The sequence below is a fragment of the Colwellia sp. MB3u-4 genome (assembly GCF_014077065.1).
Lineage (GTDB): Bacteria > Pseudomonadota > Gammaproteobacteria > Enterobacterales > Alteromonadaceae > Cognaticolwellia.
Genome location: NZ_JACGVE010000081.1, coordinates 57672 through 115342 on the forward strand (window position 1 = coordinate 57672; position 57671 = coordinate 115342).

Consider the following 57671-nt stretch of genomic DNA (forward strand, 5'->3'; position numbering starts at 1 on the left):
CCAGAGCCAGCGGTAGATCCAGAAGTGGTAGATTCATTTGAAGTTGGCCTGAAAAGTGAGTGGAATAATAATTTAAGGGTTAATGCGACAGCCTTCTACCTTGATCATAAAGACAGACAATTCGTTACTGTTTTACCTTCAGAAGACAATAGCGCTTTAAGCCAACGTTTAGGTAATATTGGTAAATCAACCGCATCAGGTTTAGAGCTAGAAATTGAATATGCTGCGGCAGATAACTTAAATGTTTTTGCCAGTTTAGGTTTGATTGATTCATCTTTTAAAGAAGTAACATCATTTGATACTGACGGTAGCCAAATAGATATTAGCGATAGTTTTACTATTACAAACACCCCTGAAACGACTGCTAACCTTGGTTTTGCTTATAATATCGAAACATCAGTTGGTGCTTTTGTTGTTAATGGTAACTACTATTACCGTAGTGAGTATGACTTAAACGTTACCGAAAACCTATTAACTCAAGACGGCTATGGTCTACTTAATTTCGGTGTTAATTGGTATAGCAATGACGGAGATTGGACTGCAGCACTGCATTGGAAAAATATTACCGACGAAGAGTACTTAGTCGGTAACTACGCCTTCTTAGGCGAACAAAATAATGATGGCAGTTATCAACCTGGTTTAGGTGGTGATACGACACTGATTGGTTATTACGGGGATCCTGAAACCCTTGCATTGACCATAGGTTATAGTTTCTAAAAATCATGCTATTTTCAATAGTATAGAAAGTGCTGGTTTTTACTGGCGCTTTTTTTAATAATAAAAAATTAAGCCGTCTGTTAAATTAGTTCCCGCTGAGGGAATAAAGCTAATAGACTTGATAATACGCCCATTATTTTCAGTGTATTGGGCTACCTCCTAGTGTGGTAAGCATATAAAAGGCTGCTGTAATGAAGCAAGCAAAAGTAATTATCGCCGACGATCACCCCTTGTTTCGCACCGCATTAAAACAAGCTATAGTTGAATGCATTGAGGATCACGAAAGCTTAGAAGTAGACAACTTTGACGATCTACTCAAAGCGGTTACCCTTAACAACAGCTTAGAAATCGTTTTTCTAGATTTACATATGCCAGGTAATGATGGCTTTACCGGCTTAACCCAACTGCAAAACCATTTTCCCGATATTGTGGTGATCATGGTCTCTTCAGACGACAATTCTGAAACTATGCAAAAAGCGATTAACTTTGGCGCAGCAGCATTTATTCCTAAATCGGCTGATTTAACCACCATAGCACAAGCCATTGACAGCGTTTTAGCTGGGGGGATTTGGTTACCAAAAAATATCGAATTTAATGCCGACCAAAAAATAGATTTAGCGCACCAGAAACTGGCAAAACAATTAAGTCAACTCACCCCTCAGCAATACATAGTATTAACCCAAATAGCCGATGGTCAGTTAAATAAGCAAATTGCCTATGATCTCGACATCAAGGAAACTACGGTTAAAAAGCATGTTTCCGCGATATTATTAAAATTAGAAGTAAACAACCGCACATTAGCTGGCCTAGCATATCAGCAACTCATGCTAAGCCCTTCACAGCATTTGAATGTGTCTTAATCTCTCTAAAACAGCTATAAAGCTTATAAACCTCTCCCGTTTAACAACAAAGTTTTTCTCAAAACTTTCATGCTCTTTGGGTGATAGTTACTGGTTTAAATCTCTGGGGGTGCTAGTGTTAATCTAGATTAAATAGACAGCACAAGGAAATAATAACACCTGCCGCTTGGCTGTAAATTGAACGAGTTTACAGCCATATTCTAGCTGGTAAGCCAAAGTAGAAGTTTAGCCATTTTTATTAGTTACTTAGCGCAAGATAAGCGCTGCAATAAATTCATTGTTAAAAGGATAATAACATGAAAGTAAAATACACAGCGGTAGCCTTACTTATCACCATCTTAAGTGCTTGTGCTACACAAAAACTCATGACTGAGCAGGAAATGTTAGTACAACACCCAACATTGGCTCAGGCTAAAACCAGCATTGAGGCCGCCGAGCGTGAAAACTTAGCACTCTACTCCCCAGTACAGTTGAAAAATGCCGAAAATATTTATCAAAAGGCACTTGAACAAGCTCAAAATAGTAGCCCAAAAGTAAAGGATAGTGCCAGCGAAGTTATAGCGCGTATTGAAACGGCGAAGAAACAAGCCGTAAAAGCAAAATATGTTTTTGAGGAGGTTTTCAATGCCCGAGACCGAGCGATAAATGTCAATGCTAGCTCAGCTGCACCCGCTGCTTTTAAAAAAGCAGAATCGGAACTGGCAAAAGTATTAGCCTTACTTGAAGTTGGAGAGGATGAAAAAGCCACACGCGATGTCAATGCCTTGCGCAATCAATATTTAGATATAGAGCTAAATTCGTTAAAGCGTAATATGCTCAGTGTTGCTGAACAAGCGCTAACTAATGCCAAGAAAAATGATCTAGCTGATATAGCACCTAGCACTATGGCCATGGCAGAAGATGAATACCGCCTTGCTTTAGCGACAATAGAAGCCGATCGAACTGATACTCAAAAAGCCAACGTACATGCTAACCAGGCAATATGGTTGGTACAAAAGGCTAAGGGTATAGTCGATATTGAAACTGCCTTTAAAAATGCCAACTTTGATGCAGAACAAAAAATTCTTTGGTATCAAGATCAACTTAGCCAAGTCGTTAAATCTATTGATACTGATGTTGGCTTCAACCGGCCAAACAAAGAAGTGGTGAATAATCTAAGTGCAGCAGTAGCAAACGTTGTTGAAGAACGTAAAACCTTGTTAACGGGGATGGAATCTGCTGAAACAAAACAAACTCAGTTAGCAAAAGATAAAGCAGAAGCTAAGATGGAATTCGAGCGGGAACAGGCGCAAAAAAGAGCGGATGATGAACGTTTCTCCAGAGTACAGTCAATGTATAACCCTGAAGAGGCCAATGTATATCGTCAGTTAAACAATGTGCTTATTCGCGCCCAAGGCTTTGCCTTTAAGTCAGGTAGTAGTGAAATAGAGTCGAGTAATTTTGTTTTACTGAATAAGATTATTGAAGCCATTAAGAACTTCCCTGGTGCTAACATCATGGTTTCAGGACATACCGATAACCTTGGTAGCGAGGAGTTGAATATGGCGCTGTCGCAAGCACGGGCCCAAACGGTTGCTAATTTTATTACCCAAGTGGGCCTTATTCCCAAAGATAAAGTAGATTCTAGTGGCTTTGGTAAAAACAAACCTGTGGCGTCAAATGAAACCGTAGAAGGTCGCGCTGAAAACAGACGAGTAGAGATATTAATCATTAATGATTAATATTAATTAGACCCGCGATAAAAGCCTGCTTAATACAATTAAGCAGGCTTTTCTTATTTGAACACTGATTATTTAAACGCTAGTTATTCGAACTCTAGTTATTTGAAAATCATAATTATCTAAAAATAATAATTACCTAAAATAAATAGTTCATTGAAAGTTTTTTTGTGACTAAGTTCATCTTTTCAACGCAAGCAGAAATATGCTCTTAAAACAAAGTACAGCAAGATGATTAATCTTGAGGCCAACTAACTTTGCCCTTTTCTTTTTAGTAAAAATATACGCTAAGCAATAGCAGGCTTTTTACTCATCAATCTTATCTCTGTAATTAAGATTATCTCGGCGATAACATCTACATAGTGACTATGTTAACTAGCAAAAAGGCTCTAAAAACATCATGCAGAAAGCTTGCTTAGTCGTAACACAGAATAAGCACAGAATAAGCACATAATAAGCACATAATAAAAAAAGCAACTCAGCTTATACCAGTAATTGCCGCATCATGCGCTTTAATGCTAATGACTTAACGGGTTTGCGTAAAAACAAAAACTCAGCATCACTGGTATGTTGTCGAACACTTTCTGATGGGTCAGCAGAACAAATTATCACTGGTAGTTGCCATTGTTGTGCTCGCAACATAGCTCGCACTAAATCAACGCCATTATTGCCATGTTCAAGGTGATAGTCAGCAATAATAATATTAGGGATAATCTCGCCATTGGCTAATGTTTGCTGGCATGACGGTTGATCATAGGCAGTTAACACACAACAACCCCAATCACTAAGCTGTGAGGCCATTGCAGTTAGCATCAGTTGGTCATTATCGATCAATAATACCACCATGTTATTAAAGGATTTTTCGAGTGAACTTTCGGCTATAGCCTCCAAACTTTTATTTAACTTACCTTTATGGTGTATTTTTGCCTTAACGATGGCGGCCTCACTAGCACTGACGCGCGGTATTTCAATACTAAAACACGTACCTTTACCGAGTTGCGATTTAACCGAAATTGACAAACCGAGCAATTTTGCTATGCGCTCTGATATCGCCAAGCCTAAACCTAATCCTGGTATTTCACGGTTTTGCGCTAAACGTTCAAATTCACGAAAGATGGCTTTTTGCTGTGCTAACGCGATCCCTGGGCCGTTATCCCAAACCTCAAGCCTTATCATTGTTTTGCTGCGTCGTATCCCTAATAAAATGCGATTTTGAACCCCCGCTTTTATTCCCTGTTTATCATTGCAATAATGTACGGCGTTCGATAAAAAATTTTGTACTATTCGCCTTAGCATGCGTTTGTCAGAATGCACAACACATTGGCTAACTTGATATGAAAAACGTATGCCGGCTTGCGCGGATAAGGCCGCAAATTCATTCTTGAGTGGCTGTAATAAGTCATCAAGGGCGAATTGACTTTTTACTATTTTTTCAGAGCTACTATCTAAGCGAGAAATTTCAACTAAGTCTGACAACAAGGCTTCGACCACGTTCAATGAGTCCTCAATATGCTGAGCAAGTGCGGTGAGTTCCTCACCTTGTACTTTGTTTTTTAACATCGAGGTAAATAAAGATAAGGCATTAAAAGGCTGCATAAGGTCGTGACTTGCTGCCGCTAAAAATCGACTTTTACTGCTGTTGGCCGCTTCCGCTTCGGCTTTGGCGTTTTGTAATTCTTGGGTTCGGCTTGCCACACGTTTTTCAAGATTTTCGTTGGCTTTTTGTAAGGACTTCTCAGCTTCTATATGGGCAGTAATATCTGAAAATGTACTGACAAATCCGCCAGCAGGCATCGACTGTCCACGAATTTCTAATACCATGCCATTAGGCATTTTTCGTTGAAAATGATGGCTATCACCTTTTTTCATATGCGCGATACGTTTGGTGATCATCTGCTCATTATTAACACCACCGGCAATAATGCCTCGCGCAATATTAAAATTTAACAAGGTTTCAATCGGTAGGCCGGCTTGAACAAAACCTTCAGGATAATCAAGCAATTGAATATAACGCTGATTCCACGCCACTAATCTCATGTCCGCATCAACCACACTGATGCCTTGTTCAATATTTTCAACACCCGACTGCAATAACTCGCGGTTAAAACGAAACAGTTGATTTGCTTCATCCACAATACTCACCACATCTTCAAAGGGCATTTGTTCTGATCTTGATACCGCTTTCATGACCATACGTGTTGAGGCTGAGCCCAGTACACCAGAAAGTTGCACACGGGTATATTCAACCAGATTTACGGGCTCAGCGTTAGAAGATAGTTGATTGGCTTGATTAGTCTTGGCGATCAACTTAAAGGCATCAGCGGCGTTTTTATCGATAAAACGCATTAATAAACTGTAAAGGTCTTCTGTACTTAACTTACTCTCAATTTGCTGTTGAGCTTTACTAATGAAAATATCTGCTTGTAATTTTTCACCTAGACTGCGTTGGGTCAATAATGAAACACCGACAAAACAAACGATATTGCTCATTAAGCTATAGAATACGCCATGACTGGTTAAGTCTAAAAATTTGACGCCAAACAGCGCAGTCGGTTTTAACCAAGCAAGGCCAAAAACGCCCTCTTGTACCCACACTAAATTAGGAGCTATGATGGGTAAAAGTAGGGTGAAAAACCACATCAAACTGCCAATAATCAAACCGGTTAATGCGCCTTTAGCATTCGCTTTGCGCCAGTACAAAGCGCCGATAATCGCCGGCGCAAACTGTGATAACAACACAAAGGAGAGTAAGCCAATACTGGCTAAATGACTTTGCTGATTAATACTACGTTCAAAGGCAAAGGCAAGTAACAATATGGTGATAATGGTCAGTCGGCGCTGCTTTAACAACAAGCTAGAAAATTGCGCTGCACCTTCCTTACTGAAATAGTTAAATTTTAAGGTTATTGGCGTTATAACTTCGGTTGAAATCATGGTACTAAGCACAATAGCAGAAACAATCACCATACTGGTTGCTGCCGCTAAACCACCAATATAAACCACAATACCTAACCAAGCTTGCTGAAAAAACATCGGTAAGGTAAGCACATAAGTGTCGGCATCAACACCGCCGCCAGGAAAAGTAATTAAGCCCGCGATTGCTATGGGTAAAACAAAAATGTTAATTAAAATAAAATACAGTGGGAACAACCAACGGGCCGTTTTTAGCTCTTGTGGATGATGGTTTTCTATCATCATCATATGAAATTGCTGTGGTAAAACAAAAATGGTTATTGCGCCCAATATCGCCTGAGTCACCGCAAGATAAACCGAATTACCGTCAGTAAATAAGCCCTGACTTTGTTTCTGAGCAGCTAAGTCGGAAAAACCATCAAAAACAAAAAACGTCGCGAAAATACCCACGGCAGTTAATGCTAATAATTTCACCACTGAGCTAAAGGCAATGGCTAAAACTAAACCTTGATTTTGCTTACTAGCAGCAATTTGCCGAGTACCAAATAAGATACTGAATACAATTAATACGAGGGTAACGACAAAAGCGGTACTAATACCTGATTGAAAAGTGCCGGTGAGTAAATCAAAGCTGGTGCTAATAGCGCGTAATTGCAAGGCAATATAAGGTATGGTGCCAACTAAAGCGATTAGTGCAACACTAATCGCAATTTTAGGCGAACGGTCATAACGAAAGGCAATAAAGTCGGCAATTGAGGTCAGGTTTTGTCGCTTAATAATGTTTAACATTTTCAGCAACATTGGCCAAGCTAATACCAGACAAAGCATGGAGCCAATATAAATCGGTGCAAGCCAAGCGCCAGTGGTTGCGGCTTGACCCACTGTGCCGTAAAAAGCCCATGAGGTGCAGCTAACCGCTAAAGATAAGCTATATACCCACGGCTTACAGCGCCATTGTTCAGGTGATTGATTTTGGCCTTTATGAGCAACTAAAAACAATAGGCACAAGTAGCCAATAGAAAGAGCGGTGATCAACCACGTATCAATAGATAACCAAGCTAGCAAATTCATTCCTTTGTTTTAACAATTGTATACTCGCATAACCACTTATCTCATCTAGCATATCATGCTCGTTTGTTGATGTTAGTGCACTAAGGTAGTACTTATTTCCCTAACATCCTAGGGTAATCTAACCCTTCATTATTAATCAATTTGAAAGTTATTATAGATGAAAATCACTAACAAATATTTAGTAGAAGCTATTGTTTTCTTTAGTTATGTATTATTTGCCATGGCTTGGGTCGGTGGCACCGCTAGCATGCAAAGCATTATGCTTACACTTGACGTGCATAGCTTAGCGTCAGCAAGTTTTATTAGTGGTGCAGTCACGTTAGCTAAAATTGTTGGTACTTTCATTGCGGCTTGGATAGCGATTAAACTTGGTATTAAATATGCTTTTTTTGTGGCCAGTTTATTAATCACCATCGGCTTATTAACCCCTTATGCACCAAATTATGAATGGCTGTTACTCAGTCGATTTTTAATGGGGCTAGGTGGCGCTTTTATGGTGGTGTATTTTAATCCTATCGTATTACAGTTTTTCAAAGCAGAAGAACGCTCAACCATTAATGGCATTAACGCCGTGGCTTTTAATATGGGTACGGCCATAATTTTGTGGCAAATGCAGAGTATTAATCAGCTTACCGGTAGTTGGCAAAATAGTTTAACGCTATTTTCTGTGCTTAGCTTGGCGGTTGCCCTACTTTGGCTGTTGGTTAAATTTGAGCAACCATCAAGAGCAAGCAGAGATCAAAATGCCTTACCAGAAAATTACACTTACCGCCAAGGCTTAACAGACCGTTTTAATTGGTTATACGGTTTAGCTTATTCAGGCATTTTAGCGTTTTATATTTGTTTGTTTACCTTTTATCCCAAGGCCGGTATTGTGCAAAGTAAATGGGTGATTGGCTTTGGTATTGTCGGTACTATCTTTGGCATTATTTATAGTAAAAAAGTGCCCTTACGCTTGCCGGTTATACGTTGGTCGGGCTTAGTAGTTATTATTAGCACCGCCGTATTTTCCTTTAGTGATTTATATTGGCTGCAAACCTTTGCTGCTATGGTGTTAGGTTTTTTTATATTTTCACCCGTCACCGCACTCGTTTCAATTCCACATGAGCTGCCAAAAATGACTTCCGCTCGTATCACCATTATCTTTAGTATGTTTTACTCAATTAGTTACATAATATCGACGATAATTCTCTGGGTATTCGGGCGCTTGGTCGATATTAATCAAGGTGATTACACCGGATCGTTTATTTTAATCACAGTACTGAGTTCAACCTTATTTATAGGTAGTTACTTTTTACCTGAAACCGGCCATAAAACTAAAATACAACAACAAGGAAGTTAATATGCGAGGAAATGTATCGAAAAATTTAATGCCGTTACTTGAGCAAGTTAATATCGCTATTGAGCAAGCTAAAGCAAGTGGCGCAGCATTTGAGCCAGCAGTTATTAGGCAAAATTTGGAGAATTTATCCGCCTATATGATACCAGGTCCTGAACTGGCGCTGATAGAAGACAAAGTCATGACGATAAATGAGCATAGTATTGCCGCGCGCATCTATCATCCAAACCCAAAAAAAGCACTACCGGTTTTACTGCACTTTCATGGCGGCGGCCATATGTGCGGTAGCATTAATTTATATGACCCCATTAGTCGTGAACTGGCTATTGCCACCAATGCCATTGTTATTTGCATTGATTATCGCTTAGCACCAGAGCACCCTTACCCTTGTGGTTTAAACGACTGTCAATATTTGTTAGAAAATCACCCCGCGCTACTAAAAGATCACCGCCATAGCGACCAACTCTATATTGCTGGCGATAGTGCCGGTGGCGCAATTTGCACCAGTTTAGTGATGAACAACATTGACCAGCCTAATATCAAGATTGATAAACAGATATTGATCTATCCCAGTGTAGATTACACCATGAGTTGCCCGTCAATTACCGAAAATGGCCATGGTTTTCTGCTAGAGGCAGATAAAATGTATTGGTACTTTGCGCAATATTTCAATCTTAAAAATCAAAATATTGGCGAAGAAATAACTAAGCAAACAAAGACACTGATAACCAAGGCATCGCCTTTACTTGGCGTGTTTGATCGCCGAATGCCCAAAACATTAGTCATAACCGCAGGTTGTGATCCCTTGCGAGATGAAGGCATTTTATATGCTGATAAAGCTAAAAAAGCTGGCGTAAGTGTTGAACATTATCAATTTGATGAACTGATCCACGCCTATATGTTGCTGTCAAAACTGATACCAGAGCAATACCAGCAAACTTACTTGCTGATTAAACAGTTTATTAATAAGTAAGTCACACTCTCTGTCTTGTTAATAAGTTAATAAGTTAATAAGTTAATAAGTAATTAAACCTAACTATGCCTTGAATCAAGCAATAACTTTCATGGCATAATTCTCTTATCGGTCAGTCCGATGTGGTGAAGTTAGCTGAGCGAATAAAACATTTAATATAAGCAGATTGACTAAAAACCAACGACAAAAAAGCGAAAGTAGCGCTTCGTGCTAGATTGTTGTCAGTCGGTATTTACTCCATTCACAAGCATTTAATCTCAACAAAAAAACGCTTTATAACTCAAGATCAAATACCACACTAATTGACGCTGAAAAAACCATACTCTCTTGTAAGTAACGTCCAGGTTTTTCCGAGCTATCAGCCATACGAACACTGGTTTTATAACCTTCATTATTAGCGCCATACCGCTGCTGAATTTGAGTTGAGTTCGCATTGATACTGTAAATTGCCCCTAAATTTACGCCAAAGGCCTTTGCCAGTGATTGGCCTCTGTTTTTCGCATCTTCAACCGCAAGCGCATTAACTTCTTGCTGTAGTTGCTTTTCGTTGGAAGATTTTAATTCGATATTGCGAATAGCATTAATTTTCACCTTTAAAGCAAAGTCCATAAAGGCATTCAACTTCGCTATATTTTCTAATGTTACTGTTAAGGTTCGCCGGGCAACATAACCTTCAATTTTATCGCGCTCATCACGGTTATAGGCGTAACGCACTTCGGTTGAAATATTTGACGCCGAGACATTTTTTTCATCAACGTCAAAGTCAGGTAATCCGTTCAGTAAATTGTTTACCCGTTCATCGACTTCTTTTTTGGCCGCTAAACTGCTTTTTTGTTCACTTTCAACATGTAGATATACCACAGCAATATCTGGCATCGCCTGCATTTGTGCACTGCCCGTCACGCTAATATGCCTGTTACTGGGTAAACTGGTATTTGAAAAAGCTAAGGTAGAAAAGATAAACAGCACAACACAAATAAATAATTTCATAACATATCCTATTAAAAAGCCCTTTATACTTGCACAGTAAACACAAGTTCGGTGACTAAGTTTCTAAATTTACGTTTCTAAACTTAAGTTTCTAAATTATTGGTAGTTTCTTGTAACCACACACTATTTTATGACGATATAAATGAACTTTAGCTGAACAAAATAATTTTTGGTTTCATCATGACAAATAAATAATCAATAATTAAAGTCATATTTCACTCGATTTGTTGGGTGAAATCATCTACCGTGCACGTTTTAGCGCCAAAGTAAGTCGTTATTGTAGTAATCTACCGGGCAAAACATGATCGAATCTCTTTTAGAAAATAAATCTTTAGTCACCGCTGTATTAGCTATCGCGATTATTACGGTAAAGTTAGTTATTACACGCTTAATTAAACATCGCGCAAAAAAGAAAAAATTAGATAAACGCTTAAGCGTTAATTTACTGAATAATCTTTTCAATTTTGCACTCATTTGTGTCGTGTTTAATATCTGGTCTGTTGAGATTCAAAAGTTTGCTTTTTCAATTGCTGCATTTGTTGTCGCAATAGTGCTTGTTACACGCGAGTTTATTCAATGCCTTATTGGCTTTATTTATGTAGTATCAAATCGTCCCTTTCGTATTGGTGATTGGATACAAGTAGGTAATTATTGCGGTGAAGTAAACTCTATTGACTGGATCAATTTAACGCTATTAGAAGTTAACATCAGTAATTATCAATTTACCGGTAAAACACTTTACATGCCCAATAATCAATTGGTGACATCGGCAATTAAAAACTTAAATTTCCTTAAACGTTACGCCGTTCATCACTTTACTATTACCCGAGATGGTAGCGTTAACCCATTTGAATTTATTGATGCGCTAAAAATCAAAGCTGACACCTATTGTGCCGACTTTAATGATGTTGCCGTAAGATATAACCAAGTGATTGAAAGTCGATTAGATATAAAAATTGCCGGACCTGATCCTCATATTGAAGTCGCCACGTCAGAGCTTGGTGATACCCAGATTATTTTCACTATTTTTTGCCCAACCGAGCGCGCCATGGAAATTGAAAACAAACTCACCGCTGATTTCATGAACTTTTGGTTTAGTGCAAAAAGTCATAACTAATGACTATGTTTTTAAAAATAAGCGCTAAGCTCGAGATACAGTTTCAGCGCTAAACGAGAAAGTCAGATCAAGATGTGCTGCGCTATAAAAATCAATAGCTTAGCTAGTTCAGCCCTTATAGCGAATTAATATTACTTCTTATTTGCGCGTTAACTGGTTAGACTGACTTGTTTTTCAAATGGGTTGTCTGCATGTTTTTCCGCTTTATCGCGCTTTTTTTTACCTTGTTTTTAACATTAACCTCCTATGCTACTGACCTAAATAGCTTAAATAAAAAGTTATCGGCTAATATCGCCAGCGAATTAAAAAAATTTAGTATTCCAGGCGCAGCGTATGCCATTGTTAAAAACAATCAAGTTTTTGCCATGCAAAGTTTTGGCTATACTGATAAAGCGAAAAGCCAAAAAGTAGATCATAATACGGTGTTTCGCCTAGCCTCAGTATCTAAGCCTTTTGCCGCCACTATTACCGCGATGTTGGCACAAGAGCAGCAGCTAAAATTATCAGACCCAGTTACTAAGTATGTGCCTAACTTTGCTTTAGCCACCGAAGGCGCTGCAGACAATATTCAATTAAAACACCTGCTCAGCCATTCAAGTGGCTTGATGCCAAATTCCTACGATAATTTACTACATGAAAATTGGAGTATGGAAAAAATAATTAGCCGCTTTGATCGTATTACACCGATTTGCCAGCCGGCAAAATGTTACGGCTATCAAAATATTGCCTACGGATTTTTACAACCGGCCATTGAAGCGGTTAGTGCTAAAAGCTACGCCACTTTGCTACAAGAAAGAATTTTTTCGCCCTTAAAAATGGCCAATGCCTCAGTGGGTATTGAGGTGTTTTTACAACAGCAAAACACCGCCAAGCCTCACATTCTCAGAAAACGGATAAAAACAAGCAAAAAAAATAGAGCAGGCAGAAATATCACACGCTATATTTGGCGTACAGTAGATGTTGAGCCTGACTATTATAAAGTGGCTCCCGCTGCAGGTATTAACGCCAGTATTGCTGACTTATCAAAATGGTTAATTGCCAATTTAGGTCATAACCCTGAAACACTTTCTCCTGCACTACTGGCTGAACTTACTACACCACGTATTAAAACAAAAAAAGATTTGCGCCGCCGATATTGGCGTAAGCATTTAACTGATGCCCACTACGGATACGGCTGGCGTATTTATCAATTTGACGGTCATCCTATTATTTATCATTCTGGCTGGGTTGCTGGCTTTCGGGCCGATATTGGTTACTCGCCGGAGTTAGACATCGGCTTTGCGATTTTAATCAATGCAGAGTCAAATGTGATTAACAAAATATCGAGCAAATTTTGGTCACAAGCCCATCAATTACTTGTCAACAATGATAAAAATAAATCTTAACGTCTTACTCAGGAAGTAGCAGAATTGCGCTTTGTTGTTTGCAACTAGCTCGCTTTTAAATAATGACTTAATCTAATGCCATTTAAGTAAGTAACAAGCACTGAATTAAACTTTATCTCCAGTAAACTTCAATAGCCGCACAGTAACCAAAACAGCGTCAATATACAGCTTTAATAGACTGCTTTAATAACAGAGACACTTTGCTGAAAAATCAAACATACCCGTTGCACTTTAAGGGGTTTATCAATCAAAAACCACACAACAAAACTTATACTAAGCACTTAAAGCCCCTGACATTTTAATTATTCTTCTGACTTTACCGCTCTGGCTACCGTTTAGCTTTTAGTTATTACGCCAAGTTATTAAAAGTCTAATTAATAGCGAAACAAAGACTAAACACGCAACAAAATTAGGGGCTGCAAAGGATATTTTTACACTATATCAGTTTGCATTGCCGCGTTTGTTCGACTATTTTTACTTAATTAATGTAGCGAAGTAAGTCATATTTTTTTTGAAATCTGATTCATAACAAGCCTTGAAAGGTACTGTTAAAAGATCCCTAAAAGGTATTGTTAAAAGGTCTTGTTGAGCGTATTAATGCTAAATTAACCTCAGTATTGAATCAGACAAGAAAGACTGGTTGTTAGCCTACCGTATTTGTACCTAGTACATTATCGGGTAGTTGTTCATTGTTTATCACCGCCACGATAATTACTTTTACACAATAAGTGTCTAAGAGGAAGGATCATGGAAACAATGAGTGTTAATGGAAAATTAATTCCTACCAACGATAATGAAAATATCACTGACCAATATCTAGGTCATTTTCTAAAAATCAGCTACAGCCAAGAAATTTCTGGCCACCCAGTATTTAGTAAGGACAGGGTAGATGTCGAGCTAGACGGTATTTTTAGATTTTATTTACCGCTCAAAAACCTAGTGATTAATGAAGCCGTTAAAATAGCCATTTTTGCACCTGATGGCGAAATGCTAGGCCAACAAAATTATAGTTACACCAGCTTAAAACCAAGCAATGTCCCTATTAATGTTGTTGATGAAAGTCCGGTCTTCAACATCAAAATCAATCCTAAAGTTATTGCTTTTAATATTGAGTCACCGGTAGAGAAAGCCATAAAAAAAATTACCGGTAAAGTCATTGATAGCACAGCAGAGCAGGCAACAGGCGGTTTACAAGTTGTGATTATGGTCAGTGATGACCCTGTTGCTTTGCTTGATAGTAGTAGTTTTCATGCGGTGTTTTCTGCTACCACTGATAACCAAGGCTACTTTTATGGTCAAGTGCCAAATAAAAGCATTCAGCAAGCTTTTGGTGTTATTGCCGGTAATCTAACTCAGCCTATTGTCATTGGATTAGACGACAATAGGCTACCCAAAAATATTTTATTAGTCTCTGATTTATCAGCTTTAGAGCAAGACAATGACTGCGCCTGTAATGAAGCTGTACCCCTTTTACCCGACAGTGATGACCTAGTCAATTCAGGCGCTTTTTCTCAAGACATAGGCGGCAAGTGTGTTGACTTTACCGTGCCTAATAGAACATTAGAAGAGACTAGTTTTTATCATACCGTTAGAACAACAGAGCCTGAAATTAGAGGTTTTATTATCACAGTCAAAGACAGCAAAAAATTTAAATTTGAATTATTTGAAATATCAAAAAATATTTTTACTACCATCAATAAATTAAATGATTCGTTTTCTTCATTATCAATGCAGCCGTTAGTGATAGAAGAAGTTGCGATGAAAGATGACACCGTAAATATGACAAGAGTTATGGCATCGCGGCTAGGTGAAAAAACAGCCCCTGCCCTGCCAAATTATATGCTAAAAATGAACTTTGCTGATACGCAACAATTAAAAATTCACACTCATGACTTACAGAGCATTAATAAAAACTTAGTATTTTCAGATCTTTTAAGCATTCTTAAACAACAAGAGCAACGCAGAAAAAAACTATCGAGTTTACAACATAAACTTGCCGCTGCTTATTGTGGAAAAAATGGCGTGGAAAGTGCCAAAACCTTTTGTGAAACCCTGACAGCAAAAGACACTTTAAATCGCGAAGAAGTTCGAGCATTATTAGGCCATATTGAAAAGAACCTCGGTTTGTTAGCGCTTTCACCTGCCAATAAAAAACACTTTACTAAAGCTATTTTAGAGCTTGAAAAGCTTGTTAATAACACACAAGTAACGGCACAAATGTTAAACAACGCTATTAAAGTGGTCGAGCAAACAATCCTGTTAATCGATGATGTGCCAAATTCAGTTAACCAAGAAAGAATGTTAGGTGACCTAAGGCGCTTAATGATAGAGCTTGCCAATGCCAGTGAGACAACTCAACTAGGGTTTGAGCCTTGCCCTACTGCAACTAAACCAACCACTATGGGTATTATGTGCTTAACCATAGAGTTTGAAAAAATAAAAACTACATTAAAAAACAGTGTGTTACTTTCCTTACCTGAAATAACCATGATTCGCGAATATTACCTTATATTTCAAGATAGCATCACCGCCTTTATTGACTTATTGGACGAGTATTATAACTTCTACCGTAATGGCAGCACTTTTGTGAACGAGCTAGTCGATGATTACTTTTACCGCCATTATGATGAAATAAGAAGTCGATTATTGGGTTTAATGAAACAAATTAGTTCGGGCATTAGCCAAATTGAAAACATTGAACAGGCTTATATTGTCAACCATCCCGGTCGAGTTAATTTAACGGTAGAAAGTAGTATTAATTGGGATGAAAACATTACTATTCATGAAAATACCACTATCGCCAATGGCCATATTTTACATATAAAACAAATTTGGAAAGCGGCGGGGTTTTCTTTAGGCGATTGCTTATATAGCATGCCACTAGCGCCATGTCAGGAGAAACAAATTGCCATAGTCGATTGGGATCGAAAGGAAACCTCCGCCCGCACCGAAGCTCAAATTGTGAGTGAAGAAATAACCGCAGATATTATTCGCGATCGAGATATTACCGAAATTATGCATTCATCGCTAAATGAGTCACTTGTCGCAAACTCAAGTAATAGTACCAGCTCAACCAGCGCAGGTATTGGCGGTGGCATTGGTGGTTTTATTGCGCCCGTAGTGTTTGGTGTCGCCGGTGGTATCTCGCATTCTGGCGCTTCTTCAAAGTCAAACGCATCACAAAATTCAGCACGAAATGTTTCTGGTAGTGCCTTAAACCGATTAAAAGATTCCACCTCACAATCAGCTTCTAGCGTACGAAGCCAACGCAGTACAGTGGTACAAACAATAGGTCAAAATGAATCGGTTAATGTACAAACTGAAGTGATTAAAAATAACAATCACTGTCATGCAGTCACCATCGAATATTTTGAGGTTTTAAAGCATTATGCCATTGAACAAAAATTAGTTGATGTTCAAGAATGTCTTTATGTCCCTCTACCCATGAGCCTTTTCGATAATCAAAAAGTATTACGCTGGAGAAACACCTTAAAAAGAGCGGTTTACGGTAAAACCTTACATAGAGGCTTTAGCGCTATAGAACGTATTGAAGATGAATATATTAATGCTGATTTACCTGATGGGCGCTACGTTGATGAAGTAATTCAAAACTTCTCCGGTTACTTTACTTTGTCATTTGAATTAGCCCGTCCCTTTATCAGAATAATAGAAGAAGCGACGAAAACTGAAGAGTATGATCTGTTGATATTATTCCCTTGGTTTCCTGGTCGCATGGTACTAAATTTAGAGCGAGAAGTTCCCTTAACTGAAACTGAAAAAGACACCATTTTTGAGCAGGAATACGCACCAAAAATTATAAAAAAATTCATTGATACACTGCAATTTGACGCCATTGCTGATGATGGCAGTGAGCTGCAACTCGATTTAGATATGACAATTTTATCGAATTATCGCAAAGGTGCCCCCTTAAAAGTCAATATTGCCAGTAAGTCTATTCCGACAATAACGCGGGCACAAATCAATCACTTAAGGTTACGGGCCAATACTAATGTAAATTCATCATCTAAGATTATTCTTCGCTCGCTTTATTTACATTATAAAACAAAATATTTAAGTGAATATATTGTTCGCAATCATAAGGTTAATAACGACATCATTAACTCAATGCAGATACAGAACTTGTTTGACATTATTACCGTAACTGATGCAGCCTTAATGTATGTTCCTGCCAATACTAATGAATTACGTAATCCTAAAAAAGAAGACAAAGCGGCTGCTTCAGCATTAATTAGCTTTCTCAATGAACATTTAGAGATGGCGCATAAAGTAATTTGGTCAAGTATGGATGCAAGCCGTTTATTTGGCTTGCTAGATGGTTTTATTGCTCCCTACAGTGGCGGTAAAAGTGTCGCGAGTGTGGTTGAGAATAAAATTATGGGTATTGTCGGTAATAATTTAGTGTTAAAAGTTGTACCCGGCGAGCGTTTAGACCCGACATTTAGAGGCGTTGACGACTTACTGGCCTATTATCAACCCACCACGGCACCCGATCCCTTTAGAGTCAGTGTGCCAACAAAAGGCGTGTATGCTGAGTCGGTAATGGGTCAGTGTAATAGCTGTGAAAAAATTGATGAATCACGCCATTGGCGCTTTAATGATGAGCCTTGCGGCACAACACCCACGGCAATTAATCCTATTGATACCGGTAGTCGACGCAGTGACCCAGGTAACTTACAAGCGAAAGACTTCCCTGCCAGTATCATTAACATGCAAAATGCACCCTCAGCGCCAGATCCTACCAGCTTGGGCAGTGCTTTTGAATTATTGTCAAAAGGCGATGTATTTAAAGATATTACCGGGCTATCTGGCACACAACAAAATGCGCTAGCAGCGTTGCAAACCACCTCAAAAAGTGTCACTGATTTAGCCAGTATTTCAAAAGACTTTGCCGGTTTATCTGTGATGGCGAATCAGAAAAAAGATGGTGCTAAATTAATTGAACAAATTAAGAAGCTTAACAAGGATGGTTATTTAACCGATGACGAAGCTCACGAACAAATTACCAAGGTGCTTGACTCATTTACCGACGCCGCTAAAAGTGTCACTAAAAAAGCAGACGACCCGATAACCACCAAAGAGATTGAAGATGTTGCAAAAACCTCTGACAGCAATAAAGTTGATGTCGCGGTTGATAAAAAATCAGGTACCATCACAACAAAATCGAATAGGAGTAAACCTAGGGTTAGTGCAGTCGAAGCACAGAAAGTGGTGATAGGTTTTAATCTTTCTGATGATAGTGCCCTACCAATGAATGGTTTATTAAGAGCTGACATCCTATTATTACTACCTGATGCAGAACCAGTATTAATAGGTGATTTAATTGTCGATGCTGGTTTAACCAGCGTGACAGCAGAAATGCCAGTTAAGTCAGGCGTTAAAGGTCAGTTACATGTGAAGTTTTTCTCAGCATTTAATCCTTATCAAGCCGCTAATTCGTCGGCAGATATTGACTTAAACAACCCATTTAAAGGCAGTGTTAGCTTTACTATTACTAACGATGGCCAAGCGCTAGTATTTAATATCGTTCCTAAATCGATAGAATACACCATTATTTCATCGAGCAAGCAAGCGGCAATTCAAGCGGTGAGTAATAGTGAAAAAGTCACTAAAGGTGGCAAAATATATGCCGAAGCAGAAGGCAGTATTCCTTTTATTTCTACCGTAAAAGCCGGTGTTGAAGTCAGTGGTAGTTTAGAAAATGATACCACCATCGTTGATACTAATATGGTTGAAGGTGAATTAGGCATTTCCTTTAAAATGCGACTACCTACAGGGGGTTTAATCATTACCAAAGGTTAAGGCAGTAAACGCAAAGAAAGACAAACTGCCCGTGTAATGCTGGCAGTTTAATCAATTACAGCAAGGCCTGTTTTGCTGATAATAAAGGCTCAAGTAGATTGAGTTACGATCAGGTGATTTTATTAAACCTAAAATAATGGCTTTAGTGCCGGGTAAAATCCAGTCAACGCAATGCTAATCCAACAAAAAAACCAACAAAAAATCAGCAAAAAATCAGCAAAAAAAATTTGATTTTAAGGAACAAAGTCTACTTAACTACATAGATTAATAACCATTAACTTTACTGACCGCTTTGGGTATTTGGCCAGTCGCCCGAAAACTCATAATGTTTTTAGCGACAATCTTACAAGCACTGTTCAGGTTTGTTGGCGCCGATATATGAGGCAAAATAGTGATGTCAGGGTGATGCCAAAGTTCGCTATTAGCGTTTAATGGCTCATGTTCAAAAACATCAAGCACGGCATGGCTAAGGTGATGACTGTTTAGTGCATTTAACAGTTCATCAGTATTAATGATGCCGCCACGGGCAAAATTAATTACCGCACTACCTTGAGGTAATTGCGCTAATAATTCTTCATTCACCATACCGCGTGTTGCAGGCGTTAATGGTAGTAAACACACTAAAATATCACTTTGTGCTACCATTTCAGCCAAGCCCTTATTTCCAGTGTAACTGCTAATATTTGCTATTTTTTTAGCCGTGCGGCTCCAGCCCATGACCTTAAAACCATTTTGTTGTAATTGCTTTGCGCTAGCTTGGCCTAATGCGCCTAAGCCAAGAATACCAATACGCCGTTCACTTGCTGGCACAAGTTGATGTTGCTGCCAGTGCTTATTTTTCTGCTGCTTAGCATATCGTGGCATATCTCGATGAAGATATAAATTCCAGGCTAACACTGCTTCAGACATAGCTCTACTTAGGGTTGGGTCAATTAAACGCACCACGTCAATCGGCGAGTTAGCCAATGACATCATCAAATGTTCAACACCGGCCCAAACACTATGTAGCCATGTTAAATTTTCAAATTCAGCCAATAACTCAGTATTTGGGTTGGCAACAATCGCCAGCTGACAGTGTTTTTTTTCTGCCGGATTGACCTCAGAAAAAGCAACAATATTTTCATCAGGCAAGGCCTGATTAAGTGCTGTTATCCAAGTAATTTCTTCATCTTTAGGTAATTGACTAATAAATGGGATCATATGGCTTTGCGTTTATGTTGAAGAGATTTTATTATATTACCCAAGATTTACCTAAACCAGACAATGTTTTAATTTTTTGATAAATAAAAAGTTATACTTTTGCTCTGGCATCCAACGCCCAACTAAGGTATAACGGCGCTATGAAAGTACCTAAACGCATACAGCCACTTGTTAATGATGGCTTAATAGATGAAGTAATAAGCCAATTAATGAGTGGAAAAGAAGCCACCGTTTATATGGTTCGTTGCGGCGACGAAGTTCGCTGCGCTAAAGTTTACAAAGAAGCCATTAAGCGTAGCTTTAAAAAAGCAGCGCAATATCAAGAGGGGAGAAAAAGTAGAAATAGCCGTCGTGCCCGAGCGATGGAAAAAGGTTCAAAGTATGGTCGCGACCAACAAGAGTCTGCTTGGCAAAATGCTGAAGTTGATGCACTTTACCAGTTAGCAGAAGCTGGCGTTCGTGTACCACAACCTTTTGGCTGTTTCGACGGTGTTTTATTAATGGAACTTGTCACCAATGATACTGGTGATGTAGCACCGCGCTTAAATGACGTGGTAATGTCAGCGGAACAAGCACAAGAAGATCACACGCTGGTTATGCATTATGTCCAGTTAATGCTTTGTGCCGGGATTATTCATGGCGATTTATCAGAATTTAATGTTTTAGTTGATGATTATGGCCCAGTCATTATTGATCTACCACAAGCGGTAGATGCATCAGCCAATAACAATGCCAAAGCTATGTTAATGCGTGATGTTACCAATATGACTAACTATTATGGTCAATTTAGCCCGGCGTTAAAACAAAGCAAGTATGGCCAGGAAATGTGGGCACTGTTTGAAAGTGGTGAGCTAACACCAGAATTAACACTGACCGGCTTATTCAAAGAAGACACAGCCAGTGCAGACGTTGATACAGTATTAGAAGAAATTAAAGCTGCCTTTGAAGAAGAAGAAGCCAGAATAGAACGTATTAGTGACGCTAATGCGGTTGATAGTGACTATTAATATTGCTGATAAATGGTCACTGTTTTTTTGATTTAGTTTGATTAAACCCAACTTGTTTGTTCGGCTTAATCAAACTAAATAAAACTAAATAAAGCTAAATCAAATTGAATAAAGTAAAGCTGAGTCTGATTAAGTTATGTGAAATCGCCTTACTAGAGAAATACTGCTAATAAAAAAACATGATACCCGCAATAATCAAACTCGCTAAAAATATCGTTTCACAGCCCATTAACATCACCGGTCGCCAGCCAAGAGAAAGCACTTGTTTTAGTGAAGTTTTAACACCGATTGCCGCAATAGCAATCACTAATAAATGACTCGACAGACTGCGAATAAAATCAATGAGCCAAACGGGCAAGACACCGACATTTTTTAAAAATGCCAGTACAAAAAACATAATCAAAAAGCCTGGAATAAAGGCACTAACACCCCCCGACATTTTGCTGTTTTTTTCTTTAAAAGCAAAAAAAACCATCATGACTATTGGCATTAACAACGCTACTCTGAGCAGCTTAATATAAGTTGCTACGTCGCCTGCTTCAGGCGATATGGTATAACCCGCACCAACCACTTGAGCCACATCATGAATGGCGCCACCAATAAAAACTCCAGCCAATTCATCTGAGAAACCTAAATAACTGGCAACAACAGGATAAAGTATCATTGATAAAGTACTAAAGGTGGTAATACCTATCACGGTAAAAGCAAAGTACTTTTCTTGAGATTTATCGTTTGGCAGCACGGTTGAAATCGCAGCTGCCGCTGAGACACCACAAACCGCCACCGCGCCACCAGACAATACCCCGAAAATTTTCGACAAGCCTAAAGCTCGCGCAAACAACACCCCAAAAACCATGGTCAACGCCATGCTCACCATCACAATTAAGGGCGGAGTAATACCGAGCGAGACAATATCAGCAAAAGCAATACGCACACCCAATAACCCCACACACAAACGTAATAGCTCTCGTGAGCAAAAGTTAACACCCGCTTGAATATTTACCTTGCTGTAAAATGAATGCAGACTCAAGCCCATTAATAAAGCAAAGAGTATAATGGGTGCTTGATAACGCGTGGCAACGATTGTGGCAATAATGCCAACCAATCCACATAAGGCAATACCTAATAATTTAGCTTGTAAATTTATCAGCATTTTTAGTTTAACCGTAAGATTTTGTTGCTAAAAAAGAGGTTGTAAATTGTACCACTAGTGGTAACACTTATATTGATTTTTCTCATACTAAGCATTAAAAAGCCTGCAAGTGCAGGCTTAAAATATAACAGATTATAGGGTTTGAAAATCAAACATAATAGCGACTAACTAAACCCGTTATTGTTATTACCTTTGGCCGCAAAGCGCAGTAATATTAAAGCAACAGTATCAAAGTAATACTAATCGGCATTATTTACCGCCAAGCCCGAAGACGATATCAGCAGTATAGAACCAGCTAGCTATCACAATAAGGTATCACAATACTTTCTAGGTTTGGCTTACCGTTCGTCATAATATAACTTAATGATCATTTAAAACCCCTAAAAGCCTTAGGTTATTTATAGCACAGATCTCAGTTTGTTAAGTGTTACTATTCACCCCAAATATCTTTCGGTTTAAGTTTTAGCACTTTACGTTCACCGGGTTTGCGTTCAACTTTAGTTTTATTCGGGTTAACATAAATCTTACTGGCCTTAGCATTAGCTGAATTATAATTTTTATCCGCTAAAACCTCTTCTAACTTATCTTTAACCTCTTCAACTACCGGCTTTTTTACCTGTTCTTTCGCGCGACGTTGCACATGAAATTTCTTGTCAACGCCCTGTAAAAAGTTGCGTAATACCTGATCTTTACATTCACGATAATTTTTATGATCTGGCTTACGCGAAAAAGCACTTAGCTCTGGCTTATTTAAACGAAAGTTTGCTGATTCCAACATCTCGATAATATCTTCTGCTTTTAAATTAAAAGCAATTTTCAATTTAGTGAGAATAATATTATTGTTTAAACGCTTTTCAACCTTGGCTGGTTCGCCTTCTTTTTTACCACGGCGTTCATTAATAAAGCCATTTAAAAATGCAGCAAACGTCGTATCAGGGCAATTGACATAAGCAGGGTCTTCTTCTTGCTTTAGCCAGTTACTTATTTGATCTCGGGTCACGGTTAAATCACCGGCAGCAAAAATAGCAATAACCTTTTGATCGTTAAAATTAAAGGTATATCTCAGGCGACGTAAAACATCGTTGTTAGTCACAAACTTCTCCAAAAATCCAACGAGTGTCGCTGGTTAGTTTTACTTTCAGGCTAAACAGGCTGACATTAGCCTATGAGCGACTAGCAAAACTCTAGTGATTCAATTACGCAATATTATACACGCTTTAAATAAGCAGATCTTTACCTGCATGCCCTATTTATTAATTGAATAATGTAAAAGCATTAAGGCGTTAAATTTAGCGGTTAAAGATCAGGTAAAACTCATGTTAAGATAATGGTAATTTTGATGTAAACTGCATTTACTGGTGCAAATACTAAAGCTTAAAAACACCAAGGTCACGGTTCAGTAAAATGCTTCACTAGGTTTCTTTTCAACGCAATTAAATTACGAGCAGTCATGAGCAAAAATGTTAATCTCTTCAATCCGGTATTAGCTAAAGGCCGGGGTAAAAGTGCCGATAAAAAAGTTTGGCAAAACCTACCCGGTAGTAGTGCCACTGTCGCTATTTTTCACGGCGCGTTATCAACGCAACAGCCCATATTACTACTTACTCATGATACGCCATCGGCATTGCGCTTAGAGCAAGAACTAACCAGCTTAAATCAACAAGCTCAATTACCTATTTGTTTATTCCCTGATTGGGAAACCTTGCCGTACGATACTTTTTCGCCACACCAAGATATTATTTCCCAGCGTTTAGCCACCTTGTATCAATTATCGCGTATGGATAAAGGCATTGTTATTGTGCCCATTTCTACTTTAATGCAACGTTTAGCACCAAAACAATACATTGAAGCCAATAGTTTAATCATCCAAAAAGGCGATAAAAAAGATTTACATCAATTAAGACAAAGCTTAGAAGCCAGCGGATATCGCTGTGTTGAACAAGTAATGGAACACGGTGAGTTTTCTGCTCGTGGTGCCATTCTTGATATATTCCCTATGGGCAGTAAAACACCGTTCCGTTTAGACTTTTTTGATGATGAAATTGACGAAATTCGCTTATTTGATCCAGAAAACCAACGCTCTAGTGACAAAATAGAGGGCATAAATTTATTGCCCGCGCATGAGTTTCCAACCGATACTGACGGCACTAACTTATTTCGCAGCCAATACCGCGAACAATTTACCAGCACCATTGACAAAGCATCTATTTACCACCAAGTCAGTAATGGCATTATGCCCGCAGGCATAGAATATTATTTGCCTTTGTTTTTTCAGCAAACCAATACCTTATGTGATTACCTTGCTGATAATACCTTAGTAATTATCAGTGGCGATATTGATAAAGCCTTAGCCCATTACTGGACCGATATTGACTATCGCTATGAAGACAGACGCTATGATCCCACTCGGCCACTATTGCCACCAAAGCATTTATTTCTCAATAGTGAAGAGCTCTACAGCGCCTTAAAACCTTTTGATCGCATCAATTTAAAACCCGAAGTCATCGAAGACGAATTAAAAGCATCACAAGTGCAGTTTGACGTACACACCCTGCCAGATCTGACCATAGATCATAAATTAAAGCAGCCATTTGAATTACTCAATAACTTTGTTAACAGCAAAGAAACACCAAGCAAACTCTTATTTGTTGCAGAGAGCCAAGGTCGACGTGAAAGTGTATTAGAGCTACTAGAGCGTAATCAAACAAAGCCAAGTATCTTTAAGAGTATTGAAGACTTTGTTAACAGTGACGCGCTCATTGGTATTACGGTTAACGCTTTAAGTGCCGGCTTTATTTTTCAAGCCAAAGGCAGTGCGAAAAAAAATGCCATTGCCTTAATAACAGAAGCTGAATTACTCGGCGATCGCGTCCGTCAAACTCGCCGTCGTAATAAACAACAAGAAATTCAAAACGACGCAATATTTAAAAATTTAGCCGAGTTAAGTATTGGCCAACCTGTGGTGCATATTGATCACGGTATTGGTCGCTATATGGGCTTACAAACCATTGAAAATAGTGGTATTACCACAGAGTTTTTAATGCTCAGTTACGCAAAAGAAGCCAAATTATATGTGCCGGTTGCCTCACTACATTTAATTAGCCGCTACTCAGGCGCCGATGCTGACCACGCACCGTTACATAAACTGGGTAACGATAGCTGGAGTAAAGCCAAGCAAAAAGCGGCAGAAAAAGTACGTGACGTAGCCGTTGAACTGTTAGATATTTATGCCAAACGCGCCAGCAACCATGGTTATAGCTTTAAACGAAATAAAGATGATTATCGCGCTTTTGCAGACAGTTTTAGTTTTGAAGAAACCTTTGATCAAGCACAAGCCATCAATGCGGTCATTAGCGACATGTTATCGCCAAAAGCGATGGACAGATTAGTCTGTGGTGATGTCGGTTTTGGCAAAACCGAAGTGGCCATGCGCGCGGCCTTTATTGCGGTGAACGATGGCAAACAAGTGGCGATATTAGTGCCAACTACTCTGCTTGCTCAACAACACCATGAAAGTTTTCGTGACCGTTTCGCCAATTGGCCTGTTAACATTGAAGTTTTATCACGCTTTAAAACCGCTAAAGAACAAAACGCTATTGTCAAAGAAGTTGAATCTGGCCAAATAGATATTTTAATTGGTACCCATAAGCTTTTACAAAACAGCATAAAATATAAAGATCTAGGGCTTTTAGTGGTTGATGAAGAGCATAGGTTTGGTGTTAAACAAAAAGAAAAAATAAAACAGCTGCGGGCAAACGTAGATATTTTAACACTGACCGCAACCCCAATCCCACGCACCTTAAATATGGCCATGGGCGGCATGCGCGACTTATCAATAATAGCCACACCACCAGCAAAACGATTAGCGGTAAAAACCTTTGTAAGAGAGCGCGATGACGCCTTAATTCGCGAGTCAATCCTGCGAGAAGTATTGCGTGGTGGTCAAGTCTACTTCTTACATAACAATGTCGACACCATAGATAAAACCGCTGCAGACATTCAAGTATTATTACCCGAAGCGAAAATTATTACCGCTCATGGACAAATGCGTGAGCGCGAACTTGAACGTGTGATGAACGACTTTTATCACCAACGTTATAATGTGCTGGTTTGTACCACCATTATTGAAACTGGCATCGATGTGCCCACCGCTAATACCATTATTATGGATCGAGCTGACCACTTAGGTTTAGCACAACTACACCAATTACGTGGCCGTGTTGGGCGATCACATCATCAAGCTTATGCCTATTTATTAACCCCGCATGAAAAACGTATGACCAAAGATGCAAAAAAACGCCTTGAAGCCATCGCCTCATTAGAAGACTTAGGGGCCGGCTTTACTTTGGCGACTCACGATTTAGAAATTCGTGGCGCCGGTGAGCTATTAGGCGAAGATCAAAGTGGTTCAATGAGCCAAGTGGGTTATACCTTATACATGGAAATGCTTGATGCCGCCGTTACCGCACTAAAAGAAGGTAAAGAATTGTCGCTCGACCAAGTGACAAAAACTCAAACTGAAGTAGATTTACGCGTAGCGGCACTATTACCCGATGACTATATTTTCGATGTAAGTTTACGCTTAAGTTTATATAAACGTATTGCCAGTTGTAAAAATAAACAAGCACTCGACGACGTGCAAGTTGAGCTGATAGACCGTTTTGGCTTATTACCACAAGCAGCAAAAAATTTAGTGCATATCGCCAAGCTGAAACTTAAAGCACAAAAAATGGGTATTACCCGCATTGATGCAGGCCCTGCTGGCGGTTCATTTGAATTTAGCAGCGAAACTAAAGTAGACCCTATGTTTATCATCGGTTTAATTCAACAACAACCGAAAATATATAAAATGGAAGGTGCGAATAAATTGAAATTTAAGCAAGTGACCGAAGATGCAAAATCTCGCTTTATTTTAATCGCTACCATGCTGAACGAATTGGCAAATCACCTGCGTGCTTAAACAGCACAATGATCAATACGTAAAGCTAGCCTAGTTATCTTTTATATTGAACAGATAACTGATTGAGAATTGATTGATAAGTGGTTGATGACTAATTGAGAACGGATTGACAATATAAGTATTGATCAACCTTTGCTATTATCACTGGGTAAAATAAACATTAACTGGATACTGAATGAAATTAACTCAACTATTTTTATGTTCTGCCGTCTTAACATTTCCACTAACCTTAAATGCGACGACACAAGAAAATAATGACCGATGGTTTGATGTCGAAATTATTCTTTTTAGCCAATTAGGTGATAAAAGCCAGTTAAAAGAAAACTTTCCAGACAGCAGTGAATTACCAAAACATCAACGTGTGGAAGATTTACTCAACCGCTATTTAAACCCTGACATTCGCACGTTAAAGCAACTATTACCCCAATGTGATTCACCACACTATGTCGGGGATTTAGCGAAAAAAAATGCCAAACTCCCTGCGCTTTTTAATGAAAAATCATTAGTGCAAATAGCACAATTAGCGCCAGAGCTTTCGGTGTCAAACCAAGTTATAGCTATAGGGCAAGATAGCACCAACCTGCTTGATTCTAACAACAATCTGACACAGCTTTCAGCAGATAATGACACGGCTAGTCGACATATTTTTACCGACAATACCGGACTAAATAATGCAGGGCTAAACCGTGAAATTGCTCGTGCCGACCCAGAGAATAATCCTGCTATTAGTGACGCTACCATTAATAACGCGATTATCAATAATAATAAGACCACCAGCAACAGTTACATCAATGCCATAGCCTTACCAACCACCTTGTCTGATGAAGAGCAGGCAAATATTCAACGTTTAGTACTAGCAGCTGAACAAGAATTTCAAGAGCTTAAATTTCAGTATCCAGCCAAAACTGAGCCCATATTATTATGCCGAATTGACCCAGCATACTTTGCTGACTATCAAGTCGAAAATCCTGACTTTGACTATCACGGCTTTTCTGTTGATAAAGTGCCATTATTGATTGATGGCCCAGAACATATCGACAACAATAAAACACATTTGCTGAGCAAAAACTCATTACAGCTTAATGATATTATTCAAGACTTAAGGTATAGCAAAAACTTTCGCCCTATGTTGCATATGGGCTGGCGACAAGTTGCTCGACCTGAAAAACAATCTGTGCCCGTGAAAGTGTATGCCGGTGATAATTTTGTTATCCCTTACCAAAAACAATTAACTAAATTCAACGAGCAAAAAAATCAGCAAAGAAGCCACTTGCTTACAGAAACTAGCAAGAAAAATCTGCTTGAGCCTTCACCTGTGCAAAACCAAACTGAACAGCTACAACAAGCTAAAAAAGCGCGTCTCGAACAAATTATTGCGCAAATAGCACAGGTAAACGAAAACACCGACGAACTATTAGCAGCACTTGACCAACAAGACTTATCGCTAAAACTTACTGATGAAATGCCCTTAGCGGTAACAGAAAATACGCCACCAATAGCGCCTATTCAACAATGGTTTATTGAGGGGTTTTTCAATATTCATTTAAAACATTATTTATTTATTACCGCTGATTTTAATATTTTAGATAAAAGCTTAGCAGAACTGGCCACAGCAAGATTAGCCCCAACGTTACCCACTGATGTAAATCTAAATAGCGCAGCAAATACGTCGACACCAATACAGGCCAAAGCTATTCGTTTTCAACAAAACCGACGTGTTATAAGTGGCGAAGTGCATTATTTCGACCACCCCTACATGGGCATGATAGTGCAAATTAGACCTTATACAAAACCAGAACCAGAACCTGAGTCTGAGCCTAAAGAAAGTCTTTAGAGACTGATTAATGGCTTCATTATATTTTTACCAATAACACTTTCGAGGATACTATGGATAAAGAAATTGAAATTCAAGCGGCGGTATTTCGTCGTTTACTCGCGCATTTAGATGATCGTAAAGACGTACAAAATATCGAATTAATGAACCTTGCCGGCTTTTGTCGTAACTGTTTTTCTAAATGGACAGTGGCTGAAGCTGAAAAGTTGGGTGTTAACGTCGATATTGATACGGCACGCGAACAGGTTTATGGCATGCCTTATAATGAGTGGAAAGAGAAACATCAACTGCCAGCAACAGATGAACAGCTAGCGAAATTTAACCAGTTAAACGCAAAGAAATAATTTTAGCTCGATTTTTCTAAGCGATTAATACGCTACCCTGGCCTATTACAATAATGAAATCCGTCCAGCTGTATTTTGTAGTACTTAGTTATTGTCAGTGGTATGTAAAAGTATCAGAAGAAAAAAATAATATTACGCTAAGTAGAAGCACTACAGCCTGGTCTTTAAGCGAATAAATGATCACCGCTAGGTACTTAATGCTTGGTTTAAGGTTAGGGTTTAGGTTAAAGCCAAATTTAAACGATTACGTTCAATGCTGTAGCTCTGCGATCATTTCGGTTACGTGACTCCAACCAACGCCCTCGTTTAAATCGCTGTTGACGCCGATCGCCGCCAGAGCGGCGCTCATCTTCAGATAGCGTTGAACAAGCTATTGTAATTTTCAACTGCTCAGTCAAAGAATTAGGCGTTTTTTTTCTCTGCTGTTGTTGTTTCTCACGGCTGTCTTTTTCCAAACGCTCTGCTTTGGCTGTAAAACTGGCCGGCAATAAACTTGCAAAAACATCCATAACTGTTCTCAACTCCCTTATTAATAGTAGTTACAACCCCTGGTTAATTAATCGGCAGTTAGTGGTAAAAGTTTAATCTTTTTTAAGCCGCAATAGACCCTTGCTGAATTTTAGTTTTAAGAAGAGTCGAGCGCAGCAAGGCTAAAGAAGTAATTGCTACTGAAAAGTTATTTATAACACTTTGCTATAAGAGGTTTGTGAAAGCAGATGAGTGAAGGGCAGTAAGAGTAAGGCGCTTGATTAGCTAGCCGCTAACCATTACGATTCAAAAACAAGCTACCCTATTGCTTATATCAACTAATAGGGTAAGAAAAATTTTATGCAAATAACCAATAGTAATCATCTGCAATAACTAAAGCTAAGCGTTTATAGAAAAGCACTGACTTCCTCGGTATTTAAATAACGCCACTCACCTAAGGGTAAATCAGCCAGTTTTACTGGCCCTATTTGCTCGCGATGCAAACCCAGCACCTGATTACCAACCGCTGCAAACATGCGTTTAACTTGATGATATTTACCTTCGGTTATGGTCAATAAGACTTCTTTCTCGGCAACTTGCTCTAACGTCGCAGGACGAGTTAAACCATCTTCACCTTGCAACTGCACGCCATGAGTAAACTTCTCTGCCGTAGTGTTTTTAAGCGGGTCACGTAGCCACACACGATAAACTTTTTCGCACTGTTTCTTAGGTGAAATAATATTATGCGACCAGAGACCATCGTCAGTAATTAGCACTAGCCCTGTAGTGTCAGCGTCTAGGCGACCGGCAATGTGCATATCAAATGCCTTATCAACAGCAATTAAATGTAATAACGAGGGATAGATTTCATCAACATTAGAGCAAATGGTAGCAAGGGGTTTATGCAAAATGATATAACGAAAACTACGCGCAGTCAGTGCTTCGTCTTCAATGCAAATATAATCATCTTCATCCACCTGTGTGGCAGGGTCTTTAATTACCACATCATTCACCGTTACTTTGCTCATTTTAAGCAATTTTTTAGCTTCAGTGCGGGTAAGTTCAGTGCTTTTGCAAATAAATTTGTCGAGACGCATAGTCAGTAATATCGCTAAAAGGTAATGAAATAAAGGCGCCGCTATTATCGCTATTTGAATATTTTTAGCAAGGCTGGCGTGTACAGGCATTACAGAAATATTCATTAGCATTAGCTTGGATTGCATTACATTGGATAGTATAGAAGGATACCCGATAACTAGCCTTGGTTAAGTTTATGCACAAAACACCGACATATTGAGCTACTCAACAATCAAACTGACTAAGTTTTACCTGGCGCTATTTATATGTCAAATGAGCTTACGTATTAATAAGTTAAGTATTAATAAATTTACCTGACAAGGCTAAACCGCTGCGATGATGCAAAACACTGTGACATTGCGCTAAAATAGACAAGGCAATCGACTCGGGCAACTCACCACCAATATCAAGGCCAACCGGGCCATTAACATGACGCATTAACCAAGCTCTGTCTTCAATATTAGCAAGCATTTCAACATTACCTCTTCGTTCAGTCGGGCCTAATAAACCAATATATTTTGCAACGTTATTTTCATGCAGCAAACTTAACCAAGCAGCGTCCAAATTCAAATTGTGCGTCATCAACACGGCGGCATCAAGTTGGCGAAATTGCGCCATTTGAGCAAAGTCGTTGGGATGAATTCTGAAAATTTCTGAGGCCTGCTTAAAGCTGCTGCTGCGGGCATAGCTAGAGCGATGATCAACAACCGTTACCCGCCAGCCCATCTGCGCCGCCATCGACACTAAAGGAATGGCATCTGAGCCACCACCAAAAATCCATAAATTAGTTGGTGCAGATATTTTGGTTATCGACAGCTGATCTTCGCCAATGGTGATATTGCTGTGCGCTGTTTCCTGTTTTATCATTTGCCTTAGGGCATCATGCTTAAGGTTTTCTTGCCCCTGAGCTGTTGTTATTAATAACTGGCCAGCATTATCAAACAAACTGATGTTATTTAACGCCTGCGGTGTTGATTCATCAGTTAAAAATGTTTGTTGTAAATAGCTTGCTTGCCCCTCTTGCATGCGCTTAAAAAGCTCGGCAAATAATACTTGATGTGCAGCTGTGACATATTGTAATAATACGCCTATTTTACCTTTGCAGCCTACGCCTAGCTCTGCTGCATAACCATCTTCTTCTAGCATATCGTATACAACGTAATGGGCTTGCTTGCTATCAAATACTTTTTTCGCATGTAAAACAATATTGGCCTCTAAGCAGCCGCCACTGACTAAACCAAGCGATTGTCCCACGCTATTAACCAGCATAATAGCACCGGGGGAGCGATAACTTGAGCCCGCTTTATTTACTATAGTGGCAATTACCCACTCAAGTTTTTCACTATGATTTAAGTAATGTTCAAGCAGGGAATAATGAGAGTGATTATTAAGCAATGGTAAACCTTAAAGTTATTGAGAGCTGGTCACGGGTCTTTAATTTATTATAACAAGTTAGGCAAAGTTAAAAAACGTCAAATTTGTATCTGTTTACTCAGTGTATCGGTCAAAATCCTAGCTTTTAACATCGACTGACATGCCGGTGAATATGCTGTGCAGTCATATGTTTAGATGAAAACATGTCATTAGAGTAATGCTGGAGTAACTAACAAGATGGCTAAGATTGGCAGTTTTCTGATCATACACCACTTTTTATATTAAAAAAAAGCCACTTTACAGTGGCTTTTCATTAAAAGTAAAACTCGCTAAGAATTATTTAACAACTTCTTCAGTGGCTTTAGTTGTTTTAGCTGCTTTAGCTGGTTTATCTGTTTCAGCCTCTTCAGGCAGTTTATTTTTTGATAATAACGCTTCACGTAAACGTGTATCAATTTCTTTTGCTATTTTAGGGTTTTCTTTCAAATACTTAGCTGCGTTTGCTTTACCTTGACCAATTTTGTCGCCTTTATAACTATACCAAGCGCCGGCTTTTTCAACCATTTCATTTTTAACGCCAAGGTCAACTAACTCGCCTAAACTATTAATACCTTCACCATATAGTATTTGAAACTCAGCTTGCTTAAAAGGTGGCGCTATTTTATTTTTAACCACTTTAACACGTGTTTCATTGCCAATAATTTCGTCACCATTTTTAACAGCGCCAATACGGCGTATATCTAAACGCACAGAAGCATAAAATTTTAAGGCGTTACCACCTGTTGTGGTTTCTGGGCTGCCAAACATTACACCAATTTTCATACGAATTTGGTTGATAAAAATAATCATGGTATTTGATTTTTTCAAATTACCGGTTAATTTACGCATGGCTTGCGATAACATACGAGCCTGTAAGCCCATGTGTGAATCACCCATATCGCCTTCAATCTCAGCTTTTGGTGTTAACGCAGCCACCGAGTCGACTACAATAATGTCAATAGCACCTGAGCGAGTTAACATGTCACAAATTTCAAGCGCTTGCTCACCGGTATCCGGTTGAGAAACCAACAATTCGTTAATATCTACGCCCAATTTTGCCGCATAAACAGGGTCAAGTGCATGCTCAGCATCAACAAATGCACAAATTTTACCATTACGTTGTGCTTCAGCAATAACTTCAAGGGTCAGCGTTGTTTTACCACTTGACTCTGGACCATAAATCTCAACAACACGACCTAGAGGTAAGCCACCAGCACCTAAAGCAATATCTAACCCTAATGAACCGGTAGAAATTGTTTCAACGTCCATGGTGTTATTGTCACCTAACTTCATGATGGAGCCTTTACCAAATTGACGTTCGATTTGGCTTAAGGCAGCTGATAATGCTTTTTCTTTGTTATCGTCCATTTACTACTCCACGAGGGGTTTAGGTGCTTAATTCGTTTTGATGATGCAAAGTATACTGTATAGTCGTACAGTATCAAGGTTTTTATTAAATTATTTTATTTAGATATAAAAATAAAATAACCTATAGATTTTAACCATTGAAAAATAAAGGTTTTATTAACATAAGTAACTTTATAAATTTTTAACTTGAAAAGTTACTAATACAGTTATCAGTCGTTAAACAGTGCTTTTATATGATTAGCTTACTGAGCACTTTTCTCAAAAATAGAAAGATTTGATCGCCTGCATTATGGCATAATCTATGCCCTTAATACCTTCATCAATTTTAGTTACGGCAGTTCAATGACAACAATAACAAAAGACCTTTCCTCTCACACCCCTATGATGCGTCAGTACCTGACTATTAAAGCGGAATTTCCTAATATTTTAATTTTTTATCGTATGGGGGATTTTTATGAACTTTTTTTTGATGATGCTAAAAAGGCATCTGATTTGCTTGATATCTCATTAACTGCACGTGGAAAAACTGGCGGTAATGCTATTCCAATGGCTGGCGTACCTTATCATGCGGTGGAAGGCTATTTAGCTAAGTTAGTCAAATTAGGTGAGTCAGTCGCTATTTGTGAACAAATTGGCGATCCAGCGACTAGCAAAGGCCCGGTAGAGCGAAAGGTTGTACGTGTGGTTACACCTGGCACAGTCAGTGATGAAGCGCTGCTTAGCGACCGACAAGACAATTTGATTGTTGCTGTTCATCAAACACTACAAGGTTTTGGCCTCGCTTATTTAGATATGACCAGTGGCCGTTTTGTGTTGGTTGAGCCTAAAACTGAAGAGCAAGTTCAAGCCGAGCTACAACGTTTATCACCGGCAGAATTGTTATATCCCGAATCATTAGTCGCCACTAGTATTATTGCTGGTCGCAAAGGTTTGCGTCGACGCCCCGATTGGGAGTTTGATTTAGACACCAGTAAAACCTTACTTAATAAACAATTTGGTACTCAGTCATTGTCGGGCTTCGGCGTTGAAGATAAACCGCTAGGTATCGCTGCTGCAGGTTGTTTATTTCAATATGTTAAAGATAGTCAGCGTACTGCACTACCCCATATTAGAGCCATTATTGGTGAAAGCTCATCGACTGCCGTTATCCTTGACGCCGCCACTCGCCGTAATTTGGAATTAACCCAAAACCTGCAAGGGGGTGATGAAAATACCCTAGCAGCAATTCTTGATAAAGCCGCTACCCCCATGGGATCTAGATTACTAAAGCGTTGGTTACACTTTCCATTGCGCGAGCTAAATACGCTAAATAATCGTCAAAATTCGATTGAAGAAATATTACAACAAGACTTACCCTTTGAACTCAACGCTAACTTAAAGCAATTTGGTGACATTGAACGTATTGTTTCCCGTATTGCTTTGCGATCAGCTCGCCCGCGCGACTTTGCACGTTTACGCAATGCCTTAATGCATTTACCTGATTTGCAAACACTTATGAATAGCTGTACTCAACCGCATTTAGCGGCATTGGTTGAACAGTGTCAGCCTATACCGACAACACAAGCACTATTAGAAAGAGCTATTGTGGAAAACCCACCGGTATTAATTCGTGACGGTGGCGTTATCGCTCCAGGTTATAATAAAGAATTAGATGTACTGCGAGATTTAAGCGATGGTGCAACCGAGTTTTTAGCGCAACTTGAAGCACGCGAAAAAGAACGTACCGGCATTCAATCACTCAAAGTTGGCTATAATAGAGTCCATGGTTTCTATATAGAAATGAGCCGCACCTCAGCCCTTGATGTACCTGATGATTATATTCGCCGACAAACCTTAAAAAATAACGAACGCTTTATTACTAACGAATTAAAGCAACATGAAGAGAAAGTGCTCTCCGCGCAAAGTAAATTCCTTGCCCTTGAAAAGCGCTTGTATGAAGCGTTATTTGAGCAAATATTACCTGAGTTAGAAAAATTGCAGCTACTTGCGCAATCGCTATCTGAAATTGATGTCTTAAATACTTTTGCCGAACGGGCCGAAAGCTTAAATTATGTTAAACCTATACTGCAAGAAGCCAGCGGTATTAATATCGAAGCTGGACGTCATGCTGTTGTAGAACAAATGACCGCTGAGCCATTTATTGCTAATCCAGTAGTGCTAAACAGCAGCCGAGAAATGCTCATTATTACTGGCCCTAACATGGGCGGTAAATCTACCTATATGCGCCAAACAGCGTTAATTGTGCTACTGGCACATATAGGCTGTTATGTACCAGCAAGTGCCGCCCAAATAGGTATGGTAGATAGAATTTTCACCCGTATTGGCGCTTCTGATGACCTAGCCAGTGGTCGTTCAACTTTTATGGTAGAAATGACAGAAACCGCTAACATTTTGCATAATGCCACCAATAAAAGTTTAGTATTGTTAGATGAAATTGGTCGAGGCACCAGTACCTATGACGGTTTATCACTGGCTTGGGCCTGTGCTGAAATGCTAGCAATAAAAACCAAAGCTTTCACGCTTTTTGCTAGCCATTATTTTGAGTTAACCTTACTGGCTGAACAAATTGATACTTTAGCAAATGTTCATCTAGACGCTGTTGAACATGGTGACAGTATTGTCTTTATGCACACAGTGCAAGAAGGTGCTGCAAGTAAGAGTTTTGGTTTACAGGTAGCGCAACTTGCTGGCGTGCCAAAAAGTGTCATTGTGCGGGCAAAACAACGCTTAGCTGAACTTGAACATATGCAAGCACCTTCGATAATGAGTGCTGTTCCCCAAGCTTTTGAACAACTGTCTCTCATAGATAGCCAACACCCGGTTGTTGAACAGCTAAGTGCAATAGAGGTGAACGACTTGAGCCCTAAAATGGCTTTAGATTTATTATATAAATTAAAAGAATTAATTTAAAAAAGGGGACTATTTACATTAGCATGCCTATTTTGGGCGGCACAGATTAAAGTGTAGATCGGCTTTAATCTGTGCGAGCTGACAGCATCAATACCGACTTAGAAGAAGGGTTACTCACCCTATATTGTCACCCGTGGCGCTATGTAGCTTCAATCTTGGACTTTAGTTCATCAAGTTAAATAAAATTTAAGCGTTTTTGGCAAAATGCCTACCTACGAAAAATATTTGCTGACGATATTATTGGTCCTTCGAGTTAATTGCTCGCTAAACGCTTGACGGACTGAAGTCCGACCTACAAAAAATAGCTGCTGCTGATATATGTTGGCCCATCGGGTTAATTGCTTTCTACACGGTTGACGGACTGAAGTCCGACCTACAAAAAACATCGGCTGCCGATATTTGTTGGTCCATCGAGTTAATTGCTTTCTACACGGTTGACGGACTAAAGTCCGACCTACAAAAAATAGCTGCTGCTGATATTTGTTGGCCCATCGGGTTAATTGCTTTCTACACGGTTGACGGACTGAAGTCCGACCTACAATAAATATTTGCTGCTAATATTGTTGGCCCATCGAGTTAATCGCTCGCCAAACAGTTGACGGACTGAAGTCCGATCTACAAAAAAAAGCTGCGGCTGATATTTGTTGGCCCATCGGGTTAATTGCTTTCTACACGTTTGACGGACTGAAGTCCGACCTACAAATAACATCTACCTCAGATGATAATTAGGTCTTAAAATAACCTCCTGATGCAAATGTATAGGCAGCTACATTACCCATAAAATCTAACCCTAAAAAAACCAGCTATCGCTGGTTTTTTTATTCACTGAACTTTTGACTATCGCACTACTCTCGAAATAGCGCTTCAATCGACAAGTCTTGTTGACTTAAAATATCACGCAGACGTTTTAATGCTTCAACTTGAATTTGGCGCACACGTTCGCGTGTTAAGCCTATTTCGACACCTACATCTTCTAATGTTGCGGCTTCATAGCCTAGCAAGCCAAATCTTCTTGCTAGTACTTCTCGTTGTTTAGAGTTAAGTTCATTCAGCCAATCTACAATACTATGTTTAATATCATTGGTTTGTAATTTTGTTTCCGGGCTCCCAGCTGTTTCATCTGGAATAACATCTAATAAAACTTTTTCACCTTCACCGCCAAATGGCGAGTCAACTGAAGCAATACGCTCGTTCAAGCGCAGCATTTTACTAACACTTTCCACGGGTACGTTAAGCTCAAAAGCAATGTCTTCAGCCGTTGGCTCATGATCAAGCTTTTGCACTAACTCACGGGCTGTGCGTAAGTAAATATTAAGTTCTTTGACCACATGAATAGGTAATCGAATAGTGCGAGTTTGATTCATAATGGCGCGTTCAATGGTTTGTCGAATCCACCAAGTCGCATAGGTTGAAAATCTGAAGCCTCGTTCCGGATCAAATTTTTCAACAGCACGTATTAGGCCTAGGTTACCTTCTTCAATTAAATCTAATAAAGGTAAGCCACGATTGTTATAACGGCGAGCAATTTTTACCACTAAACGAAGATTACTTTCTATCATGCGTTTGCGAGAGCGTTCATCACCTTTTAAGGCAAGGCGAGAAAAGTAGACTTCTTCTTCGGCGGTTAATAATGGTGAAAATCCTATTTCACTTAAATATATTTGTGTTGCATCTAAATTAGACGGGCTCTCTTCAGGTACTTCTACCCCAGTGCTTTTTGGCTTTTCTTTCACTGCAAGATCAGAACATTCTATTTGTTTTTTTATGCCCATGTTATATCTCCCTATTTAGCATTAGCTAAATTTACTGACTAATTATTCACATTAACCTCGAGTTATTATTGGTAAATTTTTATTATTATTGTTTCGGCAAATACTTCATAGGATTAACTGATTTCCCGCGAAAGCGAACTTCAAAATGAAGCATGACTCTTTCAGCGTCAGTATCACCCATTTTGGCAATCACTTGACCGGCTTTTACAACTTGCTGTTCTTTGACTAGAATGTGATCGTTATGAGCATAAGCGCTGAGATAATCTTCGTTATGTTTAACGATGACTAACTTGCCGTATCCTTGTAGCGCATCACCGGCATAAACTACCTTTCCATCTGCAGTTGCTTTCACCGAATCACCGCGTCGCCCCGCAATGTCGATTCCTTTATTTCCTTGCTTTGCGGTGGAAAAATTATGAATAACTTTTCCTTTCGCAGGCCACCGCCATTTTCTAATTTTTTGTGAAAATGCAGTGTGTTGCTGAACTTTTTTGATGCTTTTTTGATCAGCTACATTTTTACCATACTCCTGCTTTTTCTTCTGTGCAATAGGTTTTTTTATAACTTTTTGTTTTGACGTATTGAAGGTCTTATTTTTTTGACTTTTTAAGTTAGCATTATATTTACTTTTTGTTAACTTTAATTTTTGTTGCGGATAAATATTGTATGGCGCTTTAATATTATTGATCTTCGCTAAGGTACGAATATCGACATCTGCACGCCATGCTATTGAATATAAAGTTTCACCTTTCTTAACGATATACTCAGTGCCACTGACGCTATTTTTGAGTCTTTGACTAAGAGGAAGAGAGCCTTGTACGTCAAAAACAGGTGCAGGTTTATTACGACTTGAACAGCCGTTTAACGCTAATATCATTATTAGCGTTAGTAGGTTATTAGTGCTAAATAAGTTACCTTGCATCCATCTCGTCATAACAAAAATAACGTCCTTATCGTGTCGCAATATAGGCAATAATAATAGCGCTAACAACCGACCAACCTAAGACATCAACCCATTGTCTAATTTTTTGTTCCATCGGTGCTCCGCCCCAACGAATAACACCAGCTACCAGGAAAAATCGCATGCCGCGACCAATCGATGACGCTAATAAGAAGGGTAAAAATGCCATATTTAAAAAGCCAGCACTCACGGTAAATAACTTATAAGGGATAGGAGAAAAACCAGCAATAAATACCACCCACACACCCCATTCACTAAACCACAACATGGCTTTATCAAAGCGCGCCTGATAACCAAACTCAGTAATTAAGGGTTGGATCCAAGGTTCAAACATCAAATAACCTAAGCCGTAACCTACCATTCCGCCAAGCACTGAAGCAACGGTAGTTATGGTGGCAAAACGCCAGGCTTTATCGCGCTGCGCCAGTACCATAGGGGCTAATAAAACGTCGGGTGGAATAGGGAAAAAAACCGACTCAGCAAAGGTCAGTATCGCTAAAATTCTAGGGGCAAACTTATGCTCAGCCCACTTAAGTGTCCATTCATATAATGCAGAAAATATTTTCACAAATTATCCTAAAGCGCCAGGTACCAGAGGAACAAAACGAACAGCTTCAATTTGCTGCTCTTTGTATTCATCGCCATGACGAGTAATTAATTTTAAAACTTGGTTTTGTTCACCAACAGGAATGATCAAGCGACCGCCATCAGCTAGCTGGGCTAGTAATGCCGCTGGCACTTCTTTGGGTGCAGCCGTCACTATAATGGCTTGAAACGGAGCTTTGCTGTGCCAACCTTGCCAACCATCACCATGTTTCATTGCCACATTATGTAAATCCATCGTGCGTAATCTTCGTTTTGCTTGCCATTGCAACGACTTAATACGTTCAACAGTAAACACCTTGGCTGATAACTGCGCCAATATGGAGGTTTGATAGCCAGAGCCCGTACCTATTTCTAGAATGCTGTCTGGCACGCCATCAGCAAGTAGCAGCTCTGACATTTTTGCCACAATATAGGGTTGTGATATGGTTTGCCCTTGGCCAATCGGTAACGCCGTATTGTCATAGGCTTTATGCGCTAGAATTTCAGGCACAAAAATATGCCGAGGCGAACGGGCAATCGCCTGTAATACTTGTTGATTTTTAATCCCTTCAGCCAATAGTTTTTGTGCCAGTAATTCTCCACTTCGACTCGACTTTCCGCCGATATTACTGCCTACTCGGGTATTGATATTACTTTGTCTCATAGTGAAAGTTCATTAATCCATTCGGTCATTTTTGCCAGGCTTTTATAAGCGGTCATATCTATGGTTAATGGGGTAATTGATGCATAACCATTGGCTATGGCATGAAAATCAGTCCCCACGCCAGCATCAAGTTCTTTTCCTAATGGGCCATACCAATAAATATCACGTTGCCAAGGGTCTTGCACCTTTTTCATGGTTTCCGCTTTATGGCGGTTACCTAGACGTGTGACTTGAATACCTTTTAATTCATCTAACGGCACATCAGGTACATTAATATTAATAATTTGATCACTTGGCAGCGGGTGCAACTGCAAGCGCTCAATAAACTTGGCGGTAACAACGGCGGCGGTTTGAAAGTGTTTGGGATCTGAAGACACTAGTGATACCGCTATTGCAGGCATACCTAAATGGCGCCCTTCTGTTGCTGCCGCTACCGTGCCAGAATAAATGGTATCATCACCTAAATTAGCACCGTGATTAATACCCGCCACCACTAAATCAGGTTTTGGCTGCATTAATTGGGCGGCACCTAAATGCACGGCATCAGTGGGTGTACCATTGACAGAAATAAAGCCATTTTCTAATGTCTGCGCTCGTAATGGATTCAATAGTGTTAACGAATTGCTTGCGCCACTGCAATTTCTATCGGGCGCAACTACGGTTACATCAAATATTTTGGCTAATTCGTCAAAAAGCACTTTAATGCCATCAGCATGAACACCGTCATCATTACTCAGTAATATTCTCATGTTAGCTTTTTAACTCCTTGTTGTTATCTACTGCGCTAATCTGGGTCTTAGTTGCAGCGGCTGTGTGCCTGGCTGCACTAACATCAACCCGCTCGGTCATATCTTTATAGTCGATTAACTCACGCATAATGGTGGTGGCATAAGCACCTGATGGCAAGAAAAATGACAAGGTTACAACATCGTTATCTACGCTAATGTTAGTGTCTTTAATCGTTAAGCGAATACGTCGACGTTCTTGCTTCAAACCAAAACGCGGTAAACCTTCGCAAAATTCTGGCTGGCCATCGCCGATGCTTTGCTCAAAAATACGCGCATCGCCTGTGGTCATTAATTCGCCCGCACCCCACATAGAAGCCGTAATATCTAGGTCATGTTCAACTAATCGTGCTTGTAGGCTTTCATCGATGACATTAGCAAGAAATACCGACTGTGTTCCCGCTAACATCAAGACGTCACCATTCATTAAGCGGTCGAATTTTTGTTGTTCGATACGTTGGCCCACCATTTGGTTGAAAATCAATGAACGTGCAGCCGATAAATACATACCACGTTTTTTCTTGTCTTTAACTTTTTGACCGGAGAATAAGCCTAAGGCTTTTTCAATATTGCCGCCATTGATACCAAAGCGTTGTTCGCCAAAATAATTTGGTACGCCAAAATTAGTCACTACGTGCCAACGTCTTATTAGCTCGTCAATTTCAGTCACGTCACGTAAGGTGATTTCAAAACGATTACCGTCTAAACCGCCAATACGCAATTTTTTGTTATGGCGTTTATAGGATAAAACTTCGACACCTTCGATGTTTAAGTCACTTAAATCATAACTTTGCTTACCGGGCACATGCACACCAAACCATTGCTCAGTAACCGCAAAGCGATCTTTTAAACCGGCATAAGAAACTAACAATTCTTTCACGGAAAAATATTGCGCTAATTGCTTGGCAACAAAAGCGGTATTGGCGCCAGTTTTTCGAATATGAATAAAAAGATGTTCACCTTCACCACAAGGTTCAAAGGGAATTTGTTCAAATACTTTAAAGTCTGACCTATGACGACGCAACAAGCCGGTAGATTTTGGTTTACCATATAAATAGGAAAATTCAGGCAAGGGAGATTGGCTTGGCTCAGCTACTGGCTTATCGCTTTGAACGCTTGGCTCTGGTGCTTTCAATTCACTTTGAAAAGCGGGCTTTGGTACTTTTTTTTCGTCTTGCTTAATCGGCTCTGCAACTGTATTTAACTTACTGTTAGGTTCAGTTTTTATCAATAGGACAACAGCATGCACGCTAATGCCTTCTTTGCGACCCACATAGCCTAACTTTTCAGTGGTGGTTGCTTTGACATTGACTTGTTCTATATCTGCTTGTAAATCTTGTGCTAAACATTCACGCATGGCTAAAAGGTGTGGTGCTATTTTTGGTGCTTGCGCACAAACAGTAATGTCGGCATTACCTAAGCCGTAGCCTTTTCCTTGCATTAAGCCAACCACATGGCGCAATAAAATACGGCTCGATATATTCTCGTATTGGTCATCAGTATCAGGAAAATGGTTACCAATATCGGCTAAACATAATGCCCCTAAAATGGCATCACATAAGGCATGAATAGCCACATCACCATCAGAGTGAGCAATAAAACCAAATTCATAAGGAATAACAACACCCGCTAAAACTAATGGCCCTGCACCACCAAATTGATGAACATCAAACCCGTGACCTATTCGCATACTACCTCTGATTGTAAATTATTTTTTTGTTGGTTAAGAATAAATTCAGCTAAAAACAAATCTTCTGGCTGGGTAATTTTTATATTGTCACTGCTGCCATTGACTAAACCGCTTGCAAAACCCGATGCTTCCATCGCTGATGATTCATCGGTAATACTGATCCCTTTTGCTAAAGCCGCAGTAATAGCTGCGGTTAGTTCAAGCGTTTTGTACATTTGTGGCGTCAGCGCATGCCACATTTGACTACGATCTAAGCTGCTTGCTACTAATTGCTCGGTATTCGCTTGCTTCATGGTATCGCGAACAGGGCTTGCTAATAAGCCGCCATGATCGTTTTTAAGACAGTAGTTAATTAAGCGAGTTAAGTCTTGATGTCGAACACAAGGCCTGGCGGCATCATGCACCAACACCCATTGTTCTTGACCAGCATCTAAATATTTTAAACCGGCAAGTACCGAATCAACACGCTCTTTGCCACCCGTAACACAGGTAATATTTTTATGATTAACTAAACTGGTACTAGGAAAATATTCATCGTTTTCACCTAGGGCAATAATGACATGAGAAATTGCCTCGTGGCTGAGTAAACGCTGAACGGTATGTTCTAAAATAGTTATGTTTTCAATGGTTAAATATTGTTTTGGACAAGACGAACGCATGCGTTTGCCAACACCTGCAGCGGGCACTACGACAGTAAAATGCCCTAATAAGTTACTCATTATCGCAATCGTTCCTTCTTGTCGGCATCGTCATCATTAGGAATGACGCGGAAAAATGTCTCGCCCTGTTTGATCAGACCTAATTCATGGCGAGCACGTTCTTCAATCGCTTCCGTGCCAGATTTTAAATCGTCAGTATCAGCATAAAGTAATTTGTTACGTTGCTTTAGCTTGTTGTTATTGGCGAGCTGGCGAGTTACTTCTTCTTCTAATACTAGATAATCAGGCACACTGTTTTTACCAAACCAAAGTCGGTATTGCAAAAGTACCAGAAAAAGTAGTAAAACTGTCGTGATCAGCCGCATAATGTATCTAAAGTTGATATCGAAGAGATAATATTGATACGCTATTATAAATACGTACCGTCTGCTGTAAACACCCAACAAGATTTAAAATCAATTGTCAGGCAAATTTACCCTAGGTTGTTTGAAATTACGCCAATTAATGGTGCAAGACAATAATAATTCTCGCAATGAAGGCATAATGGGCTGCAGTTTTTGACCATCTTTCCAACGATGCCCAGCGCAGGCTGCGCTCATTACTTTTTTCGTTGGCTTGAGTAAATTCACTTTATGACGAGTTACTTCGCTCTCTGCCTCACTATCTGCTTCAATGTCTGCCTCACTTGCTCTGTCACCCTCATTTTTTGCCCTGTTACTTGCAGCGCTGACCGTTTCGTTATCCATTAAGTAAAACCAGCCATAAACATTGGTTCGAAATCGCTGTTTTTCTAAATCAATTCGGTCGATACAATCGAGCACAATATGCCCATTTAACGCGATAGGCACTACTAAACCATGCACTAACTCTTGGCTCTTATACCAAGCAGTAACAGTTTCATCATAAGCCGACAATTGGCTTATTTCAGGTGACCTAGCCACTTGCTTAGCTAACCAACTGGCATTTTGAATATCTAATGCCAGTGGTGTTTGTGCCTTTAATAACGCGAATGCTGTACGTTTAACATAATGAGGTAAGCTTTTAATTCTGCCTTGTAAACTTGCTAGCGCTAAACATTCATTGCGGGCTAAGGTGATTAACTCTCGTTCATAAAGGGCATTACACAGCTCAGCAAAGTCTGATGACTGCTGCTGTGATTGCCATAATAATGATTGAATGACCATGAATTTAATGACTACTTGAATTAACGCTGATAATTTAAGCATACTTGATTGTGGTTAAAGATAAAATCGCTAAAGCTGATCTGCGCATTGTTTTACCTATAGCATGACGGGTACTAACGACTTATACAGGGCTATTATTTTTAACGGTATTTTTTAAAGATGTACGACAGCGGTTAAACAAATCTGCACCAACATGAGTTTAAATTTTAGACCAAACGAGCATTTACAAGTGGTTTGGGTATAATATAAAAATAGTTTCCCCGCCAGTTTTGGAGTAAATAATGAGCGTAATTGAAGTAAAGCACCCCCTAATTAAACACAAACTCGGCATAATGCGTGAAGCCGATATAAGTACCAAGCGTTTTCGCGAACTTGCCTCGGAAGTTGGCTGTCTATTAACCTATGAAGCCACTAAGCACCTTGAATTAGAAACTAGAACCATCAATAGTTGGAATGGTGAAATTCAAGTAGAACAAATTAAAGGTAAAAAAGTCACCGTTGTCCCTATTTTACGTGCAGGTTTAGGCATGATGGACGGCGTTTTAGAGCTGATTCCTAGCGCACGTATCTCTGTTGTTGGTATGTATCGTAACGAAGAAACACTAGAGCCAGTGTTTTATTTTGAAAAATTAGCGGGGCAAATTGAAGAACGTCTCGCCCTAGTGATTGACCCCATGCTAGCGACAGGCGGCTCTATGATAGCCACAATCGACTTATTAAAAGAGCGTGGTTCAAACCATATCAAAGCCCTAGTTTTAGTGGCTGCGCCAGAAGGTATAGCCGCGTTAGAAAAAGCACACCCTGATGTTGAGCTTTATACCGCAGCTATTGATGACTACTTAGATGATGCAGGTTATATATTGCCAGGTTTAGGTGATGCGGGTGATAAAATTTTTGGCACTAAGTAATTACTATAACTCAGCGACTTAAAGGTGCTATCTGCAGCATCTTTAAGGTGTTTAGCTCAATTTTTGTTGCGATAACAAACATCGAATATAGTATTTAAAAAGTGGTCGAAAAAACTCAAGTGTGCGATTGGTAACCCTGTTTATTCGTTAACTACGGCATTGCGACCAGTTTATTAGCTATTTTTTTCATCGCTATCGCAGCATTATTGTCCATACCTCTATTCATCAAAATAATAAAACCATCTTTCTTATTAGGGTCAAAATATAAGGCAGTAAAAACCCCTAAATCAGCGCCCATATGCCCGATTAATCCCATGCTATTATCTCGCCAAAAAAAACGTTGTTTATCAGAAATATCCTTAGGTAATTGTAACCTTAGCATTTCTTCATACATAGCATCTGACAGCAGCTTATTACCCAATGGGTCTTTATTTTCTAGCACAGCAACTAACAGCCTACTCAAATCTTTAATACTGCTACGTATACCACCATCTGGATATTGTGGGTTACCAAAGTGAGGATAAGCGACAAAACGCTTACTTTCTGAAGCTGGATTAAAATAACCACTAATAAACAAGTTTAACTCGGCCGATTCAGTGTCACTGCAAATAGCCAGAAATGGAATACACTGTTCAACCTCATAGGGCACAGCAATTTGTGCTAGTGACAAATCATGTAATAACCAACTGGTATCCTGCATACCTAATGGCTGAAAGATATGTTGCTGACTATATTCGGCTAAGGTGATACCGGTTGTTACTTCGACTAAATATCCGGCTAGGCCGGCGGCTAAATTACTGTATTTCCTTTTAGCACCTGGGGCATTATTTAAAAAATATTGCCCTTGGTTATAGTTTTTTCCTGTTGGGGTTAACAAGGATTTAAGGTGTTGTTCTAATGAAATATCAGCATCTTTATTAATGGCATAACTGTCAACATCATAATAATCCGCGATACCTGAGGTGTGGGTAACCAAATGTCTTAGGGTTATTTTTTCATGAGTTATATGAGGATTATCGATTTTAAATGGCAGATAGTCGTTAATGTCTCGGTCTAAAGCTAATGTTCCTTGTTCTACCAACTGCAACAACACCAAGCCCATAATCGGCTTACTAATAGAGGCTATATTAAATAACGTATTTTGTGTCACTGCTGTGTTCAATTCGACATTAGCTTTACCATACACTTGTAAAAAAGTGACTTTAGCGTTTGAAATTTTAGCTATGGCTAAACCGGGAATAGCGGCTTCTTGCATCAAAGCAGGGATATATTTTTCAATATTTTCTATCTCATCGCTCAGCGCTTTCTGCTTAGGCAAGAGATACCAAAGCAGTGGCAATAACAAAATAATAAGGACAGCTTTTTTCATGGTTTAGCTCTATGGCTTAAAATAGAATATCAGCAAGATACAGGCCAAACATAACAAGCTGATTTCATGAGCTTTATTTTTAGATCATAATGATGATTGTGCTAAAATCATAAATACTGGCAAATCCGACGACTTATTCACAAGTATAACATTCAGTAAAGGCGCTATATTTGAACACTGTGGTGCAGGCAAGGTAAGTTGTGCCAAAATTAATGAGTCGGCTTAAAGCCTGATGGTCACAAAAAAACCACTCATTTGAGTGGTTTTTTAATATTCAATATCGCTTAAATTAGCCGCGGGATTTTGCTACCACACGTAATAACCCAACTGGCAAACATAAGCGTCATCACACAAAAAGTTTATGATTATTGGCCTTTGACTTCAGACAAGCCGTTAAATATAGCTTTATCACCTAAAAACTCTTCAATGCGTAATAACTGATTGTATTTAGCAACACGGTCTGAACGACATAAAGAACCGGTTTTGATTTGTCCTGCGGCTGTGCCTACGGCTAAATCAGCAATAGTTGAGTCTTCAGTCTCGCCTGAGCGATGTGAGATCACGGCGGTAAAACCAGCGTCTTTCGCCATTCTAATCGCTGCTAAGGTTTCTGTTAATGTACCAATTTGGTTGAATTTGATTAAGATAGAGTTACCAATACCTTGCTCAATACCACGGGCTAATATTTTAGTATTAGTGACAAATAAATCATCACCAACAATTTGCACTTTATCGCCAAGTAGATCGGTTTGGTATTTAAAGCCATCCCAGTCTGACTCGTCCAAGCCGTCTTCAATTGAAATGATCGGGTATTGCTCACAAAGACTTGCTAAAAAATCAGAGAATTCGTTGGCCGTAAATTGCTTGCCTTCACCTTTTAGGTCATAAATGCCTTTTTCTGCATCATAAAATTCAGAAGCAGCACAATCCATCGCTAAGGTGACGTCTTTACCTAATTCGTAACCTGCCGCGGCAACCGCTTCTTTAATGACTGCTAAGGCATCAGCATTTGAGGCTAAATCAGGTGCAAAACCACCTTCATCACCCACAGCGGTATTTAAACCTTTTGCAGACAATACTTTTTTCAAAGCATGGAAAATTTCAGCGCCCATACGTAGCGCTTCTTTAAAGCTTTTCGCGCCAACCGGTTGTACCATAAATTCTTGGATATCAACGTTATTGTCAGCATGCTCGCCGCCATTGATAATGTTCATCATAGGTAAAGGTAGTGAGTATTGACCTGGCGTACCGTTGAGATCGGCAATGTGCTCAAATAATTGTACTTTCTTTTCCATTGCAGCCGCTTTTGCATTCGCTAAAGAAACAGCAAGAATAGCATTAGCACCGAAGGTTTCTTTATTCTCTGTGCCGTCTAAATCAATCATGATTTGATCTATGTTTGCTTGCTCTAAAGCACTTTTGCCTTTCAATGCGTTAGCAATCGGATTGTTAACTGCAGCAACGGCTTTTAATACTCCTTTACCTAAGTAACGTGATTTGTCGCCGTCACGTAATTCAAGTGCTTCACGAGAGCCAGTTGATGCGCCAGAAGGAGCAGCAGCTCGACCCCAAGCACCAGACTCTAAATAAACGTCAGCTTCAACTGTTGGGTTGCCACGAGAATCCATGATTTCGCGTGCGATAATTTTACTAATATTAGACATTATGTTCCTTATTCCTTGCTAGCTAGGCTAGGCAGGTTATAAACGTTAAATTAAAGGTTAAAATTGCTTAAAAAAAACCGTAGCAATAAGCTACGGTTTTCATGAGTTTGATTTAACTTGCTTGCTGCTTTTGATGTTCAAAAGCAGCGGCGATAAAGCCAGCAAAAAGCGGGTGACCATCACGAGGAGTTGAATTAAACTCAGGATGGAATTGCCCAGCAATAAACCAAGGGTGATTAGGATTTTCAATCACCTCAACTAATGTTTTATCCGCAGATAATCCCGAGAACACTAAACCTGCTTTGCTTAATTGTTCACGGTAGTTATTATTTACCTCAAAACGATGACGGTGTCTCTCATAAATTGTTTCACTACCATATACGTCATATGCCTTGGTACCTTTCATAATGTGACACAATTGTGAGCCTAAGCGCATGGTTCCGCCTAAGTCAGATTCAGCATTACGGTATTCAACTTTACCTTCTTCATCTAACCATTCGTTGATTAAGCCAACAACTGGGTAAGGTGTTTTGGTATTAAATTCGGTACTGTGCGCGTCAGTTAAACCGGCAACATTACGGGCATACTCAATCAATGCCACTTGCATACCTAAACAAATACCCAAATAAGGTATTTTATTTTCACGCGCATATTGTGCGGTTAAAATTTTACCTTCAACACCACGTTCGCCAAAGCCACCAGGGACTAAAATAGCGTCCAAACCTTTAAAAAGCTCAACCCCTTTAGACTCAACGTCTTGTGAATCAATATATTGAATTTTAACTTTTACTTGGTTTTTAATGCCGGCATGCTTTAACGCTTCATTAACTGATTTATATGCATCAGGTAATTCGGTATATTTACCGACCATACCAACAACCACTTCACCTGATGGATTAGCTTCTTTGTAAAGTACTTGCTCCCAATCAGATAAGTCAGCTTCGGGAACATCAAGGCCAAAACGCTTAACCACTAACTCGTCAGCGCCTTGCGCTTTAAGTAAGGCGGGCACTTTATAAATAGAGTCAACATCGCGCAATGAAATAACCGCTTTTGCTTCGACATTAGTAAATAGTGAAATTTTAGCGCGTTCATTAGCGGGAATAGCACGCTCACTTCGACAAACTAAAATATCTGGAAAAATACCGATTGAACGTAATTCTTTCACAGAATGCTGGGTAGGTTTAGTCTTGATTTCACCGGCGGTAGCAATATAAGGCACTAAGGTTAAGTGCATAAACATCGCACGTTCTCGGCCTAATTCTACCCCTAACTGACGGATAGCTTCTAAGAAGGGTTGTGATTCAATGTCACCTACAGTACCGCCAATTTCAACCATGGCAATATCGTAACCTTCAGCACCTTCAATCACTCGACGTTTAATGTCGTTAGTAATATGAGGAATAACTTGAATAGTGGCACCTAAAAACTCACCTTTACGCTCGCGCGCTAGAATATCTTGATAGATACGGCCAGTAGTGAAGTTATTACGCTTGGTCATTTTGGTTCGAATGAAACGTTCGTAGTGACCTAAATCTAGATCGGTTTCTGCTCCGTCTTCGGTAACAAAAACCTCACCATGCTGAATTGGGCTCATTGTACCCGGATCAACATTAATATAAGGGTCAAGCTTAAGCATGGTAACTTTTAAACCACGTGCTTCGAGAATTGCGGCTAGTGATGCTGCAGCAATACCTTTACCAAGAGACGATACAACGCCGCCAGTAACAAAAATATATCTAGTTGTCATGCGATACCCAGAGTCAGGAAAAACAGAAATTTTGCACTAAATTGATTTGATGTTTGGTTAACAAATAAATTTAGTAGGACGGGAAAACATTATACTGAAAAGCCGTGTACACAACAATATGATCAAGGCATCTAGTTGCACAAAATTTCATTTAAATACTCAATATTGGCCTTAAAGCATGATTGTATATATTAAAAAACGGGGTAAACTGGTGTTTTCCTTTGCAAAAAATAAAAATTAATCATTATGACTCAACTACAAAAAGTATTAGATGCTATCGACACCATAAATAAAGCCGATATCAACACCACGATTGTTGACGGCATTAGCCAACCTAAAGAGCTTTTGTACGGTCAATACATGACAGCTTGCCTTGAAAAATATTGGCCAGATGCCAGTGAAAATTTACAGGTTGCGGTTCGTGCACAACACGTAAAACGCTGGCACTTAAAACGTACCGACTTCGCCATTGGCAAAAAAGGGTATTTAACCTGGCGTAAAGAATTAGGTATTTTTCATGCAGCTACCGCTAAAGCCCTAATGCTTGAGCATGGCTATAGTGAAAACGCCGCTGAAACCAGCGCGACGATTATTCGTAAAGAAAACTTAAAATCGAACAGTGAAAGCCAAACCTTAGAAGACGTAGCCTGCTTAGTGTTTTTACAATACTATTTTGATGCCTTGGCCGCTAAACATAAAGAAGAAAAAATCATTCGTATTTTACAGCTGACCTGGCGAAAAATGTCAACGCAAGGCCAAGAAATTGCCTTAAGCTTAACCTTACCGCCCCATTTAGCGCAGCTGGTGGTTAAAGCACTGGCTTAGTGCTTTAACCTGCAATATTCAAAATTTACTTCCCCCTGAGCTTTTGATTACTTGTTCAGGGTTAGCTTTTTCAGGGGTAGCTTTTTCAGGCGATTTACCTGCTGGCCTATAGTTTGTTAATGGCATTCACAGATTGCTATTAGAAGTAGGTAAACGCCAAAGAAAAATAAATGGCCAGACAACCAAGGCAACCACTAACACCTTTAACCAAATCGTAGGCAAAATATAACCCGACCACAATACAGCAACAACCATTGAACTTAAGGCTAGCACTTTTGCGCGTTTTGGAATGCAACGAGATTGCTGCCAATGATAAATCAATGGCCCAAACACTTTATTGGCTAATAGCATGTTATACAATCGCGGCGACGACTTAGCAAAACAGGCGGCGGCAACCAATAAAAAAGGTGTGGTGGGTAATAAAGGTAAAAAAGCGCCAATAAAAGCTAATGCCACAAAAAATATTCCCACTATCTTTAACAACATAACGTTATAGTACCCTCAGACTTGAGTTAAAATCCGCCGTTAATCTTCAATTAACTAGCGCTCAGTATTTCAGCCAAACAAATAAGCCCCTAAGATTAAAAAGACCGCGTTCATTAGCATCAACATGCCGACATGGTAACTGATATCCGCTAATGTTGCCGCTTCAGTGATCATTTTACGCGCACTAGCCACTAAATAGATTTAAGATTTCTTTCATCGTAACAAAGTCTGTAAGACGGTATGCTGAAATACAATGCCAACTTTTTGCGATATTGACTCATCCATGGGCTTAGCATAATAAAACACTGGCCTTTGCTCGCTTTGATAATACCTTTCATGATTTCTATGGCAGTAGTTTTGCCAACACCCTTGAGTCCGAGCAAGCCAAAACAATGACCTTTTTGAATCACAAAGTTTATATTGTTTACTGCAACAACATCTTTATAACGCTTGATTAAGTGCTCAACGCAAAGTGCTCAATGCGAATAACTTATTGCAGGGCACGCCTCAATATAACCTAGCTTGTTTTCTAACCGTTCACTTAACCTATTAATACCAACACAGAGATACCCCCACAAATGATAATAATTATCATTTGCATTTAATTGTGTTTTCAATTATTGTTTTTAACAAAGCTGTTTTATCAAAAATATTAAGGATGAATAATGGGATCAAGACAGATAAATGAAGGCTGTAGAGGTAAAGTCAAAGTTGAAATTTCAGCTTTATTGTTAGCAAAATTAATTAGCTCAGGCGCCTTAACAGGCCATAACTGTAGATGCCTAGACAACAATGCCCGTAGTACCTTATGGCAGTCGTTGCTGAACTTAAGTATTAATTCAACAACTAATTTAACGACTAACTTAAAAAGCGCGGAGAAATAAAATGACCACAGAACCACCTATTGTTGATATTTACTATTTGGAAGCTTGGCTAGAAACCTTCGTTTGTTGCTGCAAGCCATCAGCAAACAAACAGTCACTGGCAAAAATATGTGTTGCGATCAATGCAATTATGCAACATGAAGACTTTGATCAAATAGCTGATCATTATTGCAGCTATCATAAAATGAAAAATTATTGGCAATGGCGTTACGACCTTGCTTAATACCCAGTTGATTAATGACCTGTGCATTTTTAATCAACTGGGTATAACACTGACTATTTACAATTTATGGGCTAGCACTTGATGAGCCCTAATATAATTGATTAGGTGTAGGTTTAAGGCTTTTTTACCGGTAAAACCATACTGTTGGCAAACTTTTTCAATACTATGTTTTTGTAAAATACGCGCAACTAAGGGTAATACTTCAGGGTTAAACTGTTCCGTACAATGCCTTAATAGCCATTGGTGTAGCGCATAAACACAGCTGCTAAATTGACGTTGGCCAGAAGTAAAGTCGTTAACGCTTTGCAAAATATCACGCGCTAGTACCGACGTTTTCAACGTCTTATTACCCTTGAGCAATTGCCAGACTAATTTTGCTGGCATATGGGTAAACTCATCGGTTAGCCAATAATCAAATTGTTGGTAAAACTGCTCAACAATCACTTGCTGTAAGTGGCTAGCATTAGGCGTTAAGGCTTTAGTCACCAAACAAGAGTGCTCACCACTGGCTTTGTCTTTACTAAATCCTACTCGGGCAACGGCGAAGCCAGCTTGCTGCCAAAACTTGAGCAAAGTAGCGTTGCCCGCAAAACTAGCGCCAATAAAGTCTATGCCTTGGCGTGTAATATGGCGTTCAATAGCACTTAAAAAGTGTCTACCTAAGCCTTGCCCCTGAAATTGAGGATGTATCGCAATACGCATCACACGTTGATAACTATAATTAAAACTTTCCTTAATACCACAATGCATCAGTAATGATTGTGGTAAAAACTGATCGCGTAACCGACGCTGATTTTCACGAATTAACTCAACCAGTTTTTCATCTGCATGCCCTTCTCGCATCAGCATAACAACACCTAAAATATCGTTTTCACGTTTAAGTACAAACAATGATATAGCGCTATTGTTTAGCAGTAACCTGAGATCACTGGGTGAGGTTTGATAGTGAGCTGTTACTAACACCGCAAAAATTTGCTGTAAAAGCGTTTCGTTTTGCAGTAGTTGTGCGGGGGTAACAAGCTCGGTCACTAGCTTATATTGCGAAAGTAAATCACTTTGCGCTTGCACGTTATTAGCCAGACTTTCAGCCCCAACTTTAGCCTCACTCTTGATCTCTCTTTTGCTCTCTCTTTTAATTTCAGGGATAGCATTATTCATGGCTAAGAAAGTGTTAGGGTAATTAGGCAATTTGGCGTTTAGCAAACAACTAGCAAAAACGAATCGCTCGAGCGGGTCGTCACTTGCCCAGCGAATAGCTTCATTAATGTGCATTTTGCGCCAATTCGGCATCAATCGCTGCAGCACCAGAGCAAACTTAAGACTAAAGCCGCGACCTGCGCCTTCATAACCATGAATAGTCGTGGCAAATATTAAGCGATGATAATGGCTGAGTAATTGCTGCAAAAGATAAACAGGCAAGGCGGCAGCTTCATCAACCATGACTATACTGGCTTCGGGTTGCTCTTTTAACAGCACATCGATAGCATAAAAAACAATGCTGCCGTTGGCATGCTCTACACTATTTATGCCAACTTTGGCATCAGGCAAGTGTGTTTCAACTTGCTGAAAAAAAATGTTAAGTGCTGGTTTACTTGCCGCCGTGATGATGATTTTTAGTGGCTGTTTAGCATTAGCCAACATTTGACACGCAGCCAGTGCTAAAGCTGAAGACTTACCCCGACCACGATCTGCGGTTAGTACCAAAGGCCTATCTCTATGACCCGACAATACCTTGAGCATAGCCTCAACCGCTAACACTTGTTCTTGAGTGAAACAGCCGTATGGCAGGTTTTTCACTTGCTGAGCAGTGCTTAATTGTCCATCGTCAACAAGATTGTCTTGCGCTGTTTTATTCAAAGACAATAACGCTGGAAATTCGGTTTTATCTTGTTTAATGAAATAACCATGTTCAGCGGCTAATTGCTGCATAAAACGTTGAAGGAAATAATCTTGCGATTGCGCCTGGTTAACTTGTTCAACTTGCGACGGCTTTAATAAAAGTAAAAATACGCCACCAGCCACTAAAGTGCCCGAAAGCGCGGCAAAGGCATCAACATCAAAATCACTTTCGATATGGCAGGCATCATTATCTACCTTATTAACACCCTTACTTTCTACCGCAAATACAATAACGTCTTGCTCAGTACCTAAATACTGAGCATAATTTTTTCGATTGACTGAAATTAACTGATTAGCGCGACTAGCATGCGCAAGTTCACCATAGACAAGACCTTGTTTATCGCGCTTCTCGTTTGACTCTTGGGCGGATAAAAATAAAGTTAAACTTGTCTCAAGCTGTTCAGTAGTCCAAGCAGCATCACCCACTAACACCACTAAACTACGCCAGCGCTTAGCCTGATTTTTTTTCTGTAACTGCAAACACCAGTGAGAAAAACTTTCTTTTGACATGCTATTTAACCTTAAGAAGTATCTTGGCTAACACCAATAGATATATACCCAATTCATTGCGAGGTGCAGCTTAGCAGAGCACTGATCTAAGCACTAATCAAAGCTAAATAACTGTACGGTAGAAAATCATCACTTTAGCATTTTTAGTACAACATTTTTTTAGAATAAAAATAATTAGTTGAAAATCTACCATTAGTTGCCTATGTTCAAATTATCTATCTTTGTTAGATTTACTATGATGACAATCATGACAATGAGTACGATTAAATTTAACCCTTAGCTAGCATTAACAGGTTTAAGCCACTATTTATTGTAATTACAGAAAATACTGTAAAAGCCTTAGGTATAAAAAATGTGCGACGATTTCACAGATGACGCTAGCCTAAACTTCGAACAGGACAGTTATGACAAAGACTTGCCTAAAGGCAAGCAGGCCAAACATAACAGCGAAGTCAGAAAACGCATTGACGACTTATTAGCACAAAAACGCCTCAAAGCATTACTCGATGACATAGACAATTGGGATATCTAATCCATGAGGTGGCGCAAAGTTAAGTATTAACACTCGGTTAGAAGCCCACAATAAATATTATCGATAATATTTTATCAGTAACGATTTGTTTATCACATAAAGCTGATATTATTAGTCTAATATCTACGCTACTTAATGATCCTACATTATGACTTTATTTGAAAAATTGCGCTGCTTATTTACCTTTGGTCAAGGCGTTGCCTTACCATTACCACCCATTGATGAAAATGCCGATCCTTTTTCATTATTTAAACTTTGGTTTGATGACGCCAATAAGTCGGGTGTTTTACTGCCTGAGGCAATGTCTGTCAGTAGTGTAAGCCAAGACGGGCAACCAAGCTGTCGTATGGTGTTATTAAAAGAGTTTAACCAAGATGGTTTTATCTTCTATACCAATTACAGCAGTAGAAAGAGCCAAGAATTAAATAAAAATGACAAAATTGCACTGCTATTTCACTGGAATGTATTGCAACGTCAAATTCGCATTGAAGGCTGTGTTGAAAAAATCAGTGCTGAGCAGTCAGCAAAATATTTTCATAGCCGTGATCGCGGCAGCCAAATTGGCGCTTGGGCATCAAAACAAAGTAGCGAAATTCAAACTGATACTGAACTGGCTGATAGCGTTACTTATTACACCAAAAAATTTGCTGGCAAAGCAGTACCTTTACCTGAGTTTTGGGGTGGCTGGCGCATTAAACCAAACTATATAGAATTTTGGCAAGGGCGAGCGAGTCGTTTGCATGACAGAGTTTGTTTTAAACAACATAACAATCAATGGAAAAATTTCAAACTGCAACCTTAAACGCCATAACCTTAAACATAGTAGCCTTAAACACAGCAACAATTTAATGCCACTAAGTGGATTAACCCATACCATCAAGCAAAAAAGGAGCACATGGCTCCTTTTTTAATATTGTGTGTGTTGTAAAGTTATCCGACTAAAGCTAACAATATGCCGGCAGCAACCGCTGAGCCTAACACACCAGCAACGTTTGGCCCCATCGCATGCATAAGTAAGAAGTTATGTGGATTAGCCTCTAAACCAACCTTGTTAGCGACACGAGCAGCCATTGGCACTGCCGATACACCCGCGGCACCAATGAGTGGATTAACTTTTTCTTTAGCAAATTTATTCATTAGCTTCGCCATTAACACACCCGTAGCAGTACCAATAGAAAATGCTATTGCGCCTAACGCGAGTATGCCTAAAGTTTTAGCATTTAAGAATTGATCAGCGCTTAACTTAGAACCAACACCTAGTCCTAAGAAGATAGTGACAATATTAATTAACTCATTTTGTGCTGTCGAACTTAGGCGGTCTACCACGCCACACTCGCGCATTAAGTTACCCAAACAAAACATCCCCACTAACGGCGTTGCTGCCGGTAGAAAGAAAATGGTCATCATTAAAACGCCAAGTGGGAAAATAATTTTCTCAACTTTTGTGACATGACGTAATTGCGCCATCTCAATTTTACGTTCATCTTCTGTGGTTAATGCTCGCATGATTGGCGGTTGAATAATTGGTACTAATGCCATATACGAATAAGCGGCAACAGCAATCGCGCCCAGTAAGTCAGGAGCAAGTTTTGACGCTAAAAATATCGCGGTCGGACCATCTGCTCCGCCAATGATAGCGATAGCTGAGGCATCTTTCATAGAGAAGTCTAGACCAACAAAGTTC

The 57671-nt window shown here is 39.4% G+C and carries 44 protein-coding genes and 2 pseudogenes (2 of these 46 cut by a window edge); 20 read left to right on the top strand and 26 right to left on the bottom strand.

From position 1 onward, the window contains the following. The 3 genes from H4J61_RS12500 to H4J61_RS12510 form a co-directional block, all read left to right on the top strand. Positions 1–717, top strand: the final stretch of a protein-coding gene (locus tag H4J61_RS12500) for a TonB-dependent receptor (protein ID WP_182185278.1). Its footprint begins 1557 nt before the window's first position; the window shows 717 of its 2274 coding nt (coding positions 1558–2274); the start codon falls outside the window, past its left edge; it ends in the stop codon at positions 715–717. Between the two features lie 191 nt (positions 718–908). Continuing rightward, positions 909–1577, top strand: a complete 669-nt coding sequence (locus H4J61_RS12505) for a response regulator transcription factor (protein ID WP_182185279.1) — start codon at positions 909–911, stop codon at positions 1575–1577. A gap of 296 nt (positions 1578–1873) precedes the next feature. Further along, positions 1874–3298, top strand: coding sequence for an OmpA family protein (locus H4J61_RS12510; protein ID WP_182185280.1), 1425 nt, complete (start codon positions 1874–1876; stop codon positions 3296–3298). Positions 3299–3778: 480 nt separating this feature from the next. Here the strand turns inward: H4J61_RS12510 and H4J61_RS12515 are convergent, their stop codons facing one another. After that, positions 3779–7279 carry a sodium:solute symporter family transporter gene (locus H4J61_RS12515; protein ID WP_404852065.1) on the bottom strand — a complete coding sequence of 1167 codons (3501 nt, stop codon included), beginning with the start codon at positions 7277–7279 and terminating at the stop codon, positions 3779–3781. A gap of 157 nt (positions 7280–7436) precedes the next feature. On the opposite strand from H4J61_RS12515, the gene H4J61_RS12520 reads away from it, so the two are divergent. Further along, complete coding sequence (locus tag H4J61_RS12520; protein ID WP_182185282.1) at positions 7437–8621, top strand: MFS transporter; 1185 nt, start codon at positions 7437–7439, stop codon at positions 8619–8621. Position 8622: 1 nt separating this feature from the next. Next, a complete protein-coding gene (locus H4J61_RS12525; RefSeq protein WP_182185283.1) occupies positions 8623–9591 on the top strand; it encodes an alpha/beta hydrolase in 969 nt (322 codons plus the stop codon). 273 nt (positions 9592–9864) lie between these two features. Here H4J61_RS12525 and H4J61_RS12530 read toward each other — a convergent pair whose 3' ends face one another. Beyond that, complete coding sequence (locus H4J61_RS12530; protein WP_182185284.1) at positions 9865–10581, bottom strand: SIMPL domain-containing protein; 717 nt, start codon at positions 10579–10581, stop codon at positions 9865–9867. 301 nt (positions 10582–10882) lie between these two features. Between H4J61_RS12530 and H4J61_RS12535 the strand changes: the two genes are divergently transcribed. The 3 genes from H4J61_RS12535 to H4J61_RS12545 all read left to right on the top strand — a co-directional run bounded on the left by H4J61_RS12535 (position 10883) and on the right by H4J61_RS12545 (position 18903). Beyond that, complete coding sequence (locus H4J61_RS12535) at positions 10883–11698, top strand: mechanosensitive ion channel family protein (protein ID WP_182136139.1); 816 nt, start codon at positions 10883–10885, stop codon at positions 11696–11698. Between the two features lie 191 nt (positions 11699–11889). Beyond that, positions 11890–13083, top strand: coding sequence for a serine hydrolase (locus H4J61_RS12540; RefSeq protein WP_182185285.1), 1194 nt, complete (start codon positions 11890–11892; stop codon positions 13081–13083). Between the two features lie 747 nt (positions 13084–13830). Then, positions 13831–18903, top strand: a complete 5073-nt coding sequence (locus H4J61_RS12545; RefSeq protein ID WP_182185286.1) for a hypothetical protein — start codon at positions 13831–13833, stop codon at positions 18901–18903. Positions 18904–19167: 264 nt separating this feature from the next. On the opposite strand, the gene H4J61_RS12550 is transcribed toward H4J61_RS12545, so the two are convergent. After that, positions 19168–20103, bottom strand: coding sequence for a glyoxylate/hydroxypyruvate reductase A (locus H4J61_RS12550; RefSeq protein WP_182185287.1), 936 nt, complete (start codon positions 20101–20103; stop codon positions 19168–19170). A gap of 140 nt (positions 20104–20243) precedes the next feature. On the opposite strand from H4J61_RS12550, the gene H4J61_RS12555 reads away from it, so the two are divergent. After that, positions 20244–21110 carry a PA4780 family RIO1-like protein kinase gene (locus H4J61_RS12555; RefSeq protein WP_182136143.1) on the top strand — a complete coding sequence of 289 codons (867 nt, stop codon included), beginning with the start codon at positions 20244–20246 and terminating at the stop codon, positions 21108–21110. A gap of 166 nt (positions 21111–21276) precedes the next feature. Here H4J61_RS12555 and H4J61_RS12560 read toward each other — a convergent pair whose 3' ends face one another. Both H4J61_RS12560 and H4J61_RS12565 read right to left on the bottom strand, forming a co-directional pair. Next, positions 21277–22263, bottom strand: a complete 987-nt coding sequence (locus H4J61_RS12560) for a YeiH family protein (RefSeq protein ID WP_182185288.1) — start codon at positions 22261–22263, stop codon at positions 21277–21279. Between the two features lie 643 nt (positions 22264–22906). Then, positions 22907–23356 (bottom strand): annotated as a pseudogene (locus H4J61_RS12565) (DUF1456 family protein); the annotation flags it as partial. A 357-nt stretch (positions 23357–23713) separates the two neighbouring features. Here H4J61_RS12565 and mfd point away from each other — a divergent pair. The 3 genes from mfd to H4J61_RS12580 all read left to right on the top strand — a co-directional run bounded on the left by mfd (position 23714) and on the right by H4J61_RS12580 (position 29401). Beyond that, positions 23714–27223, top strand: a complete 3510-nt coding sequence (gene mfd / locus H4J61_RS12570; RefSeq protein ID WP_182185289.1) for a transcription-repair coupling factor — start codon at positions 23714–23716, stop codon at positions 27221–27223. Positions 27224–27398: 175 nt separating this feature from the next. Beyond that, a complete protein-coding gene (locus tag H4J61_RS12575; protein ID WP_182185290.1) occupies positions 27399–29057 on the top strand; it encodes a CsiV family protein in 1659 nt (552 codons plus the stop codon). A gap of 53 nt (positions 29058–29110) precedes the next feature. Continuing rightward, positions 29111–29401, top strand: a complete 291-nt coding sequence (locus tag H4J61_RS12580; protein ID WP_182136148.1) for a DUF1244 domain-containing protein — start codon at positions 29111–29113, stop codon at positions 29399–29401. 236 nt (positions 29402–29637) lie between these two features. Here the strand turns inward: H4J61_RS12580 and H4J61_RS12585 are convergent, their stop codons facing one another. The 4 genes from H4J61_RS12585 to recA all read right to left on the bottom strand — a co-directional run bounded on the left by H4J61_RS12585 (position 29638) and on the right by recA (position 33727). After that, on the bottom strand, positions 29638–29910 hold the full coding sequence (locus tag H4J61_RS12585) for a hypothetical protein (protein ID WP_182136149.1): 273 nt from the start codon (positions 29908–29910) through the stop codon (positions 29638–29640). A 366-nt stretch (positions 29911–30276) separates the two neighbouring features. After that, on the bottom strand, positions 30277–30966 hold the full coding sequence (locus H4J61_RS12590; RefSeq protein ID WP_182185312.1) for a pseudouridine synthase: 690 nt from the start codon (positions 30964–30966) through the stop codon (positions 30277–30279). Positions 30967–31240: 274 nt separating this feature from the next. Then, on the bottom strand, positions 31241–32341 hold the full coding sequence (locus tag H4J61_RS12595; RefSeq protein WP_182185291.1) for an XdhC family protein: 1101 nt from the start codon (positions 32339–32341) through the stop codon (positions 31241–31243). 315 nt (positions 32342–32656) lie between these two features. Further along, entirely contained in the window at positions 32657–33727 is a 1071-nt protein-coding gene (gene recA / locus H4J61_RS12600) for a recombinase RecA (RefSeq protein WP_182136151.1), read from the bottom strand. Between the two features lie 342 nt (positions 33728–34069). On the opposite strand from recA, the gene mutS reads away from it, so the two are divergent. Beyond that, positions 34070–36637, top strand: a complete 2568-nt coding sequence (gene mutS / locus H4J61_RS12605; RefSeq protein ID WP_182185292.1) for a DNA mismatch repair protein MutS — start codon at positions 34070–34072, stop codon at positions 36635–36637. 845 nt (positions 36638–37482) lie between these two features. On the opposite strand, the gene rpoS is transcribed toward mutS, so the two are convergent. From rpoS to H4J61_RS12655, 10 genes and pseudogenes are all read right to left on the bottom strand, one after another. Continuing rightward, positions 37483–38409 carry an RNA polymerase sigma factor RpoS gene (gene rpoS, locus H4J61_RS12610; protein WP_182185293.1) on the bottom strand — a complete coding sequence of 309 codons (927 nt, stop codon included), beginning with the start codon at positions 38407–38409 and terminating at the stop codon, positions 37483–37485. Positions 38410–38494: 85 nt separating this feature from the next. Further along, entirely contained in the window at positions 38495–39331 is an 837-nt protein-coding gene (locus tag H4J61_RS12615; RefSeq protein ID WP_182185294.1) for a peptidoglycan DD-metalloendopeptidase family protein, read from the bottom strand. 28 nt (positions 39332–39359) lie between these two features. Continuing rightward, on the bottom strand, positions 39360–39938 hold the full coding sequence (locus tag H4J61_RS12620) for a YqaA family protein (protein WP_182136155.1): 579 nt from the start codon (positions 39936–39938) through the stop codon (positions 39360–39362). Positions 39939–39941: 3 nt separating this feature from the next. Next, positions 39942–40619: a protein-L-isoaspartate(D-aspartate) O-methyltransferase gene (locus H4J61_RS12625; RefSeq protein WP_182185295.1), complete on the bottom strand. Its 678-nt coding sequence runs from the start codon at positions 40617–40619 to the stop codon at positions 39942–39944. Next, positions 40616–41368, bottom strand: a complete 753-nt coding sequence (surE, locus tag H4J61_RS12630) for a 5'/3'-nucleotidase SurE (protein ID WP_182136157.1) — start codon at positions 41366–41368, stop codon at positions 40616–40618. The genes H4J61_RS12625 and surE overlap by 4 nt, the downstream gene beginning before the upstream one ends. 1 nt (position 41369) lies before the next feature. Continuing rightward, on the bottom strand, positions 41370–42635 hold the full coding sequence (truD, locus tag H4J61_RS12635; RefSeq protein WP_259363308.1) for a tRNA pseudouridine(13) synthase TruD: 1266 nt from the start codon (positions 42633–42635) through the stop codon (positions 41370–41372). Next, a pseudogene (ispF, locus tag H4J61_RS12640) lies at positions 42621–43094 on the bottom strand (2-C-methyl-D-erythritol 2,4-cyclodiphosphate synthase); the annotation flags it as partial. The pseudogene ispF and the gene truD, both read right to left, overlap by 15 nt. After that, a complete protein-coding gene (gene ispD, locus H4J61_RS12645; protein WP_182185296.1) occupies positions 43085–43813 on the bottom strand; it encodes a 2-C-methyl-D-erythritol 4-phosphate cytidylyltransferase in 729 nt (242 codons plus the stop codon). The pseudogene ispF and the gene ispD, both read right to left, overlap by 10 nt. After that, positions 43813–44118, bottom strand: a complete 306-nt coding sequence (gene ftsB, locus H4J61_RS12650; RefSeq protein WP_182136159.1) for a cell division protein FtsB — start codon at positions 44116–44118, stop codon at positions 43813–43815. The genes ispD and ftsB overlap by 1 nt, the downstream gene beginning before the upstream one ends. Before the next feature lie 90 nt (positions 44119–44208). Next, complete coding sequence (locus H4J61_RS12655; protein WP_182136160.1) at positions 44209–44937, bottom strand: hypothetical protein; 729 nt, start codon at positions 44935–44937, stop codon at positions 44209–44211. A 281-nt stretch (positions 44938–45218) separates the two neighbouring features. Between H4J61_RS12655 and upp the strand changes: the two genes are divergently transcribed. Continuing rightward, positions 45219–45845: a uracil phosphoribosyltransferase gene (gene upp / locus H4J61_RS12660; RefSeq protein ID WP_182136161.1), complete on the top strand. Its 627-nt coding sequence runs from the start codon at positions 45219–45221 to the stop codon at positions 45843–45845. A gap of 151 nt (positions 45846–45996) precedes the next feature. Here upp and H4J61_RS12665 read toward each other — a convergent pair whose 3' ends face one another. The 3 genes from H4J61_RS12665 to H4J61_RS12675 all read right to left on the bottom strand — a co-directional run bounded on the left by H4J61_RS12665 (position 45997) and on the right by H4J61_RS12675 (position 50628). Further along, on the bottom strand, positions 45997–47214 hold the full coding sequence (locus tag H4J61_RS12665) for a serine hydrolase (protein WP_182185297.1): 1218 nt from the start codon (positions 47212–47214) through the stop codon (positions 45997–45999). Between the two features lie 365 nt (positions 47215–47579). Then, positions 47580–48878, bottom strand: coding sequence for a phosphopyruvate hydratase (eno, locus tag H4J61_RS12670; protein ID WP_182136163.1), 1299 nt, complete (start codon positions 48876–48878; stop codon positions 47580–47582). Between the two features lie 112 nt (positions 48879–48990). Further along, positions 48991–50628: a CTP synthase gene (locus H4J61_RS12675; RefSeq protein ID WP_182136164.1), complete on the bottom strand. Its 1638-nt coding sequence runs from the start codon at positions 50626–50628 to the stop codon at positions 48991–48993. A gap of 246 nt (positions 50629–50874) precedes the next feature. Here H4J61_RS12675 and H4J61_RS12680 point away from each other — a divergent pair, with 246 nt between their 5' ends. After that, complete coding sequence (locus tag H4J61_RS12680) at positions 50875–51453, top strand: DUF4202 domain-containing protein (RefSeq protein ID WP_182185298.1); 579 nt, start codon at positions 50875–50877, stop codon at positions 51451–51453. 126 nt (positions 51454–51579) lie between these two features. Here H4J61_RS12680 and H4J61_RS12685 read toward each other — a convergent pair whose 3' ends face one another. Then, complete coding sequence (locus H4J61_RS12685; protein WP_182136166.1) at positions 51580–51939, bottom strand: YbaN family protein; 360 nt, start codon at positions 51937–51939, stop codon at positions 51580–51582. Positions 51940–52130: 191 nt separating this feature from the next. Further along, the gene (locus tag H4J61_RS18150) at positions 52131–52349 is read right to left on the bottom strand and encodes a hypothetical protein (RefSeq protein WP_182185299.1); all 219 of its coding nucleotides are present in this window, start codon (positions 52347–52349) and stop codon (positions 52131–52133) included. Between the two features lie 255 nt (positions 52350–52604). Here H4J61_RS18150 and H4J61_RS12695 point away from each other — a divergent pair, with 255 nt between their 5' ends. Beyond that, positions 52605–52823 carry a hypothetical protein gene (locus H4J61_RS12695; protein WP_182136168.1) on the top strand — a complete coding sequence of 73 codons (219 nt, stop codon included), beginning with the start codon at positions 52605–52607 and terminating at the stop codon, positions 52821–52823. 1 nt (position 52824) lies between these two features. Further along, positions 52825–53046, top strand: a complete 222-nt coding sequence (locus H4J61_RS12700) for a hypothetical protein (protein WP_182185300.1) — start codon at positions 52825–52827, stop codon at positions 53044–53046. 57 nt (positions 53047–53103) lie between these two features. On the opposite strand, the gene H4J61_RS12705 is transcribed toward H4J61_RS12700, so the two are convergent. Then, the gene (locus H4J61_RS12705; RefSeq protein ID WP_182185301.1) at positions 53104–55455 is read right to left on the bottom strand and encodes a GNAT family N-acetyltransferase; all 2352 of its coding nucleotides are present in this window, start codon (positions 55453–55455) and stop codon (positions 53104–53106) included. A 352-nt stretch (positions 55456–55807) separates the two neighbouring features. On the opposite strand from H4J61_RS12705, the gene H4J61_RS12710 reads away from it, so the two are divergent. The 3 genes from H4J61_RS12710 to H4J61_RS18155 all read left to right on the top strand — a co-directional run bounded on the left by H4J61_RS12710 (position 55808) and on the right by H4J61_RS18155 (position 56898). Continuing rightward, positions 55808–55987: a PA3496 family putative envelope integrity protein gene (locus H4J61_RS12710; RefSeq protein ID WP_182136171.1), complete on the top strand. Its 180-nt coding sequence runs from the start codon at positions 55808–55810 to the stop codon at positions 55985–55987. Between the two features lie 148 nt (positions 55988–56135). Next, complete coding sequence (pdxH, locus tag H4J61_RS12715) at positions 56136–56789, top strand: pyridoxamine 5'-phosphate oxidase (protein WP_182185302.1); 654 nt, start codon at positions 56136–56138, stop codon at positions 56787–56789. Further along, on the top strand, positions 56728–56898 hold the full coding sequence (locus H4J61_RS18155; protein ID WP_404852066.1) for a CS domain-containing protein: 171 nt from the start codon (positions 56728–56730) through the stop codon (positions 56896–56898). Before pdxH ends, H4J61_RS18155 begins: the two co-directional genes overlap by 62 nt. A gap of 19 nt (positions 56899–56917) precedes the next feature. Here the strand turns inward: H4J61_RS18155 and H4J61_RS12720 are convergent, their stop codons facing one another. Continuing rightward, a protein-coding gene (locus H4J61_RS12720; protein WP_182136173.1) for a sodium ion-translocating decarboxylase subunit beta crosses the window boundary here: on the bottom strand, positions 56918–57671 show its 3' portion. It continues 374 nt past the right edge of the window; 754 of the gene's 1128 nt are visible here — the last part of the coding sequence; the start codon falls outside the window, past its right edge; its stop codon occupies positions 56918–56920.

Excerpts from the sequence above, each read along its gene's own strand:
- recA (WP_182136151.1), bottom strand. The coding sequence starts at position 33,727 with ATGGACGATAACAAAGAAAAAGCATTATCAGCTGCCTTAAGCCAAATC.
- mutS (WP_182185292.1), top strand. The coding sequence starts at position 34,070 with ATGACAACAATAACAAAAGACCTTTCCTCTCACACCCCTATGATGCGT.
- pdxH (WP_182185302.1), top strand. The coding sequence starts at position 56,136 with ATGACTTTATTTGAAAAATTGCGCTGCTTATTTACCTTTGGTCAAGGC.
- rpoS (WP_182185293.1), bottom strand. The coding sequence starts at position 38,409 with ATGGGCATAAAAAAACAAATAGAATGTTCTGATCTTGCAGTGAAAGAA.
- H4J61_RS12705 (WP_182185301.1), bottom strand. The coding sequence starts at position 55,455 with ATGTCAAAAGAAAGTTTTTCTCACTGGTGTTTGCAGTTACAGAAAAAA.
- H4J61_RS12655 (WP_182136160.1), bottom strand. The coding sequence starts at position 44,937 with ATGGTCATTCAATCATTATTATGGCAATCACAGCAGCAGTCATCAGAC.
- H4J61_RS18155 (WP_404852066.1), top strand. The coding sequence starts at position 56,728 with ATGACAGAGTTTGTTTTAAACAACATAACAATCAATGGAAAAATTTCA.
- H4J61_RS12505 (WP_182185279.1), top strand. The coding sequence starts at position 909 with ATGAAGCAAGCAAAAGTAATTATCGCCGACGATCACCCCTTGTTTCGC.
- H4J61_RS12580 (WP_182136148.1), top strand. The coding sequence starts at position 29,111 with ATGGATAAAGAAATTGAAATTCAAGCGGCGGTATTTCGTCGTTTACTC.
- H4J61_RS12685 (WP_182136166.1), bottom strand. The coding sequence starts at position 51,939 with ATGTTGTTAAAGATAGTGGGAATATTTTTTGTGGCATTAGCTTTTATT.
- H4J61_RS12545 (WP_182185286.1), top strand. The coding sequence starts at position 13,831 with ATGGAAACAATGAGTGTTAATGGAAAATTAATTCCTACCAACGATAAT.
- H4J61_RS12525 (WP_182185283.1), top strand. The coding sequence starts at position 8,623 with ATGCGAGGAAATGTATCGAAAAATTTAATGCCGTTACTTGAGCAAGTT.
- H4J61_RS12625 (WP_182185295.1), bottom strand. The coding sequence starts at position 40,619 with ATGAGACAAAGTAATATCAATACCCGAGTAGGCAGTAATATCGGCGGA.
- H4J61_RS12615 (WP_182185294.1), bottom strand. The coding sequence starts at position 39,331 with ATGCAAGGTAACTTATTTAGCACTAATAACCTACTAACGCTAATAATG.
- H4J61_RS12575 (WP_182185290.1), top strand. The coding sequence starts at position 27,399 with ATGAAATTAACTCAACTATTTTTATGTTCTGCCGTCTTAACATTTCCA.
- H4J61_RS12695 (WP_182136168.1), top strand. The coding sequence starts at position 52,605 with ATGGGATCAAGACAGATAAATGAAGGCTGTAGAGGTAAAGTCAAAGTT.
- H4J61_RS12665 (WP_182185297.1), bottom strand. The coding sequence starts at position 47,214 with ATGAAAAAAGCTGTCCTTATTATTTTGTTATTGCCACTGCTTTGGTAT.
- ftsB (WP_182136159.1), bottom strand. The coding sequence starts at position 44,118 with ATGCGGCTGATCACGACAGTTTTACTACTTTTTCTGGTACTTTTGCAA.
- mfd (WP_182185289.1), top strand. The coding sequence starts at position 23,714 with ATGAGCAAAAATGTTAATCTCTTCAATCCGGTATTAGCTAAAGGCCGG.
- H4J61_RS12680 (WP_182185298.1), top strand. The coding sequence starts at position 50,875 with ATGACTCAACTACAAAAAGTATTAGATGCTATCGACACCATAAATAAA.
- H4J61_RS12515 (WP_404852065.1), bottom strand. The coding sequence starts at position 7,279 with ATGAATTTGCTAGCTTGGTTATCTATTGATACGTGGTTGATCACCGCT.
- upp (WP_182136161.1), top strand. The coding sequence starts at position 45,219 with ATGAGCGTAATTGAAGTAAAGCACCCCCTAATTAAACACAAACTCGGC.
- H4J61_RS12510 (WP_182185280.1), top strand. The coding sequence starts at position 1,874 with ATGAAAGTAAAATACACAGCGGTAGCCTTACTTATCACCATCTTAAGT.
- H4J61_RS12700 (WP_182185300.1), top strand. The coding sequence starts at position 52,825 with ATGACCACAGAACCACCTATTGTTGATATTTACTATTTGGAAGCTTGG.
- H4J61_RS12540 (WP_182185285.1), top strand. The coding sequence starts at position 11,890 with ATGTTTTTCCGCTTTATCGCGCTTTTTTTTACCTTGTTTTTAACATTA.
- H4J61_RS12530 (WP_182185284.1), bottom strand. The coding sequence starts at position 10,581 with ATGAAATTATTTATTTGTGTTGTGCTGTTTATCTTTTCTACCTTAGCT.
- H4J61_RS12520 (WP_182185282.1), top strand. The coding sequence starts at position 7,437 with ATGAAAATCACTAACAAATATTTAGTAGAAGCTATTGTTTTCTTTAGT.
- H4J61_RS12590 (WP_182185312.1), bottom strand. The coding sequence starts at position 30,966 with ATGCGTCTCGACAAATTTATTTGCAAAAGCACTGAACTTACCCGCACT.
- H4J61_RS12560 (WP_182185288.1), bottom strand. The coding sequence starts at position 22,263 with ATGCTGATAAATTTACAAGCTAAATTATTAGGTATTGCCTTATGTGGA.
- H4J61_RS12555 (WP_182136143.1), top strand. The coding sequence starts at position 20,244 with ATGAAAGTACCTAAACGCATACAGCCACTTGTTAATGATGGCTTAATA.
- H4J61_RS12535 (WP_182136139.1), top strand. The coding sequence starts at position 10,883 with ATGATCGAATCTCTTTTAGAAAATAAATCTTTAGTCACCGCTGTATTA.
- surE (WP_182136157.1), bottom strand. The coding sequence starts at position 41,368 with ATGAGAATATTACTGAGTAATGATGACGGTGTTCATGCTGATGGCATT.
- H4J61_RS12710 (WP_182136171.1), top strand. The coding sequence starts at position 55,808 with ATGTGCGACGATTTCACAGATGACGCTAGCCTAAACTTCGAACAGGAC.
- H4J61_RS12585 (WP_182136149.1), bottom strand. The coding sequence starts at position 29,910 with ATGGATGTTTTTGCAAGTTTATTGCCGGCCAGTTTTACAGCCAAAGCA.
- ispD (WP_182185296.1), bottom strand. The coding sequence starts at position 43,813 with ATGAGTAACTTATTAGGGCATTTTACTGTCGTAGTGCCCGCTGCAGGT.
- H4J61_RS12550 (WP_182185287.1), bottom strand. The coding sequence starts at position 20,103 with ATGATCCCATTTATTAGTCAATTACCTAAAGATGAAGAAATTACTTGG.
- H4J61_RS12675 (WP_182136164.1), bottom strand. The coding sequence starts at position 50,628 with ATGACAACTAGATATATTTTTGTTACTGGCGGCGTTGTATCGTCTCTT.
- eno (WP_182136163.1), bottom strand. The coding sequence starts at position 48,878 with ATGTCTAATATTAGTAAAATTATCGCACGCGAAATCATGGATTCTCGT.